General features: G+C 53.4%; 52 protein-coding genes, 1 tRNA gene and 2 rRNA genes (1 of these 55 running past the window's edge). 27 read left to right on the top strand and 28 right to left on the bottom strand.

The genetic code is table 11. The features are described from left to right. From ACERJC_RS22020 to zapE, 8 genes are all read right to left on the bottom strand, one after another. Positions 1 to 622, bottom strand: the beginning of a protein-coding gene (locus ACERJC_RS22020; RefSeq protein WP_373672488.1) for an MFS transporter. Its footprint begins 869 nt before the window's first position; only the first 622 of its 1,491 coding nucleotides appear in the window; it begins with the start codon at positions 620 to 622; its stop codon lies off the left edge, out of view. Positions 623 to 739: 117 nt separating this feature from the next. Further along, positions 740 to 1,633 carry an N-acetylneuraminate lyase gene (gene nanA, locus ACERJC_RS22015; RefSeq protein WP_373672487.1) on the bottom strand — a complete coding sequence of 298 codons (894 nt, stop codon included), beginning with the start codon at positions 1,631 to 1,633 and terminating at the stop codon, positions 740 to 742. A gap of 133 nt (positions 1,634 to 1,766) precedes the next feature. Continuing rightward, complete coding sequence (nanR, locus tag ACERJC_RS22010) at positions 1,767 to 2,558, bottom strand: transcriptional regulator NanR (protein WP_371896144.1); 792 nt, start codon at positions 2,556 to 2,558, stop codon at positions 1,767 to 1,769. A 111-nt stretch (positions 2,559 to 2,669) separates the two neighbouring features. Continuing rightward, positions 2,670 to 3,170, bottom strand: a complete 501-nt coding sequence (gene sspB, locus ACERJC_RS22005; protein ID WP_152406178.1) for a ClpXP protease specificity-enhancing factor — start codon at positions 3,168 to 3,170, stop codon at positions 2,670 to 2,672. 5 nt (positions 3,171 to 3,175) lie between these two features. Next, complete coding sequence (gene sspA / locus ACERJC_RS22000) at positions 3,176 to 3,814, bottom strand: stringent starvation protein SspA (protein ID WP_042998321.1); 639 nt, start codon at positions 3,812 to 3,814, stop codon at positions 3,176 to 3,178. 303 nt (positions 3,815 to 4,117) lie between these two features. Beyond that, positions 4,118 to 4,510, bottom strand: a complete 393-nt coding sequence (rpsI, locus tag ACERJC_RS21995) for a 30S ribosomal protein S9 (RefSeq protein ID WP_000829815.1) — start codon at positions 4,508 to 4,510, stop codon at positions 4,118 to 4,120. 15 nt (positions 4,511 to 4,525) lie between these two features. Further along, positions 4,526 to 4,954, bottom strand: a complete 429-nt coding sequence (gene rplM / locus ACERJC_RS21990) for a 50S ribosomal protein L13 (protein WP_000847559.1) — start codon at positions 4,952 to 4,954, stop codon at positions 4,526 to 4,528. A 231-nt stretch (positions 4,955 to 5,185) separates the two neighbouring features. Continuing rightward, positions 5,186 to 6,310: a cell division protein ZapE gene (gene zapE, locus ACERJC_RS21985; protein WP_178822971.1), complete on the bottom strand. Its 1,125-nt coding sequence runs from the start codon at positions 6,308 to 6,310 to the stop codon at positions 5,186 to 5,188. 192 nt (positions 6,311 to 6,502) lie between these two features. Between zapE and zapG the strand changes: the two genes are divergently transcribed. From zapG to degS, 3 genes are all read left to right on the top strand, one after another. Continuing rightward, positions 6,503 to 6,901, top strand: a complete 399-nt coding sequence (zapG, locus tag ACERJC_RS21980) for a Z-ring associated protein ZapG (protein ID WP_043001761.1) — start codon at positions 6,503 to 6,505, stop codon at positions 6,899 to 6,901. Positions 6,902 to 7,069: 168 nt separating this feature from the next. Beyond that, complete coding sequence (degQ, locus tag ACERJC_RS21975; RefSeq protein ID WP_152406180.1) at positions 7,070 to 8,437, top strand: serine endoprotease DegQ; 1,368 nt, start codon at positions 7,070 to 7,072, stop codon at positions 8,435 to 8,437. Positions 8,438 to 8,527: 90 nt separating this feature from the next. Beyond that, a complete protein-coding gene (degS, locus tag ACERJC_RS21970; RefSeq protein WP_152406181.1) occupies positions 8,528 to 9,595 on the top strand; it encodes an outer membrane-stress sensor serine endopeptidase DegS in 1,068 nt (355 codons plus the stop codon). A gap of 105 nt (positions 9,596 to 9,700) precedes the next feature. Here degS and mdh read toward each other — a convergent pair whose 3' ends face one another. After that, positions 9,701 to 10,639 carry a malate dehydrogenase gene (mdh, locus tag ACERJC_RS21965; protein WP_178822969.1) on the bottom strand — a complete coding sequence of 313 codons (939 nt, stop codon included), beginning with the start codon at positions 10,637 to 10,639 and terminating at the stop codon, positions 9,701 to 9,703. A 415-nt stretch (positions 10,640 to 11,054) separates the two neighbouring features. Here mdh and argR point away from each other — a divergent pair, with 415 nt between their 5' ends. Then, a complete protein-coding gene (argR, locus tag ACERJC_RS21960; RefSeq protein ID WP_042324992.1) occupies positions 11,055 to 11,525 on the top strand; it encodes a transcriptional regulator ArgR in 471 nt (156 codons plus the stop codon). A 367-nt stretch (positions 11,526 to 11,892) separates the two neighbouring features. After that, positions 11,893 to 12,156, top strand: a complete 264-nt coding sequence (gene yhcN, locus ACERJC_RS21955; protein ID WP_042324990.1) for a peroxide/acid stress response protein YhcN — start codon at positions 11,893 to 11,895, stop codon at positions 12,154 to 12,156. Positions 12,157 to 12,214: 58 nt separating this feature from the next. On the opposite strand, the gene ACERJC_RS21950 is transcribed toward yhcN, so the two are convergent. The 5 genes from ACERJC_RS21950 to aaeX all read right to left on the bottom strand — a co-directional run bounded on the left by ACERJC_RS21950 (position 12,215) and on the right by aaeX (position 17,172). Next, a complete protein-coding gene (locus ACERJC_RS21950; RefSeq protein ID WP_152406183.1) occupies positions 12,215 to 12,487 on the bottom strand; it encodes a barstar family protein in 273 nt (90 codons plus the stop codon). A 29-nt stretch (positions 12,488 to 12,516) separates the two neighbouring features. Then, the gene (locus ACERJC_RS21945) at positions 12,517 to 13,965 is read right to left on the bottom strand and encodes an NAD-dependent succinate-semialdehyde dehydrogenase (RefSeq protein ID WP_373672486.1); all 1,449 of its coding nucleotides are present in this window, start codon (positions 13,963 to 13,965) and stop codon (positions 12,517 to 12,519) included. 90 nt (positions 13,966 to 14,055) lie between these two features. Further along, positions 14,056 to 16,023: a p-hydroxybenzoic acid efflux pump subunit AaeB gene (gene aaeB / locus ACERJC_RS21940; protein WP_152406185.1), complete on the bottom strand. Its 1,968-nt coding sequence runs from the start codon at positions 16,021 to 16,023 to the stop codon at positions 14,056 to 14,058. Between the two features lie 5 nt (positions 16,024 to 16,028). Beyond that, entirely contained in the window at positions 16,029 to 16,961 is a 933-nt protein-coding gene (aaeA, locus tag ACERJC_RS21935) for a p-hydroxybenzoic acid efflux pump subunit AaeA (RefSeq protein ID WP_152406186.1), read from the bottom strand. A gap of 7 nt (positions 16,962 to 16,968) precedes the next feature. Then, positions 16,969 to 17,172, bottom strand: a complete 204-nt coding sequence (aaeX, locus tag ACERJC_RS21930; protein ID WP_000051841.1) for a p-hydroxybenzoic acid efflux pump operon protein AaeX — start codon at positions 17,170 to 17,172, stop codon at positions 16,969 to 16,971. Between the two features lie 182 nt (positions 17,173 to 17,354). Between aaeX and aaeR the strand changes: the two genes are divergently transcribed. Continuing rightward, positions 17,355 to 18,284 (top strand): HTH-type transcriptional activator AaeR, encoded by a 930-nt coding sequence (gene aaeR / locus ACERJC_RS21925; RefSeq protein ID WP_152406187.1) that lies wholly within the window; start codon positions 17,355 to 17,357, stop codon positions 18,282 to 18,284. 78 nt (positions 18,285 to 18,362) lie between these two features. Here aaeR and ACERJC_RS21920 read toward each other — a convergent pair whose 3' ends face one another. Together ACERJC_RS21920 and ACERJC_RS21915 are read right to left on the bottom strand one after the other, a co-directional pair. After that, entirely contained in the window at positions 18,363 to 20,324 is a 1,962-nt protein-coding gene (locus ACERJC_RS21920; RefSeq protein ID WP_373672485.1) for a glycoside hydrolase family 127 protein, read from the bottom strand. Between the two features lie 10 nt (positions 20,325 to 20,334). Beyond that, positions 20,335 to 21,738, bottom strand: coding sequence for an MFS transporter (locus ACERJC_RS21915; RefSeq protein WP_286631735.1), 1,404 nt, complete (start codon positions 21,736 to 21,738; stop codon positions 20,335 to 20,337). Positions 21,739 to 21,984: 246 nt separating this feature from the next. Here ACERJC_RS21915 and ACERJC_RS21910 point away from each other — a divergent pair, with 246 nt between their 5' ends. Next, the gene (locus ACERJC_RS21910) at positions 21,985 to 22,797 is read left to right on the top strand and encodes a helix-turn-helix domain-containing protein (RefSeq protein ID WP_152406190.1); all 813 of its coding nucleotides are present in this window, start codon (positions 21,985 to 21,987) and stop codon (positions 22,795 to 22,797) included. 49 nt (positions 22,798 to 22,846) lie between these two features. Here the strand turns inward: ACERJC_RS21910 and tldD are convergent, their stop codons facing one another. From tldD to csrD, 8 genes are all read right to left on the bottom strand, one after another. Next, positions 22,847 to 24,292 carry a metalloprotease TldD gene (gene tldD, locus ACERJC_RS21905; protein WP_152406191.1) on the bottom strand — a complete coding sequence of 482 codons (1,446 nt, stop codon included), beginning with the start codon at positions 24,290 to 24,292 and terminating at the stop codon, positions 22,847 to 22,849. A 76-nt stretch (positions 24,293 to 24,368) separates the two neighbouring features. Beyond that, complete coding sequence (yhdP, locus tag ACERJC_RS21900) at positions 24,369 to 28,169, bottom strand: AsmA2 domain-containing protein YhdP (protein WP_373672484.1); 3,801 nt, start codon at positions 28,167 to 28,169, stop codon at positions 24,369 to 24,371. Between the two features lie 129 nt (positions 28,170 to 28,298). Next, positions 28,299 to 29,768 carry a ribonuclease G gene (rng, locus tag ACERJC_RS21895; protein WP_046488475.1) on the bottom strand — a complete coding sequence of 490 codons (1,470 nt, stop codon included), beginning with the start codon at positions 29,766 to 29,768 and terminating at the stop codon, positions 28,299 to 28,301. Next, entirely contained in the window at positions 29,758 to 30,351 is a 594-nt protein-coding gene (locus ACERJC_RS21890) for a Maf family protein (protein WP_042324972.1), read from the bottom strand. Before ACERJC_RS21890 ends, rng begins: the two co-directional genes overlap by 11 nt. Positions 30,352 to 30,359: 8 nt before the next feature. Beyond that, complete coding sequence (mreD, locus tag ACERJC_RS21885) at positions 30,360 to 30,848, bottom strand: rod shape-determining protein MreD (protein ID WP_042324970.1); 489 nt, start codon at positions 30,846 to 30,848, stop codon at positions 30,360 to 30,362. Continuing rightward, positions 30,848 to 31,876, bottom strand: a complete 1,029-nt coding sequence (gene mreC, locus ACERJC_RS21880; RefSeq protein WP_373672482.1) for a rod shape-determining protein MreC — start codon at positions 31,874 to 31,876, stop codon at positions 30,848 to 30,850. Before mreC ends, mreD begins: the two co-directional genes overlap by 1 nt. 63 nt (positions 31,877 to 31,939) lie before the next feature. Next, positions 31,940 to 32,983, bottom strand: a complete 1,044-nt coding sequence (gene mreB, locus ACERJC_RS21875; RefSeq protein ID WP_000913396.1) for a rod shape-determining protein MreB — start codon at positions 32,981 to 32,983, stop codon at positions 31,940 to 31,942. Between the two features lie 308 nt (positions 32,984 to 33,291). Next, the gene (gene csrD / locus ACERJC_RS21870) at positions 33,292 to 35,232 is read right to left on the bottom strand and encodes an RNase E specificity factor CsrD (RefSeq protein ID WP_286631743.1); all 1,941 of its coding nucleotides are present in this window, start codon (positions 35,230 to 35,232) and stop codon (positions 33,292 to 33,294) included. A gap of 206 nt (positions 35,233 to 35,438) precedes the next feature. On the opposite strand from csrD, the gene acuI reads away from it, so the two are divergent. The 13 genes from acuI to ACERJC_RS21805 all read left to right on the top strand — a co-directional run bounded on the left by acuI (position 35,439) and on the right by ACERJC_RS21805 (position 46,730). Then, on the top strand, positions 35,439 to 36,413 hold the full coding sequence (gene acuI / locus ACERJC_RS21865) for an acrylyl-CoA reductase (NADPH) (RefSeq protein WP_286631745.1): 975 nt from the start codon (positions 35,439 to 35,441) through the stop codon (positions 36,411 to 36,413). 105 nt (positions 36,414 to 36,518) lie between these two features. Further along, positions 36,519 to 37,523, top strand: coding sequence for a protein-methionine-sulfoxide reductase catalytic subunit MsrP (gene msrP, locus ACERJC_RS21860; RefSeq protein ID WP_373672481.1), 1,005 nt, complete (start codon positions 36,519 to 36,521; stop codon positions 37,521 to 37,523). Further along, positions 37,524 to 38,123, top strand: a complete 600-nt coding sequence (msrQ, locus tag ACERJC_RS21855; protein ID WP_152406198.1) for a protein-methionine-sulfoxide reductase heme-binding subunit MsrQ — start codon at positions 37,524 to 37,526, stop codon at positions 38,121 to 38,123. Positions 38,124 to 38,505: 382 nt separating this feature from the next. Next, positions 38,506 to 38,973 (top strand): acetyl-CoA carboxylase biotin carboxyl carrier protein, encoded by a 468-nt coding sequence (gene accB / locus ACERJC_RS21850; RefSeq protein ID WP_046489344.1) that lies wholly within the window; start codon positions 38,506 to 38,508, stop codon positions 38,971 to 38,973. Positions 38,974 to 38,983: 10 nt separating this feature from the next. Next, complete coding sequence (gene accC / locus ACERJC_RS21845; protein ID WP_178827967.1) at positions 38,984 to 40,333, top strand: acetyl-CoA carboxylase biotin carboxylase subunit; 1,350 nt, start codon at positions 38,984 to 38,986, stop codon at positions 40,331 to 40,333. A 107-nt stretch (positions 40,334 to 40,440) separates the two neighbouring features. After that, a complete protein-coding gene (locus ACERJC_RS21840) occupies positions 40,441 to 40,683 on the top strand; it encodes a YhdT family protein (RefSeq protein WP_046489353.1) in 243 nt (80 codons plus the stop codon). Beyond that, positions 40,673 to 42,124, top strand: coding sequence for a sodium/pantothenate symporter (gene panF, locus ACERJC_RS21835; protein ID WP_373672480.1), 1,452 nt, complete (start codon positions 40,673 to 40,675; stop codon positions 42,122 to 42,124). The genes ACERJC_RS21840 and panF overlap by 11 nt, the downstream gene beginning before the upstream one ends. An 11-nt stretch (positions 42,125 to 42,135) precedes the next feature. Continuing rightward, a complete protein-coding gene (prmA, locus tag ACERJC_RS21830) occupies positions 42,136 to 43,017 on the top strand; it encodes a 50S ribosomal protein L11 methyltransferase (RefSeq protein ID WP_178827963.1) in 882 nt (293 codons plus the stop codon). A 143-nt stretch (positions 43,018 to 43,160) separates the two neighbouring features. Further along, entirely contained in the window at positions 43,161 to 43,901 is a 741-nt protein-coding gene (locus tag ACERJC_RS21825) for a carbonic anhydrase (protein WP_286631751.1), read from the top strand. Between the two features lie 324 nt (positions 43,902 to 44,225). Continuing rightward, entirely contained in the window at positions 44,226 to 45,191 is a 966-nt protein-coding gene (gene dusB, locus ACERJC_RS21820) for a tRNA dihydrouridine synthase DusB (protein ID WP_046489370.1), read from the top strand. A gap of 25 nt (positions 45,192 to 45,216) precedes the next feature. Further along, positions 45,217 to 45,513, top strand: a complete 297-nt coding sequence (gene fis / locus ACERJC_RS21815) for a DNA-binding transcriptional regulator Fis (RefSeq protein WP_000462905.1) — start codon at positions 45,217 to 45,219, stop codon at positions 45,511 to 45,513. A gap of 85 nt (positions 45,514 to 45,598) precedes the next feature. Then, on the top strand, positions 45,599 to 46,483 hold the full coding sequence (gene yhdJ / locus ACERJC_RS21810) for an adenine-specific DNA-methyltransferase (protein WP_373672479.1): 885 nt from the start codon (positions 45,599 to 45,601) through the stop codon (positions 46,481 to 46,483). An 82-nt stretch (positions 46,484 to 46,565) separates the two neighbouring features. Next, positions 46,566 to 46,730, top strand: a complete 165-nt coding sequence (locus ACERJC_RS21805; protein WP_042324928.1) for a DUF2556 family protein — start codon at positions 46,566 to 46,568, stop codon at positions 46,728 to 46,730. A gap of 41 nt (positions 46,731 to 46,771) precedes the next feature. On the opposite strand, the gene envR is transcribed toward ACERJC_RS21805, so the two are convergent. Further along, the gene (envR, locus tag ACERJC_RS21800; protein WP_373672478.1) at positions 46,772 to 47,419 is read right to left on the bottom strand and encodes an acrEF/envCD operon transcriptional regulator; all 648 of its coding nucleotides are present in this window, start codon (positions 47,417 to 47,419) and stop codon (positions 46,772 to 46,774) included. 405 nt (positions 47,420 to 47,824) lie between these two features. Here envR and ACERJC_RS21795 point away from each other — a divergent pair, with 405 nt between their 5' ends. The 7 genes from ACERJC_RS21795 to ACERJC_RS21765 all read left to right on the top strand — a co-directional run bounded on the left by ACERJC_RS21795 (position 47,825) and on the right by ACERJC_RS21765 (position 57,160). Next, entirely contained in the window at positions 47,825 to 48,988 is a 1,164-nt protein-coding gene (locus ACERJC_RS21795; protein ID WP_373672477.1) for an efflux RND transporter periplasmic adaptor subunit, read from the top strand. A gap of 11 nt (positions 48,989 to 48,999) precedes the next feature. Next, positions 49,000 to 52,113, top strand: a complete 3,114-nt coding sequence (locus tag ACERJC_RS21790) for an efflux RND transporter permease subunit (RefSeq protein ID WP_373672476.1) — start codon at positions 49,000 to 49,002, stop codon at positions 52,111 to 52,113. Between the two features lie 244 nt (positions 52,114 to 52,357). Then, complete coding sequence (locus tag ACERJC_RS21785) at positions 52,358 to 52,579, top strand: putative periplasmic lipoprotein (RefSeq protein ID WP_000825639.1); 222 nt, start codon at positions 52,358 to 52,360, stop codon at positions 52,577 to 52,579. A gap of 425 nt (positions 52,580 to 53,004) precedes the next feature. Next, a complete protein-coding gene (locus tag ACERJC_RS21780; RefSeq protein WP_152406207.1) occupies positions 53,005 to 54,030 on the top strand; it encodes an amino acid ABC transporter substrate-binding protein in 1,026 nt (341 codons plus the stop codon). A gap of 69 nt (positions 54,031 to 54,099) precedes the next feature. Beyond that, a complete protein-coding gene (locus ACERJC_RS21775; protein WP_373672475.1) occupies positions 54,100 to 55,281 on the top strand; it encodes an amino acid ABC transporter permease in 1,182 nt (393 codons plus the stop codon). 9 nt (positions 55,282 to 55,290) lie between these two features. Next, positions 55,291 to 56,394 carry an amino acid ABC transporter permease gene (locus ACERJC_RS21770; protein WP_152406407.1) on the top strand — a complete coding sequence of 368 codons (1,104 nt, stop codon included), beginning with the start codon at positions 55,291 to 55,293 and terminating at the stop codon, positions 56,392 to 56,394. A 7-nt stretch (positions 56,395 to 56,401) separates the two neighbouring features. Then, positions 56,402 to 57,160, top strand: a complete 759-nt coding sequence (locus ACERJC_RS21765; RefSeq protein ID WP_152406209.1) for an amino acid ABC transporter ATP-binding protein — start codon at positions 56,402 to 56,404, stop codon at positions 57,158 to 57,160. Between the two features lie 144 nt (positions 57,161 to 57,304). Here the strand turns inward: ACERJC_RS21765 and rrf (ACERJC_RS21760) are convergent. From rrf (ACERJC_RS21760) to rrf (ACERJC_RS21750), 3 genes are all read right to left on the bottom strand, one after another. Further along, positions 57,305 to 57,420 (bottom strand): 5S ribosomal RNA (rrf, locus tag ACERJC_RS21760). A gap of 40 nt (positions 57,421 to 57,460) precedes the next feature. After that, a tRNA-Thr gene (locus ACERJC_RS21755) sits at positions 57,461 to 57,536 on the bottom strand. 14 nt (positions 57,537 to 57,550) lie between these two features. Next, positions 57,551 to 57,666 (bottom strand): 5S ribosomal RNA (rrf, locus tag ACERJC_RS21750). Positions 57,667 to 57,671 lie beyond the last annotated feature (5 nt).

Genomic DNA, 57,671 nt, shown 5'->3' with positions numbered 1-57,671 from the left:
CTTTGCCCGCATGCTTCTCTTTCCAGTCCTCAGCTTCCGGTATGTTTTTGCGCAGCCAGAGGGCAAAAATAATCGGCAGAATGCCAATGAAGAACAGCGCGCGCCAGCCCCAGACCGGCACAACCAGGCTGTAGACCTGAGCCGCAATCACGGCACCAACGGAGAAGCCCGAGATAAGAAAACCACTGGCCTTATTACGCAGATGCTTCGGCCAGCTTTCAATAACATAGGTTGCACTGGAGCCGTATTCGCCCGCCATCCCCATGCCAATCACCAGTCGGGCGATAAACATGGTGGTGTAACCCGGCGCAAAACCACAGGCCAGCGTCCCCATTGAAAATAGAATAATACTGGTGACCATTGCCAGACGGCGTCCATAGCGGTCGCCCATTGCACCCAGCATTAACCCGCCAAACCAGCGGGAAATAAAAGCTGCCGAAATCAGACTCGCCGCCTGAACCGTCGTCAGCCCAAATTCTCCCTGTACTTCCGTCAGCACAAGGGCAATCAACACAAAATCAAAACCATCCAGCAAATATCCCAGCCATGCGGCGGAGAATGCCCGCCATTGTGCCCGGTTGAGATGGCGATACCACGGGATGCTTTGGGTAGAAGTACTCATTTTACTCTCCCGACGATTTTTTTATTGTATTGCCGGATGGCGGCTTCGCCTTATCCGGCCTACGTATCGTGTTGTGTTTTGTAGGCCGGATAAGCATCAGCGCCATCCGGCACCCCATCAGGAACGTTCCGCCATCAATTGTTCCGCCAGTGCTTTCAGTGCAGGCACGTATTTTTCCTCTACAGGGGCAAACGGCTTACGGCATAGTGGTACAGAAATCACATCCATATAGTGCAGAACCGTTTTCAGCCCACGGAACACGCCGGCCTTAATGAGGAGATCGATAACCTTATTGCACTCTGTTTGCAGCTTTTGCGCCGTCCGGATGTCGCCTTCTTTGAGCGCTTTCACAATTCCCAGATATCGCCAGCCCATGATGTTGTAAGTGCTGCCGATACCACCGTCCGCTCCGGCCAGCAGGCCAGAAGCGAAAATTTCGTCATAACCGTTATAGAGCACCAGATCCGGATGCGCGCGGCGGATCTGTTCCATCTGAAACAGATCGCCCGACGTTTGTTTCAGTGCGCCAACGCCAGGCAATGTCACCAGCGTGTTGATCTGATCCAGCGTTAACTTCACGCCACTCAACGCCGGAATGTTATAGACCACCATCGGCAGGCCATCTGCTGAATCAATAATGGCCCGGTAATGATCGCAGTGTTCTTCAAAGCTGAACGGATAGTAGAACGGCGTTACCGCAGAGACCGCATCAAAGCCGTAACGGTGCGCTGCGCGAGCGAGTTGCTGGCTCTCGTGAGTGCTGACCGTTCCAACATGAGCGATAAGCGTCACCTTGCCCTTCGCCTCTTCCGCGACCACTTCCAGCACCTGCTCCCTTTCCGCACAGTTCTGCACAAAGGCTTCGCCGGTAGAGCCACCGACGTACAGCCCATCAATACCCTGAGCGATGTTAAAACGCACCAGTCGGCGCAGGCTCTCAATATCCAGTTTTTGTTGGTTATCGAAGGGGGTTAACAACGCTGGCATCACGCCTCGTAAATCTTTTGCCATAACGACCTCTGTCATGATTAGTGTTATCTAACTGCATACCTTTATACCTGTTATACCAGATCAAATAAGCAGCAGCACAATACAGAACGCTTATAGTGCGATCTGCTTCACTAATCGATCGTCAGGATCGCGATCACTTACGTGTTTTTGAATTTTTACCGAGCGCGTGCCAGGTGGCGGAAACGCTGTTGAGATGAGATTGCAAGGCGCGGTCGGCTTCATCCGGATCGCGCTGGCGAATGGCCTCTACGATGGCAATATGCTGCTGATAACTCACGTTATTGTGCTCGTAAAGCTCACGATCCGACACGGTCGGGCGAGCGGCGATCAGCCAGTCAAGCAGCGCAACGTGGATCGCCATAAAGATCGGATTGCCGGGGATCTCCGCCAGCACGCGATGAAAATCGACATCTGAACGGATGAACAGCGCGTTATCATCCAGCGACTGACTGTTGATCTCCAGTGCTTTTGTCAGCAGATCAATTTGTTCCTCTGTCGCATTCTCCGCGGCATAACGCACGAGGCTGGACTCAAAGAACAGACGCAATTGCTCAAAGTGGGCAATACCGCCAGGATGTGCGAGGAAATCTTTCGCCATTCCGGACAGTTCACCAATGATGGTGTCCGCCGAAGGACGTGAAACGCGGGCGCGTTCGCCGTTGTTGATTTGCACCAGACCTTTGCGCTTCAGCGCTGCCAACGCCTCACGTACAGAAGGACGACCGACGTTGAAAAAGGCCATCAGTTCCCGCTCGGACGGCAACTGTTCTCCCTCGCCGAATTCACGACGACGGATCATCTGCTCTAACTCTTCCTCGACCATTTCCGACAGCTTTTTACGCGCCAGCGGACGACGACGAAGGCTACGCCCAATGGTAGCGGGAGAATCTTCTGCTTGCGAATCGAATGCGTTCATAAGACCTATTTGCGAATCACGGTGACAAACAACAGCAGGCTCATCGTAACACAGGATCGGAAGGAGGGCGAAACCGTGGTCGGCGCGATCAAAAACAGGCCTCACTGGGCCTGTTTTCATCTATTTAACAACACGTAATGCCGGTCGACCACCACGCGGGGGTGGCGGATCGTCATCCGGGCTGTTGTCATCATCATGATCCGGCTTATCACCGTCAATGACAGACATAACGGTTTCGCTCTCTGCGCCAGATGCCGCATCATCATCGTTGAGACTGGCAACATCCTCGTCATAGGCCGCTTCCGGTTCAAACATCGTTCCGGCACCGTTTTCACGCGCATAAATAGCCAGCACTGCGGCTAACGGCACAGAAACCTGACGCGGAACACCGCCAAAACGGGCGTTAAAACGCACCTCGTCATTTGCCAGCTCCAGATTCCCCACCGCACGCGGCGCAATGTTCAGGACAATCTGCCCGTCGCGTGCATATTCCATTGGGACATGCACGCCAGGCAACGTCACATCCACCACCAGGTGCGGCGTGAGCTGGTTGTCCAGCAACCACTCATAGAAAGCGCGCAGCAGATACGGACGACGTGGTGTTAGCTGTGACAAATCCATCGGTATTAACCCCGGCCAAGACGCATTTCGCGTTCAGCTTCGGTTAAGGACGCCAGGAAAGAATCACGCTCGAAGACGCGGGTCATATAACCTTTCAATTCCTTCGCGCCCGCCCCACTGAACTCAATTCCCAACTGCGGCAGACGCCACAGCAACGGCGCCAGGTAGCAATCCACCAGGCTGAATTCATCGCTCAGGAAATACGGTTTCTGACCGAATACCGGTGCAATCGCCTGCAGCTCTTCACGCAGTTGTTTGCGGGCAACGTCAGCTTCTGAAGCAGACCCGTTAACGATGACGTTCATCAACGTATACCAGTCTTTTTCGATACGGTGCATGTACAGGCGGCTTTCACCACGTGCCACCGGGTAAACCGGCATCAATGGCGGATGAGGGAAACGCTCATCCAGGTATTCCATAATGATGCGAGATTCCCACAGGGTCAGCTCACGATCCACCAGTGTCGGGACGCTCTGATTCGGGTTGAGGTCAATCAGATCCTGCGGGGGATTGTCCTTTTCCACGTGCTCGATCTCGAAACTTACACCTTTCTCCGCCAACACAATGCGGACCTGATGGCTATAGATGTCAGTAGGACCAGAAAACAGCGTCATTACCGAACGTTTGTTGGCAGCGACAGCCATGAAAACCTCCAGGTATATTCAGAATTTTTACTGCTACCGGCCATCGCATGGCCAGTCAGAAGTGATGACACCCACTTCGGAAAAGTCATCATCGTTCAAAAAGCAAACAAAAAATGAGCAATACCCGATATTTGGGCGGAAAATTGGATGATAGTTTACCAGATTTTGTGACCTTTGTGGTGAGTCGATTCTGGAAATGGGGAAAAAGAGGGTTTTGTCAGAGGATTACGCCAGGTTTATTCATAAAAAAACCCGCCGAAGCGGGTTTTTCGCCAACGGTAATCTGCCAAAGGCAGAAAACAATTAACGTTTGGAGAACTGCGGACGACGACGTGCTTTACGCAGGCCGACTTTCTTACGTTCAACCTGACGAGCATCACGAGTAACGAAGCCAGCTTTACGCAGTTCGCCACGCAGGGACTCATCGTACTCCATCAGAGCGCGGGTGATACCGTGACGGATCGCACCAGCCTGACCAGAGATACCACCACCTTTAACAGTGATGTACAGATCCAGTTTCTCAACCATGTCGACCAGTTCCAGCGGCTGACGAACTACCATGCGGGCAGTTTCACGACCGAAGTACTGTTCCAGAGAACGTTGGTTGATAACGATTTTGCCGTTGCCCGGTTTGATGAAAACGCGAGCTGCGGAACTTTTGCGGCGACCAGTGCCGTAGTATTGATTTTCAGCCATTGCCTATAATCCCGATTAGATGTCAAGAACTTGCGGTTGCTGTGCCGCGTGGTTGTGCTCGTTGCCAGCGTAAACTTTCAGTTTACGGAACATAGCACGACCCAGCGGGCCTTTTGGCAGCATGCCTTTAACCGCGATTTCAATCACACGCTCAGGACGGCGGGCAATCATCTCTTCAAAGGTCGCTTGTTTGATACCACCGATGTGGCCGGTGTGGTGATAGTACACTTTGTCAGTACGCTTGTTGCCGGTTACAGCAACTTTGTCAGCGTTCAGAACGATGATGTAATCACCGGTATCTACGTGCGGAGTGTATTCCGCTTTATGCTTACCGCGCAGGCGACGAGCCAGTTCAGTAGCCAGACGGCCCAGAGTTTTACCGGTCGCGTCAACAACGTACCAGTCGCGTTTTACGGTTTCTGGTTTAGCTGTAAAAGTTTTCATTAAAAGCTTACCCAATAAATAAGTTACACGTTGGTGAACACCCAAACGTTATGTCAGTTGAGGTTCACACGACAAAGTCCGGCAAACCTACCCCTTCGAATAGCCAATGCCAGCACACAAAAAGTTTTGGGAAAAAAACTTTCTTGTAACGTGGGGTCGCAAGATTATAGAGAAGTCGGGGTCAAAGATCGACCCCTAAATGTGATTTGCCCAACAGTTTGTTGGTAGGCGTCAGGGCATATGTTCCCGCTTCAGATACTCTTCGCTCTGCATCTCCTGCAAACGCGACAGACAGCGCTGAAATTCGAACTTCAGTCGCTCGCCCTGATACACCTCATAGAGAGGCACGGCGGCGCTCACCACCAGCTTGACGTGGCGTTCGTAAAATTCATCCACCAGCGCGATAAAACGGCGCGCTTCGCTTTCCATCAGCGGCGTCATCACCGGTACGTCAAACAGCATGACGGTGTGGAACAACCGGGAAAGCGCAATGTAGTCATGCTGGCTACGGGCATCGACACACAGAGTGTGGAATGACACCGCCAGCGTCTGGTTTTCCATACCCAGCGTCGGCAACGGGCGGTGATTGATCTCCAGAACCGGCCCCTGTTCACGTTTGACACCCGCCAACGCCAACCAGAGGTTGTCCATCTGCTGCTGCGTTTCATTATTCAGCGGAGAGAGCCACAAATGCGCCTGGGTCAACGTCCGCAGACGATAATCCACACCCGCGTCTACGTTCATGATGTCGCAATGTTGTTTAATCGCATCGATCGCGGGAAGAAAACGCGTGCGCTGTAACCCGTTACGGTAGAGCTCATCAGGCGGAATGTTCGATGTCGCCACCAGCGTAATACCGCGCGCAAACAGCGCCTTCATCAGACCGCCGAGCAGCATGGCGTCAGTAATATCAGAAACAAAAAACTCATCAAAGCACAGCACATCCGTCTCGGCCTTAAAGCGGTCGGCCAGGATTTCAAGCGGATCGGTTTGCCCCTGCAGAGCCGTTAACTCCTCATGCACGCGCAGCATGAAGCGGTGGAAGTGCAGGCGCTGCTTCCGAACGCCTGGCAGGCTATGGTAGAACAGATCCATCAGCCAGGTTTTCCCTCGCCCTACGCCACCCCACATATATAAGCCTCGCACCGAAGCGCTATGCGCCGCTTCCTTTTTTCCCAACAGCTTACCGACGCGGGCCATAAACCCTTTTGTTTCAGGGACTGAGGTTTTGTTCGAGGTCAACGCCTGATAAATAATCTCCAGACGATTAACCGCCTCTTTTTGCACGTCATCGGGCTGGTGAGTACCATCGTTAATGGCTTTCAGGTAACGGGATGTGGGGGTAAAGCTTTGCATGATGTTATTGTTATTCCTTGAAAATCGGTGTGCCGTCGTTCACGGTTGACGAAAAAAAGGCCGTTCTACACTACGCGATATAAAGACGGGATTCCACTTCTGCGGGATTAGCGGTTATAGTGGCAGTATCAGGCGCAGGCATGGAGCCTAAAGCCAACACCCTACGGAAACAAAAGACAACGGGAGATGTTCATGACCTGGGAATATGCGCTAATTGGGTTAGTCGTCGGCATCATCGTCGGTGCTGTAGCCATGCGTTTTGGTAACCGGAAATTACGTCAGCAACAGGCGTTGCAGTACGAACTGGAAAAGAATAAAGCCGAGCTGGAAGAGTATCGTGAAGAGTTGGTCAGCCATTTTGCCCGCAGCGCTGAGTTGCTGGACACCATGGCCCACGATTACCGCCAGCTGTATCAGCACATGGCGAAAAGCTCCAGCAGCCTGCTGCCGGAACTGTCAGCGGAATCTAACCCGTTCCGTAACCGTCTGGCCGAGTCTGAAGCCGGTAACGACCAGGCACCGGTACAAATGCCGCGTGACTATTCCGAAGGCGCATCCGGCCTGCTGCGTAGTGGTGCAAAGCGCGACTAATCGCACATCGTTAATATTTTTCCTGGGCGCAGCGATTGCGCCCACCTCTTATCTCCCGTCCCGACTATCATTTAATCATTATCCGCATTGTTAGCAGATTGAAAATTCAATAACATCAAACTGTTTTGAATCGTCTTTCCCTTTACTCAAGGTACGAGAGCAGGATCAATGAAAATACAAACCCAGCTGTTGAGTGCATTAGCGTTAAGTGTCGGGTTAACTCTCTCGGCGCCATTTCAGGCCATTGCGTCGATTCCAGGCCAGGTTCCCGGCCAGCCCGCGCTTCCCAGTCTCGCCCCGATGCTCGAAAAGGTGCTGCCTGCCGTCGTTAGCGTGAAGGTTGAAGGCACCGCGACCCAAACGCAGAAAGTCCCGGAAGAGTTTAAAAAATTCTTTGGTGATGACCTGCCGGATCAGCAGGCGCAGCCGTTTGAAGGGCTGGGTTCTGGGGTCATTATCGACGCCGCGAAAGGCTATGTTCTGACCAATAACCACGTGATTAATCAGGCGCAGAAGATCAGCGTCCAGTTGAATGATGGACGTGAGTTCGAGGCTAAACTGATTGGCAGCGACGATCAAAGCGACATCGCCCTGCTACAAATTCAAAACGCCAGCAAGCTGACGCAAATCGCCATCGCCGACTCGGATAAACTGCGCGTCGGTGATTTCGCCGTGGCAGTCGGTAACCCGTTTGGCCTGGGGCAAACCGCAACTTCCGGTATCGTCTCGGCGCTGGGGCGCAGCGGGTTGAATCTGGAAGGTCTGGAAAACTTTATTCAAACCGACGCCTCAATTAACCGCGGTAACTCCGGCGGCGCGCTGCTTAACCTGAACGGTGAACTGATCGGTATTAACACCGCCATCCTTGCGCCTGGCGGCGGCAGCGTTGGGATCGGTTTTGCCATCCCCAGTAATATGGCCCGCATCCTGGCGCAGCAACTGATTCAGTTTGGTGAAATCAAGCGCGGTCTTCTGGGCATTAAAGGCACCGAAATGACTGCCGACATCGCCAAAGCGTTCAAAATGGACGTACAGCGCGGTGCCTTTGTCAGCGAAGTGCTGCCGAACTCCGGTTCCGCCAAAGCGGGCATTAAGTCCGGCGATGTGATCACCAGCCTCAACGGTAAACCGCTCAACAGTTTTGCCGAACTGCGCTCCCGAATTGCCACCACAGAACCCGGCACCAAAGTGAAGCTGGGCCTGTTGCGTAACGGCAAGCCGCTGGAGGTGGAAGTGACGCTCGATACCAGCACCTCGTCGTCTGCCAGCGCAGAGATGATTGCCCCGGCATTGCAGGGGGCGACGCTGAGTGACGGTCAGCTTAAAGACGGCAGTAAAGGCATCAAAATTGACAGCGTTGAAAAGAGCAGCCCCGCCGCACAGGCTGGTCTGCAAAAGGATGATGTGATCATTGGGGTCAACCGTGACCGGGTGAACTCGATCGCCGAGATGCGCAAAGTGCTGGAAGCCAAACCGTCCATTATCGCGCTACAGATAGTCCGCGGTAACGAGAGCATTTATCTGCTCCTGCGCTAAATCCAGGCTGCCGGACATCAGCCTCGCGTGTGATGTCCGGTTAACTCGTGATATGCTGCTGCCGTTCCCTTTATTAATGACGCCTCCATCATGTTAGTGAAGCTCTTACGTTCGGTCGCAATTGGTTTGATTGTTGGCGCCATTCTTCTGGCCGCCATGCCTTCGCTTCGCAAAATCAACACGTTTTCTGCGCCGCAATATGACAGTGCCGACGAGACGCCCGCCAGCTATAACTCTGCGGTACGTCGCGCGGCCCCTGCTGTGGTCAACGTCTATAACCGCAGTATGAACAGCACCGCGCATAATCAACTGGAAATCCGCACTCTGGGTTCCGGTGTGATTATGGATCAGCGCGGCTACATCATTACCAACAAGCATGTGATCAACGATGCCGATCAGATTATCGTCGCTTTACAGGACGGACGAGTGTTTGAGGCGCTGCTGGTCGGCTCCGATACGTTGACCGATCTGGCGGTACTGAAAATCAATGCCACTGGCGGTCTGCCGACGATTCCGATCAATGCCGGACGTTCACCGCATATCGGCGACGTGGTGCTGGCGATCGGTAACCCCTATAACCTCGGACAGACCATCACTCAGGGCATTATCAGCGCTACGGGGCGCATCGGCCTGAACCCAACCGGACGACAGAACTTCCTGCAAACGGATGCTTCTATCAACCACGGTAACTCCGGCGGCGCACTGGTGAACTCGCTGGGCGAACTCATGGGCATCAACACACTGTCATTTGATAAAAGCAATGACGGCGAAACGCCAGAAGGGATCGGCTTTGCCATTCCGTTCCAGTTGGCGACCAAGATTATGGATAAGCTGATCCGCGATGGTCGTGTTATTCGTGGCTACATTGGGATTGGCGGTCGTGAAATCGCCCCACTGCACACCCAGGGCGGTGGCATAGATCAGATTCAGGGGATCGTCGTCAATGAAGTGGCACCTGATGGCCCAGCGGCACAGGCCGGTATTCAGGTTAACGATCTGATTATCTCCGTGAACAGCAGGCCCGCAGTCTCCGCACTGGAAACGATGGACCAGGTGGCAGAGATTCGCCCCGGATCGGTGATTCCGGTGATTGTCATGCGTGATGATAAGCAACTGACGCTGCAGGTCACCATCCAGGAATACCCGGCAACGAATTAACCTTAATTGAGATGTAAAAAAACCGGAGCCCGCTCCGGTTTTTTATGCGTCTCGATGAGTTTGTAGGCCGGATAAGGTGTTTACACCACCATCCGACAATCGCACTTATTTGTTAACGAACTCTTCGCCTAACTGAATATCTTTCTTCAGGGTATCCAGCATGCCTTCCAGCGCGTTCTGCTCGAATGCGCTCAGTTTGCCGATAGACTGACGCTCTTCCACGCCGTTTTTACCCAGCAGCAGCGGCTGAGAGAAGAAACGTGCGTGCTGGCCATCGCCTTCAACATAGGCACATTCTACAACGCCTTTTTCGCCCTGCAGTGCGCGAACCAGTGAAAGACCGAAACGCGCGGCCGCCTGGCCCATAGACAGGGTTGCCGATCCGCCACCCGCCTTCGCTTCAACCACTTCAGTACCGGCGTTCTGGATACGTTTGGTCAGGTCAGCCACTTCCTGGTCAGTGAAACTTACGCCTGGGATCTGCGACAGCAGTGGCAGAATGGTCACGCCAGAGTGTCCGCCGATAACCGGAACTTCAACTTCAGTCGGCAGCTTACCTTTCAGTTCCGCTACAAAGGTGTTGGAGCGGATAATGTCCAGCGTGGTCACGCCAAACAGTTTATTTTTGTCGTAAACGCCCGCTTTTTTCAGTACTTCTGCGGCAATAGCGACAGTGGTGTTCACCGGGTTGGTAATGATACCGATGCAGGCTTTCGGACAGGTCGTCGCGATCTGCTGTACCAGGTTCTTCACGATGCCCGCATTGACGTTAAACAGGTCGGAACGGTCCATACCCGGTTTACGCGCCACACCTGCGGAGATCAGCACCACATCAGCACCGTGCAGTGCCGGGGTCGCGTCTTCACCGGAGAAGCCTTTGATTTTCACAGCAGTTGGGATATGGCTCAGATCTACAGCCACACCGGGAGTCACTGGAGCGATGTCGTACAGGGAGAGTTCTGAACCTGAAGGCAGTTGGGTTTTTAACAGTAGTGCAAGCGCCTGGCCGATACCGCCAGCTGCGCCGAGGACTGCGACTTTCATCCTAAACTCCTTATTATATTGATAAACTAAGTGTTTGTTGCTCCGCGGCGGCGACGTTAAACCACAATTTCGATGAACACAATCACCCGTATTCAATTCTGTGTAGTCACGCGAATTTAGCTTTTATGCATTTAATTGACGTAACCCGAAGATGTCTGTGCTGTAGAGCAACTTTCCAACAGGTGGTGACAATATACCCTACTGCCAGCCCAAAACAACATCAATTTGATAACAATTAATTTACTTTTAAGCTTATTTGCGAGGCGTGACATAGGCATGTTTCTTGATAACGAAATTTGATAAAATTCCGCTCTTTCATAACATTATTTCAGCCTTCATTTGGGCAGACCGTTTGCATAAAAATTCATCTGTATGCATAATAATGTTGTTTCCACTCTCATACTACGGGTGACTTATGCGAAGCTCAGCTAAGCAAGAAGAATTAGTTAAAGCGTTCAAAGCGCTACTTAAAGAAGAAAAATTCAGCTCTCAGGGCGAAATTGTCCTCGCATTGCAGGATCAGGGCTTTGATAACATCAACCAGTCCAAAGTTTCACGCATGCTGACAAAGTTTGGGGCTGTTCGTACCCGCAACGCAAAAATGGAGATGGTGTACTGCCTCCCGGCTGAACTGGGCGTACCCACTACCTCCAGCCCGCTGAAAAACCTGGTTCTTGATATCGACTTTAACGATGCGGTGGTGGTGATCCACACAAGCCCAGGTGCGGCGCAATTGATCGCCCGCCTGCTGGACTCCCTGGGCAAAGCAGAAGGTATTCTCGGAACCATCGCCGGGGATGACACCATTTTTACCACTCCGGCCAATGGCTTTACGGTGAAAGATCTCTACGAAGCCATTCTTGAACTGTTCGAACAAGAGCTTTGACCCTTCCCACCCCGCCGCCGACGTGGCGGGGTAAAACCCTGCATTAACGTCCGTTCTCCGTTAATTTAACTGCCGCTTATTTAGCAAATAGTGCGTTTATCTGCCCAAAATCATTCACACAGTGAATATGCAAACTAAAAACCGCACAAATCGCAAAATTTAATATCCATATGATTTTATTAGATATAAATAAAATCCCATGACTTTTTAATTCCAGATAAGCATAAAAAACAAAATTTTCATTACTTACCCATCAGTGAAACAATTAGCGTGGTATTAATTTATCGCGTGATTAGTGTATACTTGATTTTGTGATGAGGGTCACGAAACGAAGACCCCCAATAATAAATTCGACGAGGTACTTATCATGAAAATCAAAACAACTGTTGCTGCGTTAAGCGTTCTCTCTGTTCTTTCTTTCGGCGCATTCGCCGCAGATTCTATTAGCGCAGAACAAGCACAAAATCGCGAAGCGATTGGCTCTGTCTCCGTAAGTGCAATCGGCTCCAGCCCAATGGACATGCATGAAATGCTGAACAAAAAAGCCCAGGAAAAAGGCGCATCAGCCTATCAAATCACCGAAGCGCGTAGCGGTGACACCTGGCATGCCACTGCCGAATTGTACAAATAAACCCTCGTCGTCTAGTCCGACGACCTTGCCCCCGACTGTCGGGGGCTTTTTTTATCTCTCAATGACGAACATTAAAACGCAGTTGACCTTCCAGCTCTTCTTCCGCTTCATCAAACAACAAAATCAATGCGCCATAACGTCGGCGTGATTTGTCGGGTAGATGCACAAACTCGATCTCCAGCGGTAACGGCAGCGCTTCACTCATGATGATGTCCCACAGAGAGTCGAGGTCACTCACTTTCTCTTTGGCAAGGCCGAACATCCGCGCAAACTCACGATAGAAGTCGTCCTGATCTTCAATTTCATCAAAATCAAATGTATAGATATTCATCTATTGCCACCTTCCCGACCTCAGTCTGACTACAGGCCGCCAATATGCAGGGTTTTCACTTCCAGAAATTCGTCTAACCCCAGCACCGATCCTTCACGACCCAGTCCGGACTCTTTCACCCCGCCAAACGGTCCCAGTTCGGTGGACACTGCACATTCGTTTATCCCGATCATGCCGCTTTCAATGGCCTGGGAGACACGGAACACCCGTTGCAGGTTTTGCGTATAGAAGTAAGCGGCCAGGCCAAACGGCGTGTTGTTCGCACGCTGAATCACCTCTTCTTCGCTGGTAAAGCGGAAGCAGGCGGCAACAGGACCGAACGTTTCTTCACTCGCCAGCGTCATGCCATCACTGCACTCACCCAACACGGTAGGCTGCCAGAAGTTGCCGCCGAGCGCGTGCGCTTTCCCGCCCGCCAGCACTTTCGCCCCTTTCGCAACGGCATCTTCAACGTGCTCACGCACTTTATCGACCGCTGAAGGTTCGATTAGCGGTCCCACGACCATACCCTCATCCAGACCATTCCCCACCTTCAATGCCTGAACCGCATCGGCCAGTTTTCGGGTGAATTCATCGTAGACGCTCTCCTGGATATAAAAGCGGTTCACGCTGACGCAGACCTGCCCGGCATTACGGAACTTATTGGTGATAGCGCCTTTCACCGCCGCATCGATATCGGCATCGTCAAACACGATGTAGGGGGCATTACCACCCAGCTCCATCGACACTTTCTTCATGGTTTCTGCCGCGTTACGCACCAGCGTTTTACCGACTGCCGTTGAACCGGTGAATGAAATTTTGCGCACCTCATGGCTTGCCATGATGGCGTCGCTGATTTCCGGCGTATTGCCCGCTACGGCGTTGAGAACGCCATCGGGCACCCCCGCTTTCTTCGCCAGCGTAAGTAGTGCAAAGGCACTCAGCGGCGTGTTATTGGCCGGTTTTATCACCCCGGTACAGCCCGCCGCCAGCGCCGGGCCAAGCTTACGGGTCAGCATCGCCATCGGGAAATTCCACGGCGTGATTGCCGCCACCACGCCTATCGGTTCGCGGGTCGCCAGAATGCGGGAGCCGGGTTTGATCGGCGGGATGATTTCACCGTTGGCGCGCTTCGCCTGCTCGGCAAACCATTGAATAAAGCTGGCCGCGTACTCCACCTCACCCTCGGCTTCTTTCAGCGGTTTACCCTGTTCGATGGTCATCAGCCGTCCCAGCCAACTCTTGTTTTCGATGATCAATTCATACCAGCGGTACAGAATCGCCGAGCGCTCTTTTGCCGTTTTTGCCCGCCAGGCAGGAAATGCCTTACTGGCCGCCGCAATGGCCTCTTCGGTCTGTTGTTTCCCCGCTTTCGCCACCTTCGCGATCGTTTCGCCCGTTGCCGGATTAAGCACATCAAAGGTGGTATCAAGCGTTTTCCACCGCCCATCAACCAGATATCCCGTCTGAAAAAGTTCGTTGTCCTGAAGCGTTTGCATGCTGTTTTCTCCTTCTGATGTCCTGAGTTGCGCACATCGAATAAGTATAGCCATAAAAAAACCGACGCTTTTGGCGTCGGTTTCTGTGGGTTAGCTGTCGGTTAGTGCATGCTGGTACTTGTGCAACATGCCGGTCAACCGTTTCACCGGTTCGGTGACCTGCGGCGGCGCTTCCCAGACCCGCAGTTTTTCCTGATACACGTCCAGTTCGTCTAATAGCTGACCAAAGTAGCGTCGGCGCTTGTCATCATTCACGGCAGAAATGACGTGATCCGCCGTACGACGCAACTGCTGGTGGAAGGCGGAGAGATCGCTATTGACCGGAATCGGCGCATCCCGCAGGCGCTGGTGCGCAATGATCATTGTCAGCGCCAGGCGGAACTTCGGCAAATCACCGGGGAATTTGTTCATCAACAGAAACAGCTGCTGATAGAGCGCGGGAAGATGGTTCTCTTTGCGTCGCACCGCGTTGGTGGTCATCGCCGACACCGCCGCAGAGACGAACTGGTTGAGCAGCACGCGGCCCGTACGGTCGCGCGAGTTATCGCGCACAATCACGATGACCAGAAAGGCCAGTACACAACCCACAATCTGCCCTAACGCACTGTCCAGGAACAGGCTGAAGTGGAAGGTCATCGGGTTATCCAGCACGATAATGTTAATGGTACTGGCCAGCGCGCCCATAGAGCCCAGTCGCCGCTTCTGTACTTCGATCCCCAGAAAGAACCCCAGTACCGCGAGACTCAGACAGAGCAGCAGCATGCTTTGCTGGGTATTGGGAAGGATCACCAGAAAATAGAGCGCCCCCAGGGGTAGCGCGGCAAGCGTCCCGTAAATAAAGTCAATGGCGACCATGCGCGGATTCGGCAGACGCATCGCCAGCGAGGTGACCACCGCAATCATCACCATGGCGCCGTTACCGGAGGTCCAGCCGGTCCACAGCCAGAACAGCGTCCCCAGCACGCAAGAGATCGTGGTGCGCCAGAAGTTCACCATGGCATGGTGGCGCTCGGCAGATTCGACTTTCACCACGGGTTCATCCTGCAGCACCTCCTCTTCCGTGGCGCTGATTTTGGTATTGCTGATCACGCCACGCTTGAGCAGCAGATAGCGCGTGGCCGCTCCGGCCCAGGTATACAGCGTAACGGGCGTTTCGCGCTCACCGGTCCATGCAATCACCCGGCGCAGACGCTTAAGCTGTTTATGCACATCCTGCGCGGTTTCAACCGGCATGGCGAAGAACTCACGAAAGGTATCGGTGATCAGCTCAGGACGCGTGTTCTGGATCAGGTAGGTTTCGCAGGATTGCGTAATCATGGTCAGCGACAGCGTATTAATCGCCTTCAGGCGGCGATTCGCCCGCGCCCAGCGGGAGGATTCCATGTTCAGGTTGCTACGCATTCCTTCCAGCGCGGTTGCCCGACGCACCAGCGAGCCCCAGGCCTTATCCACGTCTTCGCTATCACCATGCTTAATGCACAGCTGCATCAACTGGTACTGCGCCACCAGCAGGCTATCCAGTTCGCGATCCACCTCCTGTTTGATCGATCGCGGAGAAAAAATCAGATCCGCCATAATGGCGCAGACAATACCAATGACAATCTCACTACAGCGCTCTACGGCAAACTGCGGCGTCAGCAGCGGCTCGGTTTGAATGGTAATGACGATAATCAGCGCTGTGTAGCCCGATAACCCCCACGCATAGGAGTTCTCGACGCGGACCAGCGAGGAGATCCAGGTACAAAAACCCGCCCAGATACAGCAGACAAGAATCATCAGCAGCGGTGCGCGGATCATCGCAATGATGATCGCCAGCGCCGCAATCGAACCGATAAACGTCCCGACGATGCGCAACATCCCACGATAGCGAATCGCGCCGGAGTACGGTTCGCCGCCGGCGGCAAAGGCCGGGCCCGCCGCGACAATCGCTGCCGTCAGTACCGCCCAGCGCGGCGTTTCAAGCTGAAAGTGGAAGCCAACAAACAGCGCGAGAACAATCGCACAGGCCAGTTTGACCGCAAAGCGAATGTGCTGGTTGGCGATGGAAAAAATGCCCATCGCGATTAACCAAATTCGCGCAGACGATGCGCCATTTTGCGGAAGAACGAGTCATTATTTTCATCACGATCCTGCTTGCCGGTGATCACGACAGTCGCGGTGGTACCGGCTGGCCACAGGTTTTCCTGCTGATCGTCAAGCTGGATCCGTACCGGAACGCGCTGCGCGAGGCGTACCCATTCCAGATTCGAATCGATGGTCGCCATGCCTTTATCGTCGCGCGTGCTGCTGGCATTGGTGACCCCTGCCGCGATGCTATCGACTCTCCCTTTTAAAACCTTGTTGCTGCCCAGCGGGGTAATTTCTGCGCGATAGCCAGGGCGTACGCCTTCCAGTTTGGTCTCTTCCATATAGGCCAGTACATAGAAAGAGTTCTGTTTCACCAGCGCCACGGCGGTTGACCCCCGGGTGATAAACTCACCGGTATAGACGTTCAGGTTGGTCACCCAACCATCCGCAGGGGCACGAATGACGGTACGTTCAAGATCTAACTTTGCGAGATCGCGGGTCGCCTGCGCTTTGGCAAGCTGATGTAATACGGTTTGCAGAACGTTGTTGGCCTGATCGATCTCTTCACGAGACATCGCCTGGACGCCAAGACGGTTACGACGTCCGGCTTCCTGGCGTTTCTCTTGCGCCAGCACCTGGTAATAGGCGACATCGGCTTCAGCTTCTTCCAGTGCTTTTTGGTAACGCGGTTGATCGATGGTGAACAGCACCTGATCTTTCTTCACCAGATCGTTATCGTGGACATTAACATGCGTGATAAGTCCGGCAACATCCGGCGCGATGGCAACCACGTCCGCACTGAAGCGGGCGTCACGCGTCCATGGTGACTCAGTGTAATAGACCCAGGTGCGGAAAATAGCGATGAACGCCAGGATGACCAGAACGAGGGTAATGGCCGTACGGGAGATTTTTCTTGTTAGTGTTTTCACTTCAACCTCAAACGAACAGGCGCGATATCAAGTAAAAGAGACAGCAATACAGCGCAGTATTAAACAGCGCCGGATGCCAGACAAAATCATAGATGCCCGTAGGCACCAGCACCCGGCGCACCAGCCAGAAAATCGCCAGTGACAGAAGCAATTCAAAGAATATCGGTGGGAAGGAAAGACCAAACACCACGATAACGGGAAACAGACTCATGTTGACCTTGATATTTTAGAGAGTGCAGGCGATGCAGTTTTCAGCTGATGTCGACGCGGAGAAGGGCAAGGAAAGCCAGGCGAGAGCGACACAGCCTTTATTTGAATAATAATATATTACCGTAACTGTTATGCTGTTATCTATAATATGTGATCTAAATCACTTTTAAGCCAGAGTGAATAATGGAACGATTAAAACGCATGTCGGTGTTCGCGAAAGTGGTGGAATTTGGTTCCTTCACCGCCGCTGCCAGACGGTTACAAATGAGTGTTTCGTCGATCAGCCAGACGGTGGCAAAACTGGAAGATGAGCTGCAGGTTAAGTTGCTGAACCGCAGCACGCGCAGCATTGGGCTTACTGAAGCCGGAAAAATTTATTATCAGGGCTGTCGGCGTATGCTGCATGAAGTGCAGGATGTTCATGAGCAACTTTACGCCTTTAACAACACGCCAATTGGTACGCTGCGCATTGGCTGTTCTTCAACCATGGCACAAAATGTCCTCGCGGGGATCACCGCCAAAATGCTCAAAGAGCATCCAGGCCTGACGGTCAATCTGGTCACCGGCATTCCGGCACCCGATCTGATTGCTGACGGCCTGGATGTCGTCATCCGCGTGGGCGCCCTGCAGGATTCCAGTCTGTTTTCCCGTCGCCTGGGCGCGATGCCGATGGTGCTGTGCGCAGCGAAAAGCTATCTCGCCCAATACGGTATACCGGAAAAACCGGCCGACCTCACCAACCACTCCTGGCTGGAATACAGCGTGCGTCCGGATAATGAATTCGAACTGATCGCCCCGGAAGGGATCTCCACGCGACTGATCCCACAAGGGCGATTCGTCACTAACGATCCGATGACCCTCAACCGCTGGCTGACCGCCGGTGCGGGGGTCGCCTATGTCCCGCTGATGTGGGTGATCAACGAGATCAATCGGGGCGAGCTTGAGATCTTACTGCCGCGCTACCAGTCCGATCCGCGTCCGGTCTATGCGCTGTATACCGAAAAAGACAAACTGCCACTGAAAGTGCAGGTGGTGATTAACTACCTGACCGACTATTTCGTCGACGTGGCAACGATTTTTCAGGGAATGCACGGACGAGGAAAAGAGAAATAGACACCTTATTCAGGCGAGACAATAGCGGATAACGGCCAAAAAATCCCGTTATCCGCCAGAAACATGCCTGCCGTCTGACTACGCCTCATCCACCCAAATCCGCATCTCCCCTTCACCGCGGTTGGCCCAGCTAAACCATGGGATAAACGTCAGCGTGTGATCCTGACGCACACCGGGGGCGGTGTCGTAGTGCCACAGCGGCTGCTCGCCCTGCTGTTTTGGGCTTTGCCGGTATCCCTGCGCCTGAATCAGAACGTTATGCGCGAAAATACCTTTCCCTTCGATGGCGGTAAACGCGCTCTCTTTCGGCAGGCTCAGATTATGCAGTAACGCGCCGTTGTCGGCTTCTTCCAGACAGTACACCAACGGCCCGCGTTGTAGCGCGACTTTACCCGCCACGTGGCGCACCTGCGGATTGCCGTAAACACGGCGTACCGGCATTGGCAGCGTTAACGTGAGGGTATCGCCCGCTCCCCAGTCACGGCGGATATGCAGATAGCCCTTGCGTACCTCACCCTCGGCAGGCGAACCGTTGAGCAACACCTGTGGCTTGTCGCACCAGTCCGGCAGCCGCAGCGCCAGCGTATGCGCCACCGGCTGTGGGGAGTCGATACTTATCTCCACCCGTTCCTGCCAGGGGAAATTACCGCTAATTTTCAGGCCCAGCTCACCGCCATTGACCGGAACCGTTACGCGGTTGCCGATATACAGGTTGATATAGAGCGCTTCCGGGTGCGGCGTATAAATATAGTGACCAATAGAGGTCAGCGTACGCGCGATATTCGGCGGGCAGCAGGCGCAGCCGAACCAGCGCTGACGAACAGGTTTGATGTGATCGTAAATATGGTTGAATTTCAGTACGTTTGGCTGCACTTCCAGCGGATTCACATAGAAGAAATGCTTGCCGTCCAACGCCATGCCGCCCAACACAGTATTGTAGAGCGCGCGCTCCATCACGTCGGCGTACTGGCTGTCGGCTTCCATTTCCAGCATCCGACGCGCAAACATCATCAGGCCGATGGAGGCGCAGCTTTCGGCGTATACCGTATCGTTTGGCAGATCGTAGTCGCAACTGAACGCTTCACCACGTCCCTGCGAACCGATACCGCCGGTGATGTACAGTTGGCGCTGCGCCATGTTTTTCCACAGACGCAGGCAGATCTGGCGTTTTTCTTCGTCCTGACTTAAGCGCGCCAGATGTGCCACGCCGGTCATCAGGTAGACAAAACGCACCGCGTGACCGACGGCCGTCTGTTGCTCCGCTAACGGTAAATGCGCCTGGCTGTAGTCCTTATCGTGCGTCATCCAGCCCGCGCCGTAAATCAGCCAGTGCGAAGTGCCACCGCGTTTTTCAAACTCAATGTCGTAATAGTGCGGCTGCGTACCGCGCGCTTCGACAAAATAGCGCGACAGATTCAGATAGCGCGGCTCCTGTGTCACTTCATACAGCCGCATCAGCGCCAGCTCCACCTCCGGGTGGCCGGGATAACCGTGCAGCTTGTGCTCTTCTTTGCCGAATACGCTGTCGATATAGTCAGCAAAGCGGCACACCACGTTCAGCAGGCTACGCTTGCCGGTGGCCTGAAAGAAGGCGACGCCCGCTTCAATCATATGTCCGGCGCAGTAAAGCTCGTGGCATTCGGCCAGATTGCTCCAGCGCTTATCCGGCGCTTTGGCGGTGAAATACGTATTCAGATAACCGTCTTCACACTGGGCGGCGGCAATCAGCTCGATCACCTCGTCGGCGGTTTTCTCAAGTTCCGCATCTGGCTTCTGGCACAGCGACCACGCCACCGCCTCCAGCCATTTCGCCACATCGCTGTCCTGGAACACCATGCCGTAAAACTCCCCCTGCTGCCGCCCGGCGGCGATACGGAAGTTTTCAATCGCATGGCTGGGTTCCGCTTCCGCAATACGATCGTTAAGCGCATCCCACTGATAAGGGATTACCACATCGCGCACCAGTTGCTGGTACTGGCCGAAAAACGGATCGCTGACCTTAAGCCGGTGGAGATCCACTTCCATGATTTCAGGTTTCATTTTTTTGCTCCTACAGGGCCTGGGCGTGACGCTGGCGTAAATCACCGGAAATACGGGTCATCATCGGGTTATTGAGTTTACAGGCGCGGATAGACAGCGCCAGCAGCAGGTGGAACAGTGCGGGCAGCAGGCTTTCCATTGAGAAAATCCCCTGCAATGACGCGGGCGTCTGGTTTTCCGCCCCTGCCCTGTAAGCAACGGCAATAAACACCAGGCTGATAATCCCGGCGCTGGAGGCCCATGCCAGCTTGATAAAGAACAGGTTGAAGGCAAAGTTCATGCCGGAGGAACGCACGCCGGTTTTCCACTCGCCGTAGTCGTCGGCAAAGGCCATCAGCGAAAAGTGCAGCGGTAGGGTAAAGCCAAGGATAATGCCGTTCCCGAGGATCACGACCAACCATAACGTCTGCCAGTCAGGACTGGCGGGCAGAAACCACATAATGACCGCAAGTAAAGCTAACACCAGGTTGGTGTGATAGTAGAGTTTGACCGTATCAATGCGGCGCGACAGCAGGTTAACCATCACCGAACCGATAATGGAAGCGAACGTCACCATGGTAAAAAACAGCGAGGTGTAGGCGGTGCTGCCCTGCAACACGTAGGTGATGAAGTACATGTAGCCACCACCGCGAATATTAAACACGTTAATCAGCAGGAATGACATCAACAGCATCAGCAGTAACTGGTCGTTTTTGCGCAGGCCCGCCAGATGTTCGCGCAGGGAAAAGTGGCCCATCATGTTGAGCGACACCCGCTCACGTACCCAGAAGAAGCAGCACAGGAACATTACCACCGCGACGGCGCACAGTACGCCGACGCCAAGCTGGTAACCCTGCGCGGTGTTGCCATGGCCGAGCGTCTCCACCAGCCACGGCAACCCGACGGAGACCAAAAAGCCCGCCACACCGCACAGCACAAAGCGCCAGGACTGGCAGGCAATGACTTCAGTGTGGCGCGTGGTCATGGTATTGATTAGCGCACAATAAGGAACGTTAATCGCGGTATAGCTCACCGAAAGCAACAAATACGTACCAAAGGCCCAGGCGATTTTGACCCCCATTGATGCGTCCGGAACGGTAAAGGTCAGTACGCCGATAACGCCGATGGGCACGGCGATCCACAGTTGCCACGGGCGAAAACGCCCCCAGCGGCTGCGGGTACGGTCAGCAACCGCGCCCATAATCGGATCGGAAATAGCGTCGAAAACGCGCAGCACCAAAAACAAGGTGCCAACCAGTGCGGGCGTCAGCCCGAAGACATCGGTGTAGAAAAAGGTCAAAAAGTTCATGATCAGGCAGGTGATCACCGTGCCACCCGCGTCGCCCAGCCCGTAGCCAATCTTTTCGCGGATCGACAATTTTTCGTCGGGATGACTTCCGGCAATATCCGTTTCCGTCAGTGATGTAGAGGTCATAAAAAGGTTCCTCGTCTGAAGCAGATTTATCCCGATAAATTCGCAGGATTCCGGTTTTAATAAGAAAATTCAGATGTCATTTTGCCCGGAATTACCGTGCCAACAAGGCGATAAACAGGTATAAAAAGATGACGATTCCGACCTGCCGGAAAAACTGTGATGCCGATCGGCAAATATCAAATAACTTTTTATTAATCATATAGAAAGGTTATTTTCGCCTAAAAAAACGCGAGAAATTACATATCCATGCTTGATTTATCCATAGCGCTTCCGATTAGGGTACAAAACGGCGGTTTGTTCATCTCGCGCGGCGTAGGCAGCCATCCGGCACGCAGGCTGGAATCCTGGGAGTTGATTTTTGTACAACAGGGGACGCTGACCATTAGAGAGAACGACGTCCAGTTTGAGGTTAAGGCCGGAGAAAGCTTGTTGCTGTGGCCTCAGCGCCGCCACGTCGGGATTGGGGATTTCCCGCCGGATCTCACATTTTACTGGGTGCATTTTGACGTGCTGCCCGCGACAACAAATCCGACGCAGTTACTCTCGTTACCACAGCATATCAGCGTCAGCAGCCCACAGTACGTCATGTCGCTGTTTCGTCAGTTTTTAAGCGAACAGGAAAACAGGCGTCACGGCCCGGCACTGGAATTTATTTTGCTGTTGATTTTGCAGCAAATCGCCTCAGCGGCGGGGAGCGAAACCCACGGTGATAGCGCTGGCGTGGCGTTGGCCTATAAGGCGCGCAAGCAAATTCGCACCCAGTATCACCTGCCACTCTCCACATCGCAGCTTGCCCGGGAGTTGCATTGTAACGCCGATTACCTGGGACGGGTTTACCGACGGATATTTCATATGACGATGACCGAAGCCATTCATCGACAGCGCGTCAGTGCCGCAGAAAAACTGTTAATTAGCGATTCGCTGGCACTCAGCGAAGTGTCGGAAAAGTGTGGATTTAATGACGTTGGATATTTTCGGCAGATTTTTCGCAAGCATACTGGCCTGACGCCAGCCGCATGGAAACGGCGATATTGTAAGGAACATATCAATTCAGACTGAAACAAGCGCTGGCCGGATGGGGCGTTTTGCCGCCATCCGGAAAATAGGGCTACGCAGTACCGCCGACGGTCAGGTTATCCACCTTCAGCGTCGGTTGACCCACACCAACCGGCAGGCTCTGGCCTTCTTTGCCACAGACGCCGACGCCGTTATCCAGCTTCAGGTCGTTTCCGACCATCGAAATCTGCTGCATCGCTTCGATACCCGAACCAATCAGCGTGGCTCCTTTCACCGGCTTCGTTACTTTGCCATTCTCAATCAGATAAGCCTCTGAGGTAGAGAAGACAAACTTACCGGAGGTGATATCCACCTGACCGCCGCCAAAGTTTGGCGCATAGATCCCGTACTCTACGGACTCAATGATCTCCTGCGGCGTGGATTTGCCCGGCAGCATATAGGTGTTGGTCATGCGCGGCATCGGCAAATGCGCGTAAGACTCGCGGCGACCGTTCCCGGTCGGCGCCACGCCCATCAGTCGCGCATTCAGTTTGTCCTGCATGTAACCTTTCAGAATGCCGTTTTCGATCAATACGTTGTACTGACCCGGCGTCCCTTCGTCGTCAATAGCCACGGACCCCCGGCGATCCGCCATCGTGCCATCGTCCACCACGGTACACAGCTCAGAAGCCACCAGTTCACCCATATGACCGCTGAATACCGATGTGCCGCGACGGTTAAAGTCTCCTTCCAGACCATGCCCCACTGCTTCATGCAGCAGCACGCCCGGCCAGCCGGCACCCAATACGACAGGCAGTGTCCCGGCGGGCGCCGCGACCGCAGACAGGTTCACCAGCGCCATACGCACGGCCTCTTTCGCCCATACGTCGGCGCGGACGTCGCCGTCCAGATCCGCGAGGAAATAATCATAACCAAAGCGCCCGCCGCCACCGCTGGCACCGCGCTCACGTTTACCGTCTTCTTCCACCTGCACGCTGACCGACAGACGCACCAGCGGACGCACATCGGCGGCCAGCGTCCCGTCGGTGGCAGCAACCAGGATCAATTCATACACGCCGGTCAGGCTCGCCGACACTTCCTGCACGCGTTTATCCGCTTCGCGGGCGACTTTATCGACGCGGCGCAGGATATCGAGTTTCTCTTCACGGCTCATGCTTTGCAGCGGATCGACAGAAGTGTACAGCGCCGGATACTCCACGGCACCGAGGGTCTTCACTTTCCCGTCGCCATTGTCTCGCACGATGGTACGCGCGGCGCGCGCGCTCTGTTCCAGCGCCTGCAGGCTGATCTGGTCAGCATAGGCAAATCCGGTTTTTTCACCGCTCACAGCGCGAACGCCAACGCCCTGATCGATATTGTAAGAACCATCTTTAATGATGCGGTCTTCTAAAACCCAGGATTCGTGATAGCTCGACTGAAAATAGAGATCGCCGTAATCGAGACGACGTTCGGCCAGTTGGCCCAGAATGGCAAACAAATCCTGATGTTTCAGGCCGTTCGCCGCTAGCAATTGTTCACTTACCAGGTTCAGACTCATCGTTATTGCTACTCGTTAGTGACTGCGATAGAGGATCTATGTACTGAGAGTGGGGCAATTCCTTGCCCTCGTCAAATCATTGCGAATTTTCTTTCCGCGGCTGGCGCAGGACTTCGTTGATCTGCGGTTTGTCGAGCGGACCGGTGATCCGATAGCGCAGAATCGAGACTTTACTCCACAGCGGTCCAAGCACTTTACTGGCGGCAAAGACCGCCGCACCAACGATCGGGTTCACCGCAAACGCGGCTGCCACCCCCACCGTGGCGGAGATTTCCGGAGCCACCACCGCTTCAACATCCAGCTCGCGGCGCACCAGGTTGACCGAGCCTTTCATGGCGATATCCGCTTCCAGTCCGTCCACCAGCGTGTCGTCCGTATGCAATATGCCGTCTTTGATCCAGGCGGTACTGCGAATGGAGTCGAAGTAAAATCCTTCGTTGAAGGTATCGCTAAAATCAAAGCGTAGTTTGCGCAGCAGTGCGTCAAAGCTCAGCAGGCGCAGCAACTGCCCCGCGTGCCCGGTGCTTAATTCGGTGATATCCCCTTTGCCCAAGCGGGTGCGGATAATGCCGTTCAGCGAGGCTTCTTCCGGCTTCCACGGCGGGTTGCGCCAGTGCAGATCGTAATCAACGTTAAACGACGCGTTGCGAATGGGGGTGGAGACGCCAAAGAATCCTGCCGCCGCATCAATCTTATTACCCCGTAGCTTCCCTTTTAAAGAGGTGCGTTCACTGCCGGGGGTGTTTACCCACTGTCCATCCGCCGTCAGTCGGGTGAAGCCGGTATCCAGCAGGCCGTTACTCAGGTTCAGGGTGTCGCCCTGAATGGCTACATCCGCATCGATACGTCCGTATTTCTGTCCCCACATCCAGCACTCTTCACAGCGCAACTGCACGTCAGGCCAGCCGCGGAAACTAAAGCGTTCTACGGATGCAAATGGCGAAGCCGGCGCGTCGCTTTTATCCGTTGTGGCTACGGTGGGGTTGTAATAAAGGTATTTGATAAAAGCCTGCCACGGCGCGTTATTGCGCATTGCCAGCGTGGCATTGATCTCACGCCCCTGTGCCTCGACTTTAGTGCCATTCGACGCCGGTTCAGAAACGATACTCAGGTTGTTCCACTGCTGTCCTCCCAGCGTTAACGCAGGCGTACGCAGCGTGACATGCTGCGGGAAATTCGCGTTGGCCCCAACGTTATCGACCGCGCCTTTCTGGAACAGAGCCAGCCATTGCGCACCATCCATCGCTGGCAGATTCAGCTCAATACCTTCCCGTTCAGGCAAAGGCGGTGCCGTCTGGCTTTCTGCCGTCCAGATTGCACGATCCAACGTCAGTTTCTGATTCAGCAACCAGCGGCTGTTAAAATGATTTTCCTGCCCGGCGCTACCGGTCAGCGTAAAGCTGCGCAGATCGCCGGTTGCTTTGATTTTAACGGGTAACGCCGCGCCAGCCTCTTTATCCAGCGGAGAAGGTAAGTGACTACTTACATTCCTGAGATCGCCGTTCAGTTCAATGTTATACGTCGTGCCGGAATGATACGGCAGGTCAATCCCCACCTTACCATTCCACGCCATGCTGCCGCCGAGCGCCTCATTAACCTGCGAAGGCAACACGCCGGTGCGAGCGGGCTGCCAGTTGCCGTTGAGATTCACCGCGACCTGATAGGCTTTCGCGCCCTCTGTGGTTGTAAAATCAACGTTCAGCGGCTGATTGAACCAGTTCGCCGTCATCGGCTCGCTTTTCAGGTTGCCATTGATAAAACTGAATTTGCCGCTGAGGTTTTTCAGGGTGCTGTCGAGCGGTTTGATGAACAGGCTGTTATCGCGCAGCGACACATCGCCCTTTGCGGTAACCATTTCGCCGTCCAGCGGGATATCCAGATGTAAGCGAGCATTCACATCGCCATCGATCTGCAACTGCTCAAGCGTAGCGCCCAGCGACGTCTTCAACGGCGTGTCGTCAAAATACGGTCCTACCGCTTTGCCTGGCCCCTGAATATCGGCGTCAATCAGCAACTTTTCTTTGGCGTAGTCCGGGATAATAGCCGTCAGGTTCGTGGCCTTCACGCCGCCTAAATTGACGCCATCGGTTTTCATCCACAGGCCGTCGTTGAGAAAATCCAGTTCGATATTCAGATCGGTCAGTGCAGGCCAGTCCGGCTGGAAGGCAAATTTCGCATTGCGCAGCGGGACCAGCACTTCAAACTGGCCTTCATTGTGCTTGTACGGGAACAAATGCGGATTCCCGCCATACACCAACGTCGCATTATCCGCTTCTCCGCCCTGAATCGCGCCGCTGAGATAGTCCACCAGCGCCTTGCCCATCAGATTCTCCGGGAAGTAACGCCAGGCCTGAGAGCCGTCGTCAGTGCTGATGCCCGCCAGAATCCCCAGCCAGGGGTCATCGCCTGCCGGTTGCAGATAACGGAAACCGCCGCGCGCATGAACCGCTTTCGCCTTCACGTCGATGTTGCGCCCGTCCAGTTGAAAGCCTTTGTCATTCTTCAGCCAGTTCAGCGTGGCAACACCGTCTTCAATTTCTAATGGCGCGCGAAAGACCGTTTCGTAGGGCATTTTTGCCTGTTTCATCGATGCGGTCAGCGCGCCGTTTTCCACGCTCCCGGAGAGCGTTCCGGAGAAATGCTCTCCCCCAGGCAACAGCTTCCACTGCTTCCATGCCAGATCGCGCCATGACGCCTGAAAACGGGTCTTTTCCGTGGCCTGGAGTGGGATATCCAGCGCCAGGGTATCGATATTTCCACTCGGTTGAGTGGCAAGCCAGATATCACCCAGCGCGGGCGAGAGCTTCGACACCATCGGGCGCAGCCCCTCAAGCCCGGTCAACTCCAGATGGCTGGCGCGAATGCGCAGTTCGTCACTGCGTTTGCTGTCCACGCCGCCGACTTCCTGTTCAGGGATCCAGGCAATCTGTAGCGCACCGCGCGGCCAGGCCTTGCCGTCCATCGTGATGCGGGTATCAGGAATAGAAAACTGCCAGCCGGGCTGTTCACGGCTGATATGTGCCGTCAGGTTGTCCACAGAGAGCGTATGGGAGTGATTGTCGCCTTTCCAGCTCGCTCCGCCTTGTTTCAGCCAGACATCGCCACCGGCGATTTCACCTTTGCTGATGGTCATCCAACCTTCAAGACTGAAGCGCGCGGTCTCCAGCGCCACGTTATCCTGCATCCACTTGCCCAGCCACGGCTTCACGTCGATGTCGTCAGCCTGCAGCCAGACCCGACCATTATTCAGCAGACCGTCGTCATCACGCAGATCCATGCGCACCTGCATGACGCCGTGCTGGCCGGTCAGACTGGAGAGGCTCACCTGTCCTTCCGCGCGGTGGCGGTTTTTGCCGTTAACCCAGGTGAGTTGCGGAATCGCCAGTTCGGCGCGCTGGCCGGAGAGCGTCAGAAAGCTGATTTGGCTGTCGCGGAGATCGAAGTGATCGAACTGGCGCAGGAAAAGATCGTTGATTCGGCTGGCTTCCAGCCCGTCACCGCTTTCGCTGCGCTCAATCGGCGTGTTGGTACGGAAGTTCAGCTGCCAGAAGGTGAGATCGCGAAACTGCCAGCGCATGTGCAGCAAACTCTGCCAGACATCCAGCGCCAGGGTAACGCGTTTAACCGAGAATTCTCCGCCGTCTTTCAGCTCCGCGTGGATATCACGCGCTTCGAGGGTGGGACCGAAATTTTGCCAGTTGGCAGAGATCTGGCTGGCTTTGACCGGCAGTCCCGTTGCAGACTCAATTTTGCTGAGGATCGTCGGACGCCAGCTGTCGAGATGCGGTAATGCCAGGCGCAAACCACTGACCAGCAGCGCTACGACAACAACGAGCGCGGCTCCAGTGAGCAATAATATCCCCGGCAATCGCCTCACGCGTCTCTCCTTGTCTGCCTAAAAATGTGACTCACAAACCCACTTCTCCGGATGGCGGCGTGAACGCCTTATCCAGCCTACGTCTGGTTTGTAGGCCCGATAAGCGCAGCGCCATCGGGCACAGTCGTTTTACATCATGACTACGTCAAACTGCTCCTGGTTATAGAGCGGTTCAATTTGCACTTTGACCTGTTTGCCGACAAAAATCTCCACTTCCGCCAGCGCGTGCGACTCTTCCCCTTTCAGCGTTTCTGCAACGGAAGGAGAAGCATAGACCAGGAAGCGGTCAGAGTCGTAAGCATGGTGCACGCGAACGATTTCACGCATGATCTCATAGCAGACGGTTTCCACTGTTTTCACCGTGCCGCGTCCATGACAGGTCGGACACTCGTTGCACAGCACATGCTCCACGCTCTCACGCGTGCGCTTGCGCGTCATTTCTACCAGACCCAACTGGGAAAAACCGTTAATGCTGGTTTTCACCCGATCTTTACTCAGCGCCTGCTCAAGCGAATGCAGCACCCGTCGACGGTGATCCTCATTATTCATGTCGATAAAATCGATAATAATGATGCCGCCGAGATTACGCAGTCGCAGTTGGCGGGCAATCGCCTGGGTCGCTTCAATATTGGTGTTGAAGATGGTGTCATCGAGATTACGATGGCCGACAAACGCGCCAGTGTTGATATCGACGGTGGTCATCGCTTCAGTCTGATCGATAATCAGGTAGCCGCCGGATTTCAGTTCAACTTTGCGCTCCAGCGCACGTTGGATCTCATTTTCAACGTCAAAGAGATCGAAAATCGGCTGACGTCCGCTGTAATGCTCCAGCTTGCTGGTCATTTCCGGGATGTACTCCGCCGTAAATTCCAGCAGGGCTTCATAGGTCAGACGGGAATCCACGCGAATTCGGTCTAACTGCGCGTCGGCAAAATCACGCAGCACACGCTGTGCCAGCGCCAGTTCGCCATACATCTGGTAACGCGTCTGCGGGCGCTTTTTGCGTTCCATCACTTTGGTCCAGACGCGCTTAAGATACGCAGCATCTGACGCCAGATCCTCTTCACAGACCCCTTCCGCCGCGGTACGGATGATAAATCCGCCCTGCTCGTCGCAGTATTCGGCGACCACTTTTTTCAGGCGTTCACGCTCGGCTTCGCTTTCGATACGCTGAGAAACGCCAACGTGCGAGGCGCCAGGCATAAAGACCAGATAGCGAGACGGTAAGGTGATGTCGGTTGTCAGGCGCGCGCCTTTGGTGCCCAGCGGATCTTTTACCACCTGCACCATCAGGTCTTGCCCCTGACGCACCAGCTCTGAAATATCGCGAACGGTGAACTGCTTCTGCTCTTCCCCCGCCACGCATTCAGTGTGCGGCATAATGTCAGAAGCGTGAAGAAACGCGGCTTTATCCAGCCCAATATCTACAAAAGCCGCCTGCATACCCGGAAGTACGCGACTGACCCGACCTTTGTAGATATTGCCTACGATCCCGCGTCGCGCTTCGCGCTCAATATGAATTTCCTGCAGAATACCGCCATCAATGTACGCCACGCGTGTTTCCGATGGCGTTACGTTTACCAACAATTCAGCCGTCATGTTTATCCCTTTTCTCACGCAGTGAGTTAAAATTGCTCAGCAACTCATACGTTTCAACCAGCGGTAAGCCGACCACGGCGTGATAGCTGCCATTTATCTTCCTGACAAAACAGCCACCCTGCCCCTGAATACCGTATGCACCTGCTTTATCCATCGGTTCACCGCTGGCGATATAGTCAGCGATATCCGCATCCGTCAACGCTCTGAACGTCACCTCGGTCATCACCAGGCAATCGAGCACATATTGGCTATCCGCCAACGCAACGGCTGTCATCACCTGATGCGTTTGCCCGGACAATTTACGCAGCATCAGCGCCGCATGGTGTACGTCACGCGGCTTCTCTAACACTTCACCGTTGAGGGTAACGATGGTATCTGCTCCCAGCACGGGAAGATCGCGCGGCGTCAGCGCCACACCTGCCAGGGCTTTTTCCCGTGCCAGACGTGAAACATATTGCTGTGCGCTTTCTCCCTCGCCACGCGTTTCTTCTATTCCCGTGACAATACGTTCAAAAGAAACGCCTAACTGCGTAAGCAGTTCCTGGCGGCGCGGCGAACCGGAAGCTAAGTATAGAGACGTCATAGAAACCTTTATTGCACTGCAAATTGCTGGCGGACTTTACGCATCAGCAAGAAAAGCCACGGCCAAAGCACACCATTAACTACACTACTCCAGAATACTTCAGGCCTGAAAGAAACGTTGATCACTAAAAACTCTGACCAGAAAACAATAATATCCACCACGAGCGAAAGCAACATCACCACCAGCGCCTGCTGCCAGAGCGCCAGGTTGCGAAAGAGCTGGAATTTCAGCGCCACCAGATAGGCGATGATACTCATCGACAACGCCCTCACGCCAAGCGTGGAACCGCTAATGAGATCCAGTATGGCACCCATCACGAAACCTGTGCCCACATTGACGCGGTGCGGCAGGGCGAGGATCCAGTAGAGTAAAATGAGTAGCACCCAGTTTGGCCGAAAGACAATGATCTCTTCCGGCCAGGGCATCACTTGCAGTAGTAGTGCGATAAAGAACGAGAGCCAGATAACCCAGCGTCCCTGGCTACGATAGCTTGCCACTACTGGCCTCCCGGCGCGCGCGGTGCAGGCGGCGTCGTACCAGCTGGCGGAGCGGCAGGTGACGAAGTGATACCGGTCGCCGGTGCAGGCACGGGCGGCGGCGGCCCCATCATATCCGGAGATGGCAACACTTGCGGCATCATCTGCATCAGACGTTCATTCGCGACACGATGCACATCTTCCGGCGTCATCGGGTTGGCACCGTTACGGTCGGCCCCCCACAGCAGCAGCAGATAGCGCAGACGTTGCAAGCCCGCGGTAGGGCGCGCCTGAATCACAGTGTAAGCACGTTGGGTATCCAACTTAACGGAAGAGACAACCGCCACCGGATAGCCTTCCGGGAAACGGCCGCCCAGCCCCGACGTGACCAGCACGTCGCCAACGCGAATATCGGTATTGGCCGGCAGGTGTTCGAGTTGCAGATCGTCGGTACAGCCGTTACCGGCCGCAATCACCCGGATGTCGTTGCGCAACACCTGAATGGGCAAGGCATGAGTGGCATCGCAAATTAACAGAACACGGCTGGTCAGTTTCGCTACCGCGACAACCTGGCCGACAACACCTTTATCGCTGATTACCGGCTGGCCTTCGTAAACGCCGTTCACGCTGCCTTTGTCGATAACCACCTGGTCGCTGTAAGGATCGTTAACCGTGGAGATGACCTGCGTCACCATCTTTTGTTCATCCTGGCGCAGCGGCGAACCCAGCAGCTCACGCAGGCGCGCGTTCTCCTGTTTGTACTGCCCCAGCATCAACAGCTCACTGTTTTTCAGCAGCAGCTCCTGACGCAGCGCCCGGTTTTCAAGCTCAAGCTGGTCGCGCGACGCGAGCGTTTGCGAGACGCCATCAAGCAGTTCACGGGGACCATTGGAAATAAAGTAGAAAGGACTGACGGCGGTATCCATGTACGTACGGATCTGACTGAACGTACCCAGGCGGCTGTCGGCAATAATAACGCCGAGCGCCACCAACACCGCCAGAATAAGGCGAATCTGTAGCGACGGGCCACGGCTAAAAATTGGCTTCATAAGTTTGCGTATTCTCGTATCAGAGTCGGCAGGACAGCGTGACGCTCTCCTGCCGGCATCCGATTACTCTTCGCTGAACAGGTCGCCGCCGTGCATATCGATCATTTCCAGCGCTTTGCCGCCGCCACGCGCCACACAGGTCAGCGGGTCTTCAGCAACAACAACTGGAATACCGGTTTCTTCCATTAACAGACGATCAAGGTTACGCAACAGCGCGCCACCGCCAGTGAGCACCATACCGCGCTCGGAGATATCAGACGCCAGTTCCGGCGGGCACTGTTCCAGTGCAACCATCACCGCGCTAACGATACCGGTCAGCGGCTCCTGCAAGGCTTCCAGAATCTCGTTAGAGTTCAGGGTAAAGCCGCGAGGAACCCCTTCTGCCAGGTTACGACCGCGCACTTCAATTTCACGCACTTCGTCGCCCGGATAGGCGGAACCGATTTCATGCTTGATACGTTCTGCGGTGGCTTCACCGATAAGCGATCCGTAGTTACGGCGCACATAATTAATGATTGCTTCGTCGAAGCGATCGCCGCCGATACGTACAGAAGAGGAATAGACCACGCCGTTCAGGGAGATAACGGCGACTTCCGTCGTACCGCCACCGATGTCCACAACCATTGAACCGGTTGCCTCAGAAACCGGCAGGCCAGCACCAATTGCCGCAGCCATCGGCTCTTCGATCAGGAAGACTTCGCGGGCGCCAGCGCCCTGTGCGGATTCACGAATAGCACGACGCTCAACCTGAGTGGCACCAACCGGCACACACACCAGCACACGCGGGCTTGGACGCATAAAGCTGTTGCTGTGCACTTGCTTGATGAAGTGCTGGAGCATTTTTTCAGTCACGAAGAAGTCAGCAATAACGCCGTCTTTCATTGGGCGAATAGCAGCAATATTGCCCGGTGTACGACCCAGCATCTGCTTCGCATCATGACCTACTGCAGCCACGCTTTTCGGTGAACCGGCACGATCCTGACGAATGGCCACAACGGAAGGCTCATTCAATACGATGCCTTGTCCTTTTACATAAATGAGGGTATTCGCGGTACCCAGGTCAATGGACAAGTCATTGGAAAACATGCCACGAAATTTTTTCAACATACTAAGGGATAATCCTGAAAGCTGGGGCGGAAAACAAAATCCGCTTACTTTACCAACCACACGCAGCAGCGACAAGGCGCAAAAATCATCTGCTACGGTGAAAATTAGTGCAGTTCGTTTCCTTTGTTACAAATCTCTACCTGAGTCCCTCAGGGCTGAGCACTTTAGCAGCAATCCTCGCCCTCATTTGCAACCGGTTTAAGGTCATTCACCTGCATATGTGCTGTTACAAAATGGCGAGCAGACAAGCACACCCCCATGAAGGCACAGCGCGCGTTATTCTACGTGAAAACTGAACAAACGGCAGGTTAAACCGAGTATCTTTGAGAATATTTTTTCACATTGGTATCCAGCGGCTGGGAGGCAGCAAAAAAATCCCCCTGTCCGCCGGAAACACCACGCGCTGTCAGCGTCTGCCACTCACCGCGCGAACGTACGCCCGTTGCGTAAACCTGGGTGTTGGTGCCCGAGCAGGCTTCCACCAGACTTTGAACCAGCAACTGGTTTTCCGTTCGCTTCTCAATATTCCTGACCAGACTCGGATGGAGCTTGATCAATTCCACATTGAGTTCTTTAATCCAGCTGGTACTCACCAGCGTTAAACCCGCCTGCGTGACGGCAACCCGAACCCCCAATGCATTCACTAAACGGATGACGGGCTGCAATCGGCTGATGTGTTGACCTACATCCGCCTCTGCAAGTTCAATAATTATGCGTTTTCGTTGCGATTTTTCACACTGCATCAAGGTATCGCGTAACCAACGCTGAAAACGCGGACGAATCAGTGACTCAACCGTCACCTGTATCGCCAGATTCTCTTCTGGCCAGTAGTTCAACAGCGGGATGACACGACTTATTTGTAAGCGGTCATACTCTTCTGATAAACCAAACTGTAAAACCATCGGCATGTATTCCGCCGAACTGACCTCTTCATTACCATCAAAGATGCGGCACATCAGTTCCCGATGATGAACGTGCCCGTCCCGGGTGACGGCCGGTTTCTGATAGATTCGCGGGCCGCCGCGGCTGAGCATCTGTTCAATCAGCGTCCGCCAGCGCACGTTGCCGCGTCCTTTTTCCGGCAACGAATCGTCATACACCGTCCAGCTATTCCCGCCCTGCAACACGGCGTTGCGGGTCGCCGCTTCCGCATGTTCCATCACCTGTTCGGTCGACTGTCCGCTGCGCCAGGCGCAAATGCCGATATGTACCATATCGTCACGATCGAGCATTTTATTAGTCGGAAGTGCATCAACCGCTTTTAATAATTGTCCAGCCACGCTTTCTGCCTCTTTCAGAGTACGGTGTGGCAGAAGAACGGCAAAGTCGCTGCGGTGGTAGCGCGCCAGCAGTGAACCCGGATAACGCATCATAAAAGTGGACAATAAATTGATCAGGCTGAAAAGCTCTTCTTCAGCCAGGTTACGCCCCCAACTGTCGCGCAGCAGGTTAAAGTCCGGCAGGCGAATCATCATCACCACGCCATGCGCGCCGACTTTTTCCTGATCGTCCAGCAGCGTCGCCAGTTGGTTGTCAAAAAAGAGTCGATTGCTGAGGCCTGTTTTGGTGTCCTGCGCGGCGTAAGAGCGAATCAGCGTATCGAGTCGGCTCCGCTGCTCCTGGGCACTCTGGATTTCGGCCAACAACATATCCAGCGCGCTGCTGGTGCGCGCCGGCCATTCATAGACCGTACCGCGCACGCTGGCGCCGCGTTCTCCGTTCAAAATTCGCGTCGAACGTATCTCCAGCAGTTCCTGGCCGGAAAGTTGCCGCTGAAGCCAACGTACCGACAGAAACAGCATCAGCACAATAAAGCCAATGGCCAGCGTGAGCGGCGCAGTGGTCATCAGTGAATGAAAATAGTTGCCCATCGGATCCTGATAGACCAGATCCATCGTCATTCCCGGGTGCTTCATCAGCGGAACCGAGAGCTCGCGAAAGAGATTACTGGTGCCAACCGGGCGATAGCTGCTGTTGCGTGTTTGGCTATAAATGACCTTATCGCCCTGCCGGAGATCCACGCGCACGACGTCCGCTGACACCATCAGTTCATCGATCTGCGACGTTAACTGTTTGAAATCGCGAGAAACAAGATGCGTATCAATCGCTGTCGCCACCGCCTGGACACGATGGTTCATCTTGTACTGGATAGCATTATAAAAGCTCAGCGAGCAGCCGATCAGGGTGACAAAGATCGTTAACCCGGTGAGCAGCGTGACAAAAGCTGAGAATTTCGTCGTTAATCGCATCCTTGAGTTAACTCCGACGGTTGAATTGCGACACGGAACAGCTTAACCAAACGCAAAATTCGTCCGGTTGCGCAAAGAGTGAGTGCATACTACCAAATCAGGTGTATCTGGCAATTTATTGCGTTGCATCGGCTTCACGTTTCAATTAGCGAGTATAGTCTTCAGACGTCATTTTCCAATCCACCATGCAGAATTGAGGACAGGTTATGCAGGCTTTGATCTTAGAACAGCAGGACGGTAAAACCCTTGCATCCGTGCAGACTCTCGAAGAAAGTCGGCTGCCAGAAGGCGATGTCACAGTGGATGTCCACTGGTCCAGTCTGAACTATAAAGATGCGCTCGCCATCACCGGAAAAGGAAAAATCATCCGCAACTTTCCGATGATTCCTGGTATTGATTTCGCCGGCACCGTTCGGGCCAGCGAAGATCCTCGTTTTCATGCGGGCCAGGAAGTGTTGCTGACCGGTTGGGGCGTGGGCGAAAACCATTGGGGAGGTCTGGCAGAACAGGCACGCGTGAAAGCGGACTGGCTGGTAGCGCTGCCAAAAGGGCTGGACAGTCGTAAAGCGATGGTGATCGGTACCGCCGGATTTACCGCCATGCTGTGCGTGATGGCTCTTGAAGAGGCAGGCATTCGCCCGCAAGACGGTGAAATCGTGGTCACCGGCGCCAGTGGCGGCGTCGGCAGTACCGCCGTCGCACTGTTGCATAAGCTGGGTTATCAGGTTGTTGCGGTGTCCGGACGCGAAAGCACCCATGATTATCTCCGCCAGTTAGGCGCAAGCCGTATTCTGGGCCGTGATGAGTTCGCCGAATCTCGTCCGCTGGAAAAACAACTGTGGGCCGGGGCGATTGATACCGTGGGCGATAAAGTGCTGGCGAAAGTGCTGGCGCAGATGAACTACGGCGGCTGTGTTGCGGCCTGTGGCCTGGCGGGTGGTTTTGCCCTGCCGACGACGGTGATGCCATTTATTTTGCGCAACGTCCGCCTGCAAGGGGTCGATTCCGTAATGACACCGCCAGCGCGGCGCGCAGAGGCCTGGCAGCGTCTGGTGAAGGATTTACCAGAATCGTTCTACGCACAGGCAGCGACGGAAATTTCGCTGGCCGATGCGCCGAAGTTCGCTGAAGCTATCATTAATAACCAGGCGCAAGGACGTACGCTGGTTAAAGTGAAGTAAACACAAACGCCGCAGAAATTTACACTTAATTAACTAAATTTCGCTGCGCACTGACAGACTCCCTGCCATAGTAACTACGCGTTATGCGTACGCCGGGAGCCTGTTATGAAAAAATCACGTCCACTTACTGAAGCCGATGTCACTGCAGAATCGGCTTTCTTTATGCATCGCCGCCAGGTGCTGAAAGCGCTGGGGATCGGGGCTGCCACGCTGTCGCTACCGATAGCGGCGCAGGCGGATCTACTGAGCTGGTTCAAAGGCAACGATCGCCCACCCGCACCCTCCGGCAAACCGCTGGATTTCAGCAAACCTGCGGCATGGCAAAACGCACTGCCTTTAACGCCAGAAGAGAAAGTCACTGGCTACAACAATTTCTACGAATTTGGTCTGGATAAGGCCGATCCTGCCGCCAATGCCGGCAGCATGAAAACCGATCCCTGGACGCTGAAAATCAGCGGCGAAGTAGCCAAACCGTTAACCCTGGATCACGATGCGCTGACAACGCGCTTTCCCTTAGAAGAACGAATTTACCGGATGCGCTGCGTTGAAGCCTGGTCGATGGTGGTGCCGTGGATTGGCTTTCCTTTACATAAACTGCTGGCACTCGTCGAACCCACCAGCAATGCTAAATATGTCGCATTCGAGACACTTTACGCGCCGGACGATATGCCAGGACAAAAAGATCGCTTCATTGGCGGTGGATTGAAATACCCCTATGTCGAAGGTCTGCGGCTGGACGAAGCGATGCATCCGCTGACGTTGCTGACCGTTGGCGTTTACGGTAAAGCGCTGCCGCCGCAAAACGGTGCCCCCATTCGCCTGACGGTGCCATGGAAATATGGCTTTAAAGGCATTAAATCGATCGTCAGCATTAAACTGACTCGCGAACGGCCGCCAACCACCTGGAATCTTGCCGCTGCCGATGAATACGGTTTTTACGCCAATGTGAATCCGCATGTCGATCATCCACGCTGGTCGCAGGCAACAGAACGGTTTATTGGCGCGGGCGGGATTCTGGATGTCCAACGGCAACCCACTTTACTGTTTAATGGCTATGCCGATGAAGTGGCTACGCTGTATCGCGGCCTGGATTTGCGGGAGAATTTCTAAGTGCGGCTAAGTGCAAAACAGATAACCTGGTTGAAAGTTGCCCTTCATCTGGCGGGACTGCTGCCGTTTCTCTGGCTGTTCTGGGCGATTAATAGCGGCGGGCTCAGCGCCGATCCCGTGAAGGATATCCAGCATTTTACCGGTAGGATGGCTCTGAAATTTCTGCTCGCCGCCTTGCTGGTCACGCCGCTCGCGCGCTACGCTAAACAGCCATTATTGATACGCACCCGTCGTCTGCTGGGGTTATGGTGTTTCGCCTGGGCCACGCTGCATCTGACCAGTTACGCGCTGCTGGAGTTGGGTATCCATAATCTCGGATTGTTGGGACGAGAACTGATTACGCGCCCGTATTTGACGCTTGGGATCACCAGTTGGCTCATCCTGTTCGCGCTGACGCTAACGTCAACACAGGCGGCACAACGAAAACTGGGCAAGCGCTGGCAACTTTTACACAATTTCGTCTATCTTGTGGCGATCCTCGCCCCGATACATTACCTGTGGTCGGTGAAGATCTTGTCGCCTCAACCCATCATTTATGCCCTGCTGGCACTACTGCTTTTGGCCTGCCGTTACAAGAAGTTCCGCCAGTGGTGGCGCTAGTTCGGCGAACTGTGCAGTCGGTTACAAAATGCAGAGACTCGGATGTTATTTGTGTGTTAGCGGTTGATTATCTTCCCTGATAAGACCAGTATTTAGCTGCCAATTGCTACGAAATCATTATAATGTGCGACCTTGGCTCCCTGGACGGCGTTTTTAGACCGCTGAAAAGGTGACAATCGAGCATTGAAGGTATATTTTGTTTTTTGCCGGAGGATTGCAGCAAATCGCAGCATGTTAACCGACAAGTCTCACATAAATCGTTGAGGCGGAATATACCGGCGTCCAGGCAGGCAGAAGCCGTTTTGCCGTCGGGACTCACGCTTTACAGACAGCGCTTAACGCCTGTCACAATCACACTAAACAAAGAGTACGGAACCCACTCATGGATATTCGTAAGATTAAAAAACTGATCGAGCTGGTTGAAGAATCAGGCATCTCCGAACTGGAAATCTCTGAAGGCGAAGAGTCTGTACGCATCAGTCGCGCAGCGCCAGCAGGTAGCTTCCCGATGATGCAACAAGCCTACGCTGCACCAATGATGCAGCAGCAACCTGCTCTGTCTAACGCAGTTGCTCCGGCAGCAGAAGCGCCGGCTGCGGCAGCCGCAGAAATCAGTGGTCACATCGTACGTTCCCCAATGGTTGGTACTTTCTACCGCACCCCGAGCCCGGACGCAAAAGCGTTCATCGAAGTGGGTCAGAAAGTTAACGCAGGCGATACCCTGTGCATCGTTGAAGCCATGAAAATGATGAACCAGATCGAAGCGGACAAATCAGGTGTCGTGAAAGCCATCCTGGTCGAAAGTGGTCAACCGGTAGAATTTGACGAGCCGCTGGTCGTCATCGAGTAACGAGGCGAACATGCTGGATAAAATTGTTATCGCCAACCGCGGCGAGATTGCATTGCGAATTCTTCGTGCCTGTAAAGAACTGGGTATCAAGACTGTCGCTGTGCACTCCAGCGCGGATCGCGATTTAAAACACGTATTACTGGCGGATGAGACGGTTTGTATTGGCCCGGCTCCGTCCGTAAAAAGTTATCTGAACATCCCGGCTATCATCAGCGCCGCTGAAATCACCGGCGCGGTGGCAATTCACCCGGGTTATGGCTTCCTCTCTGAGAACGCCAATTTTGCTGAACAGGTTGAACGTTCTGGCTTTATCTTCATCGGCCCGAAAGCGGACACCATCCGTCTGATGGGTGACAAAGTGTCGGCTATCACCGCGATGAAGAAAGCTGGCGTCCCAACCGTACCGGGTTCTGACGGCCCTCTGACCGACGATATGGATGCTAACCGCGCCCATGCAAAACGCATCGGCTACCCGGTTATCATCAAGGCGTCCGGCGGCGGCGGCGGTCGCGGTATGCGCGTAGTACGCGGCGATGCCGAACTGGCGCAATCCATCTCCATGACCAAGGCGGAAGCAAAAGCAGCTTTCAGCAACGACATGGTTTACATGGAGAAATACCTCGAGAACCCACGCCACATCGAAATTCAGGTGCTGGCAGACGGTCAGGGTAACGCTATCTATCTGGCTGAACGTGACTGCTCTATGCAGCGTCGTCACCAGAAAGTCGTCGAAGAGGCACCGGCACCGGGCATTACCCCGGAACTGCGTCGCTACATCGGTGAGCGTTGCGCGAAAGCGTGTGTGGATATCGGCTATCGTGGCGCAGGCACCTTTGAGTTCCTGTTCGAAAACGGCGAGTTCTATTTCATTGAAATGAACACCCGTATTCAGGTTGAACATCCGGTGACCGAAATGATCACCGGCGTTGACCTGATCAAAGAACAGCTGCGCATCGCGGCGGGTCAACCGCTGTCGATCAAGCAAGAAGAAGTGGTGGTCAAAGGCCATGCGGTGGAATGCCGTATCAACGCCGAAGATCCGAACACCTTCCTGCCGAGCCCGGGTAAAATCACCCGTTTTCACGCGCCGGGTGGCTTTGGCGTACGCTGGGAATCGCATATCTATGCCGGTTACACCGTACCGCCATACTATGACTCAATGATCGGCAAGCTGATCTGCTACGGTGAAACTCGTGACGTGGCAATTGCCCGCATGAAGAACGCCCTGCAGGAACTGATCATCGACGGCATCAAAACCAACATTGATTTGCAGACCCGTATCATGAACGACGAGCACTTCCAGCATGGTGGAACCAACATCCACTATCTGGAGAAAAAACTCGGTCTTCAGGAAAAATAAGACTGCATCAGCGTCAAAAGGCCGGATTTTCCGGCCTTTTTTATTTCTGGGGGTCGTCAATTCCATAAGGTACAATCCCCGCTTTCTTTTTCCACAAGGGACAAAAAATGGACAACCGTTTTGTTCAGGCCCACAAAGAGGCGCGCTGGGCGCTGTGGCTGACCCTTCTCTATCTGGCTGCGTGGTTAGTGGCTGCTTACTTACCTGATTCGGCGATCGGCTTTACCGGTCTGCCACACTGGTTTGAACTGGCCTGTCTGCTGACGCCGCTGATCTTCATTTTACTGTGCTGGGCCATGGTGAAATTTATCTACCGTGACATTCCCCTGGAGGATGACGATGCAGCTTGAAGTCATTCTGCCGCTGATTGCCTATCTGGTCGTGGTGTTTGGCCTTTCTGTCTACGCCATGCGTAAACGGCAAACCGGCACCTTCCTGAATGAATATTTCCTCGGCAGTCGCTCAATGGGCGGGATCGTGCTGGCGATGACGCTGACCGCGACCTACATCAGCGCTAGCTCATTTATTGGCGGGCCTGGTGCTGCCTATAAATATGGGTTGGGCTGGGTACTGCTGGCCATGATTCAGCTCCCCGCCGTCTGGCTATCGCTGGGGATCCTTGGCAAGAAATTCGCTATCCTTGCCCGTCGCTATAATGCCGTCACCCTCAACGATATGCTGTTTGCCCGCTACCAGAGTCGCCTTCTGGTGTGGCTGGCGAGCCTCAGTCTGTTAGTGGCGTTTGTCGGTGCCATGACCGTACAATTCATCGGCGGCGCGCGCCTGCTGGAAACCGCCGCAGGCATTCCCTATGAAACAGGCCTGCTGATTTTCGGCGTCAGCATTGCGCTGTATACCGCGTTCGGCGGCTTTCGTGCCAGCGTGCTTAACGACACGATGCAGGGACTGGTGATGCTGATTGGCACCATCGTGCTGCTGGTGGGTATCGTGCACGCCGCTGGCGGCCTGAGCCATGCCGTAGAGACCTTAAACGCCATCGACCCGAAACTGGTTTCGCCACAGGGTGCCGATAACATTCTGTCTCCGGCCTTTATGACCTCATTCTGGGTGTTGGTGTGCTTTGGCGTGGTTGGCCTGCCGCATACGGCTGTGCGCAGCATCTCCTACAAAGACAGCAAAGCCGTACACCGGGGGATTATCATCGGCACCATCGTGGTGGCAATCCTGATGTTCGGTATGCACCTTGCCGGCGCGCTAGGGCGAGCGGTGATCCCTGACCTGACGGTGCCGGATCTGGTTATCCCAACGCTGATGGTGAAAGTGCTGCCGCCTTTTGCCGCCGGGATCTTCCTTGCCGCGCCGATGGCGGCCATTATGTCGACGATCAACGCCCAATTGCTGCAAAGTTCCGCTACGATCATTAAAGATCTCTATCTCAACATCCGCCCGGAGCAGTTACAGAATGAGACACGACTGAAGCGAATGTCGGCAATGATCACCCTGATCTTAGGCGCGCTATTACTGCTTGCCGCCTGGAAACCGCCAGAGATGATTATCTGGCTGAACCTGCTGGCGTTTGGCGGGCTGGAAGCCGTGTTCTTATGGCCGCTGGTGCTCGGCCTTTACTGGGAGCGCGCGAACGCAAGCGGTGCACTGAGTGCGATGATTGTCGGCGGCGTTCTGTACGCGATTCTCGCCACCTTTAACGTTCAGTACCTGGGCTTCCACCCGATTGTGCCCTCGCTACTGTTAAGTTTGTTGGCTTTCCTGGTTGGAAACCGTTTCGGTTCTCCTGCCCCGCAAGCCGCTGTATTGTCTACTGATAAATAAAGAGTTTTGCCATGCCATGGATCCAATTAAAACTGAATACGACGGGCGCTAACGCGGAAGAGTTGAGCGATGCCCTGATGGAAGCGGGTTCCGTTTCCATCACCTTCCAGGACACGCACGACACGCCGGTTTTTGAGCCATTGCCGGGCGAAACCCGCCTGTGGGGCGACACTGACGTCATCGGTCTGTTTGATGCAGAAACCGACATGAAAGAGGTCGTCGCCATCCTGGAACAACATCCGCTGTTGGGTAACGGTTTCGCACATAAAATCGAACAGCTGGAAGACAAGGACTGGGAACGCGAGTGGATGGATAACTTCCACCCGATGCGTTTTGGTGAACGCCTGTGGATCTGCCCAAGCTGGCGCGATGTGCCGGATGAGAACGCCGTCAACGTCATGCTCGACCCCGGCCTGGCATTTGGTACCGGTACCCATCCCACCACCTCACTGTGCCTGCAGTGGCTCGACAGCCTCGATTTAACCGGCAAGACCGTCATCGACTTTGGCTGCGGTTCTGGCATCCTGGCGATTGCCGCGCTGAAACTGGGCGCAGCGAAAGCGATCGGTATCGATATCGACCCGCAGGCGATTCAGGCCAGTCGTGATAACGCCCAGCGTAACGGCGTGTCAGAACGTCTGGAACTCTACCTGCCGCAGGATCAGCCAGACGCGATGAAAGCCGACGTGGTGGTCGCCAACATCCTGGCAGGCCCCTTACGCGAACTGGCACCGTTAATCAGCGTGCTGCCCGTTACAGGCGGTCTGCTGGGTCTTTCCGGTATCCTTGCCAGTCAGGCCGACAGCGTGTGCGAAGCCTATGCCGATCTCTTCACCCTCGATCCGGTCGTTGAGAAAGAAGAATGGTGCCGCATTACCGGTCGTAAGCAGTAATCTTCCCAGAAACGTGGTCTCATCGCAGGCCACGTTTTTCCGCATTTTCAATACACACGCCTGTATCTTCCCGCGCTAAAATAGTCGCGTAACTCATTGAAGTTACGAATATAAAAATCTATTTTATTTAATGGAAGAATATTATGAAGCCATTTTTGAGCAAGGCAGCACTCCTGGCGTTAAGCATTATGCCGTTCACCGCGATGGCGTCGCACTGGAGCTATGAAGGTGAAGGCTCTCCGGAACACTGGAGCGCCCTCAATGAAGAATATAAAACCTGTCAGGCAGGCATGAATCAATCCCCGATTAACATTGAGACCACGCTTAAAGCACATCTATCTCCACTCAGTATTCACTACTCCGATGGCCCGATAACGCTTCTCAATAATGGGCATACGATTCAGGCCGGACTGAAAAACACCACTGCGGATACTGTATCGATAGATGGTGTCCCCTTCACGTTGCAACAGTTCCACTTTCACACCCCGAGCGAAAACACCCTACACGGAAAACATTACGCGATGGAGATGCATCTTGTGCACAAAGATGCAAAAGGGGCGGTGGCGGTCGTCGCAGTCATGTTCGATAAAGGGGCGGCCAACGCAGAGCTGGAAAAGCTTTGGGCAACAATGCCTGAGAAAGCGGAGCAGGACGTGAAAATCACCGCGCAGATGGACCTCAACGCCTTGCTGCCTAAGGATAAAACCTACTGGCGTTTCAGTGGTTCGCTCACAACCCCTCCCTGTTCTGAGGGCGTGACCTGGCTTGTCCTTAAACATCCTCTGACGCTCTCCACTGCACAACTGGAGAAATTTACTCACACCATGCATCACGATAACAGTCGCCCAACACAGCCGCTCAACGGCCGGGTAGTGGTTGAATAATTCCTTCACTGCACAATCATCTGCTGAAATGAGAGCATAGTCACATTAAGTCACGATAATCTGCTGATTAATTCAGCAGATTATCTTGTCAGCCCCCGTCGTTGCGAAGAAAAAATGAGAAGTTACGCAAAATTATACGCGTACAGATTTTCGTCACATTTTTATAACGCAATGATTTGTATGGCTAATTATTTAATGGCGTTTACTTTAACGGCGATTCTTTGATCCACCTCAGAGGATTGGTTAAAGTTTGGCCTTTCATCTCGTGCAAAAAATGCGTAATATACGCCGCCTTGCAGTCACAGTATGGTCATTTCTTAACTCATGCGCATCGGACAATACCAGCTTAGAAATCGCCTGATTGCAGCGCCCATGGCTGGCATCACTGACAGACCTTTTCGGACGCTGTGTTATGAGATGGGAGCCGGATTGACCGTATCCGAGATGATGTCGTCTAACCCGCAGGTTTGGGAAAGCGATAAGTCCCGTTTACGGATGGTGCACGTTGATGAGCCAGGAATTCGCACGGTGCAAATTGCCGGTAGCGATCCTGTTGAGATGGCCGATGCCGCACGGATTAACGTGGAAAGCGGTGCCCAGATTATTGATATCAATATGGGGTGCCCGGCTAAAAAAGTGAATCGCAAGCTCGCAGGTTCAGCCCTCTTGCAGTACCCGGATTTAGTGAAGTCGATACTAACCGGGGTGGTTAATGCAGTGGACGTTCCTGTGACCCTGAAGATTCGCACCGGCTGGGCTCCGGAACACCGTAACTGCGTAGAGATTGCCCAACTGGCTGAAGACTGTGGCATTCAGGCTCTGACCATTCATGGACGCACCCGCGCCTGTTTGTTCAATGGAGACGCTGAGTACGACAGTATTCGGGCAGTTAAGCAGAAAGTTTCCATTCCGGTTATCGCGAATGGTGACATTACTGACCCGCTTAAAGCCAGAGCTGTGCTTGACTATACGGGGGCTGATGCCCTGATGATAGGCCGCGCAGCTCAGGGAAGACCCTGGATCTTTCGGGAAATCCAGCATTATCTGGACACTGGGGAGTTGCTATCCCCCCTGCCTCTGGCAGAGGTTAAGCGCTTGCTTTGTGCGCATGTTCGGGAACTGCATGACTTTTATGGCCAGGCAAAAGGGTACCGAATCGCGCGTAAACACGTCTCCTGGTATCTCCAGGAGCACGCTCCAAATGACCAGTTTCGGCGCACATTCAACGCCATTGAGGATGCCAGCGAACAGCTGGAGGCGTTGGAGGCATACTTCGAAAATTTTGCGTAAACAGAAATAAAGAGCTGACAGAACTATGTTCGAACAACGCGTAAATTCTGACGTACTGACCGTTTCTACCGTTAACTCTCAGGATCAGGTAACCCAAAAACCCCTGCGTGACTCGGTTAAACAGGCACTGAAGAACTATTTTGCTCAACTGAACGGTCAGGATGTTAATGACCTCTATGAGCTGGTACTGGCTGAAGTAGAACAGCCCCTGTTGGACATGGTGATGCAATACACCCGTGGTAACCAGACCCGTGCTGCTCTGATGATGGGCATCAACCGTGGTACGCTGCGTAAAAAATTGAAAAAATACGGCATGAACTAATCTCGATTAGCTAATTGCTTGTTTAAAAAGGCGCTACTCGGCATGGGGAAGCGCCTTTTTTATACGCATCTTTTGTGGAGCAGGTATGAACTCACGATTTGAACCACAGTACTTTGGTGATGAATCCGCGTCGATCGTCCACGGAGATGCGCTGACAGAACTCAAAAAACTCCCCGCTGAAAGCGTCGATTTAATCTTTGCCGACCCGCCTTACAATATCGGAAAGGATTTTGACGGCATGGTGGAGTCCTGGGACGAGGTCGTCTTCCTGGGCTGGCTGTTTGCGTGCATAGAAGAGTGCCATCGGGTACTGAAAAAACAGGGCACGATGTACATCATGAACAGTACCGAAAACATGCCGCATATCGATCTCAAATGCAGAACGCTGTTTACCATCAAAAGCCGGATCGTCTGGTCTTATGACAGTTCAGGCGTACAGGCGAAGAAATTCTTTGGCTCAATGTATGAACCCATCCTGATGATGGTCAAAGATGCCAGACAGTACACATTCAACAGTGACGCCATTCTGGTCGAAACCAAAACCGGCGCGCAAAGAGCGCTAATCGACTACCGTAAAAACCCGCCACAGCCATACAACACCCAAAAAGTTCCGGGCAACGTGTGGGAATTCCCCCGCGTACGATATTTGATGGATGAATATGAAAACCATCCGACGCAAAAACCTATCGCCCTGTTAAAGCGGATCATTCTGGCCTCCTCAAATCCTGGCGATACGGTGCTGGATCCCTTCGCTGGCAGCTTTACGACAGGTGCCGTGGCCGTGGAATCGGGGCGTAAATTCATCGGCATTGACGTCAATAACGAGTATGTGAAGATGGGGATCAGGCGGCTGAACATCAGCTCACACTACTCCCCGGAAGAGCTGACGAAAGTCAAAAAGAGAAAGACTAAAAACCTGTCGAAAAAGAGCCGAACGGCATCGGATGTGGTGAAGATCACAGCAAAGTAAAAGCATTGTAATCCTGCTTTTCTGAACGCGTTTTTCGTGTATATTTCCTGCACGCTTGGGCATGAATACACAGGATTTAGCAATGATTCGTAAGTATTGGTGGCTGGTTGTGTTTGCCGTCTCCGTTTTCCTTTTTGATGCCTTACTGATTCAGTGGATTGAGCTGATCACCACGGAAGTCGATAAATGCCGCAATATGGATTCTGTTAATCCGCTCAAACTGGTCAACTGCACCGATCTGCAATAGCGTTTGATTGATAAGCAGGAGAAATGATTAAATTTATTTTTTCACGTTTTTTCCGGCATTAACTGCATGACATTTTCGTCAGTAATTAACATCCTTAATACATTATCCACCAGCAACGGGGCCTGCTGATAAAGATCGTAGCGGGTGGGATTCATCAACCAGTTTTTCACAATACCGCTAAAACTACCGTGAATAATAATTAAGACGACGTCTAAATCCAGCGTTCTGGAAATCAATCCTTCCGCCATACTCGCCTGCAATGCGTCGCGTAGTCCCTTCTGGCTAAATCCAATTTTCTCTCGTATTTCTTGCTCTGATATCATGCCCTCATGAAATTCGCATTTATGATATAAAATTTGCAACAACGCCTGCTGCCGGGGAATCTCTGCGATATATTGCAACCCTGCGATTAGCTTCTCACGCAACTGCTGTAGCGGATTATCGCAAACATACAACGTTAACCGTTCCTGAATAAGATCGCGTAATGGCGGTTGCTGCTGCCAGAGTTCATTAAAAAGCTGCGTTTTATTGTCAAAATGCCAGTAGATAGCGCCCCGTGTGACCTGAGCCGCGTCCGCAATGTCGTTGAGCGTCGTGTTGCCAACGCCTCGCGTGGCAAACTGGATGATTGCTGTTTCAATCAAATGTTGCCGCGTTTTCAACGCTTCGGCTTTTGTTCTCTTAGCCATAGGTTATCGTATCAGAGGAAGAATAAAAAAATGAATACGACGATTCGAAATCGTCGATAAAAATAACTGTATCATTTCATCCATTCAGAGATGGCATAAAAGCGAACCACTTCAGCACAAAACATTCAAATAAACACCACAAATAAAATCAATACAAATATTCACACCACGAATATATATTTCAAAACATATTAATATCCAAAAAAACATAACAAAACAAAACAGAATGAAAAGGTAAGCACCTCTTCTTTTTGCTTTTACGTGCCGTAACCCAGAGCATAAAATAAGTATTACTTACATCGCACGATAATAATTTGTAGGATAGCCAACTGTTATTTCTTCGTGCACGTTATCGCCTTACCGTTATCCGGTAAATAACGAGCTATTGGTTTTTAAGGAACAGTAATGACGAAACATGCCAGGTTTTCACTCCTGCCCTCATTTATCCTCATCTCTGCTGCGTTGCTTGCCGGTTGTGACGATCAGGGAGATAAGCAAGCTCAGGCAACTGAACCGCAGGTGACCGTTCATGTGGTCACCTCCGCGCCATTAGCGGTAACGACCGAACTACCCGGACGCACCTCTGCATTCCGCGTTGCAGAGGTGCGTCCACAGGTCAGTGGTATTGTCCTCAAAAGGAATTTCACCGAGGGCAGCGATGTTGAGGCCGGGCAGTCGCTGTATCAAATTGATCCTGCCACCTTGCAGGCGAATTACGACAGCGCGAAAGGGGATCTGGCGAAAAGTGAAGCCGCTGCTGCCATCGCCCGTTTGACGGTAAAGCGCTATGCCCCGCTGGTTGGGACAAAATATATCAGTCAACAGGAATACGACCAGGCGATTGCGAATGCGCGTCAGGCCGATGCGGTAGTTATCGCCGCGCAAGCCGCCGTTGAAAGCGCACGCATTAATCTGGCTTACACCAAGGTTACCTCGCCGATCGGCGGCCGGATTGGCAAATCCAGCGTCACTGAAGGCGCACTGGTGACCGACGGTCAGGCAACGGCACTGGCTACCGTACAGCAACTCGATCCTATCTATGTCGATGTCACACAGTCCAGCAGCGACTTTATGCGCCTTAAGCAGTCCGTTGAACAGGGCAGCCTGCATAAGGACAGCGCCAGCAGCAGCGTCCAGTTGCTGATGGAAAATGGTAGTGCGTATCCCCTGAAAGGGACACTGCAGTTCTCTGATGTCACGGTGGATGAAAGCACGGGCTCCATCACCCTCCGCGCCGTATTCCCTAACCCGCAGCATACTCTGCTGCCGGGGATGTTTGTTCGCGCACGAATCGACGAAGGCGTTCAACCAAACGCCATTCTGATCCCCCAGCAGGGCGTAACGCGAACACCTCGCGGTGATGCGACAGTGCTGGTCGTCAATAACCAAAGCCTGGTTGAACCGCGCACCGTTATCGCTTCACAGGCCATCGGTGACAAATGGCTGATTAGCGAAGGCTTACAGCCCGGCGACCAGGTGATCGTCAGCGGAATACAAAAAGCCCATCCCGGCGTGAAAGTGAAAGCCACCACGGATGCCAATACCCCTGCGGCGAAAGCGGCGCAATAAGGTCACCGGATATGGCAAACTTTTTCATTAGACGTCCGATCTTTGCCTGGGTACTCGCCATCATTCTGATGCTGGCGGGAGCCCTGGCGATTATGCAACTGCCTGTTGCGCAATACCCGACTATCGCACCACCTGCGGTTGCGATTTCCGCGACCTATCCAGGGGCAGATGCGCAAACGGTGCAAGATACCGTGACGCAGGTTATCGAACAGAATATGAACGGTATCGATAACCTGATGTATATGTCGTCCACCAGCGACTCTGCAGGTAGCGTGACCATCACGTTAACCTTTCAGTCCGGGACCGACCCGGATATCGCTCAGGTTCAGGTGCAGAACAAACTGCAGTTGGCGACGCCGTTGCTGCCTCAGGAAGTACAACAACAAGGGATTAGCGTAGAAAAATCGAGCAGCAGCTTCTTGTTAGTCGCAGGGTTCGTCTCTGACAATCCGCAAACGACTCAGGACGATATTTCCGACTACGTCGCCTCAAACGTGAAAGATACGATCAGCCGCCTGAGCGGTGTGGGTGATGTACAACTGTTTGGCGCACAGTACGCGATGCGTATCTGGCTTGATGCCAATCTGCTGAACAAATACCAGCTCACGCCGGTTGATGTCATCAATCAGTTGAAAGTGCAGAACGACCAGATCGCAGCCGGTCAGTTGGGCGGAACGCCAGCATTGCCGGGTCAACAGTTGAACGCCTCCATCATCGCGCAGACGCGTCTGAAAGATCCTGAGGAATTCGGCAAAGTCACATTACGGGTAAACAGTGACGGTTCCACCGTGCGCCTTAACGATGTTGCGCGTATCGAACTTGGGGGAGAAAACTATAACGTTGTCGCCCGAATTAACGGTAAGCCAGCCGCTGGCCTAGGGGTCAAACTGGCGACCGGCGCCAACGCCCTGGATACCGCCAGCGCGATCAAAGCCAAACTCGTTGATCTGCAACCTTTCTTCCCACAAGGGATGAAAGTGGTCTATCCGTACGACACAACGCCATTTGTGAAGATCTCCATTCACGAAGTCGTGAAAACGCTCTTCGAAGCGATCGTACTGGTTTTCCTTGTGATGTATCTGTTTTTGCAGAACATCCGCGCAACGCTCATTCCGACAATTGCGGTTCCCGTCGTGCTGCTGGGTACGTTTGCGGTCCTCTCGGCGTTTGGTTACTCGATCAACACCTTGACGATGTTCGGGATGGTACTGGCGATAGGCCTCCTGGTCGATGACGCTATTGTGGTGGTGGAAAACGTTGAACGCGTGATGATGGAGGACAAGTTGCCGCCCAAAGAGGCAACGGAGAAATCCATGTCCCAAATCCAGGGGGCGCTGGTTGGGATCGCGATGGTGCTGTCTGCCGTCTTCATCCCGATGGCCTTTTTCGGCGGCTCCACCGGGGCGATTTACCGCCAGTTTTCTATCACTATCGTATCCGCAATGGCGCTCTCCGTTCTGGTGGCATTGATCCTGACTCCGGCACTTTGCGCAACGCTGCTTAAGCCAGTATCCGCCGAACACCACGAGCAGAAAGGGAAATTCTTCAGTTGGTTTAATGCAAAATTTGACCTCAGCGTTAACCACTACACCCACAGCGTCAGCGGTATTGTACGCAACACCGGGCGCTACCTGATTATCTACATCCTGATTGTCGTCGGGATGGCGATACTGTTTCTACGTCTCCCTACCTCCTTCCTGCCTGAAGAAGATCAGGGTGTGTTCATGACCATGATTCAGTTACCTGCCGGGGCAACCCAGGAACGAACCCAAAAAGTGTTAGATCAGGTTACGCATTACTACCTGAATAACGAAAAAGCGAATATTGAGAGCGTGTTTACGGTCAATGGTTTCAGCTTTAGCGGCCAGGCGCAGAACGCGGGTCTGGCTTTCATTAGCCTAAAACCCTGGGATGAACGTAGCGGCAAGGAAAACAGCGTCGAAGCGGTGATTGCGCGCGCGACCCACGCGTTCAGTCAGATAACGGATGGAATGGTCTTCCCCTTCAACATGCCGGCAATTATTGAACTGGGCACCGCGACCGGTTTCGACTTTGAGCTCATTGACCAGGGCGGGCTGGGTCACGCCGGGCTAACATCAGCACGTAATCAGCTATTGGGCATGGTGGCTAAGCACGCCGATCTGCTGGTCCGTGTTCGTCCTAACGGTCTGGAGGATACCCCGCAGTTCAAGCTGGATGTTGACCAGGAAAAAGCGCAGGCGCTTGGCGTTGCACTGTCAGACATTAACCAAACGATCTCGGCATCACTCGGTGGTTCCTACGTTAATGACTTTATTGACCGCGGACGCGTGAAGAAAGTCTATGTTCAGGCGGATGCGAAATTCCGTATGCTGCCAGAGGACATCAACAATCTGTACGTTCGCAGCGCCAACGGCAAGATGGTGCCCTTCTCAGCCTTCAGCACCGCCCGTTGGGTGTATGGCTCTCCGCGTCTGGAACGCTACAACGGCATGCCATCAATGGAACTGTTGGGTGAGGCTACACCAGGCCGAAGCACCGGTGAGGCGATGGCGTTGATGGAAAATCTCGCGTCAAAATTGCCCAATGGCATCGGCCATGACTGGACGGGAATGTCATATCAGGAACGTCTGTCTGGTAATCAGGCACCGGCACTGTATGCCATCTCACTGATCGTCGTGTTCCTCTGCCTTGCCGCACTGTATGAAAGCTGGTCCATTCCGTTCTCGGTGATGCTGGTTGTCCCGCTCGGTGTAGTTGGCGCGCTTCTGGCCGCCTCCCTGCGTGGGCTGAATAACGACGTCTATTTCCAGGTCGGACTGTTAACCACGATTGGCCTTTCCGCGAAAAACGCCATTCTGATCGTGGAATTTGCCAAGGATCTGATGGAGAAAGAAGGTCGTGGCCTGATAGAGGCAACGCTTGAGGCGGCACGCATGCGCCTACGCCCTATTCTGATGACCTCACTCGCATTCATCCTCGGCGTAATGCCGCTGGTCATTAGTCGGGGAGCGGGGAGCGGTGCCCAGAATGCGGTCGGAACCGGTGTGATGGGAGGAATGCTGACAGCAACGCTGCTGGCCATCTTCTTTGTCCCGGCATTCTTTGTCGTAGTAAGAGGCCGTTTTAACAAATCCCAGAGCTAATGTGTAAATAAAGGCGTCGACGGACGCCTTTATCCTTTCAATATCTTTCTTTATTTATTAAACAGATAGTCATTTACTCTGCGTAATACGAAACTTGCGCCTCCATTATTTTTACAATCCACATGAATTGAGATTATTCCATATGCCAATCTTTTTTTAAGCGGTGGTAAAATTTGGTTCGTATTCGCAAAGCAGCATTCACTATTACTGCATTTCGCGGAACGCTTATTTTTGAGGTAACACCATGAAAAGATTAATTCCAGTGGCATTGCTCACGGCATTGCTGGCGGGCTGTGCACACGATTCCCCCTGCGTTCCGGTTTATGACGATCAGGGACGCCTCGTTCATACCAATACCTGTATGAAAGGGACGACTCAGGATAACTGGGAAACCGCTGGCGCGATTGCTGGCGGGGCCGCCGCTGTTGCGGGCCTGACGATGGGGATCATCGCGCTGTCAAAATAACATTCTCAGAGCGCGGAACATGCCGCGCTCTTAGCCTAAGATCACCTTTTTTCATATCATACAATGTGTTGAAAAATAGATATCCCATTACATTTTAATTATCAATAACGTCCCGCCCTCTTCTTTTCTTCATTTATCTTTCAATACTCACCCTCTCGATATTCACGCCCGAAACTGTTATTTCACTTCGCGAGCATTGTTTTAAATATTTTGCTCCAAAATGTGGCTTACGTTTCAATTTCGCACCATTTCAGGGCGCTGAGTTTATTTTTTCCTGTCTACACTCTGCTTATTGCGTCGGATATTCGTGCGCAAAACCTGGCACTACCTTTGCTTAAAAGAGTATGGCCAATGCCACAGACAGGTTAAAGACGTTGCAGAACGTCTCTCTATAACAATAATTTCTTTGCCACACAGGATGCATTATGAAAAAGATGATGATAGCCACACTGGCTGCGGCCGGCGTGCTGCTTGCGATTGCCAATCAGGCACATGCGGGTACAACGCTGGATGCTGTAAAAAAGAAAGGGTTCGTGCAATGTGGTATCAGTGACGGTCTTCCCGGTTTTTCTTACGCTGATGCGAACGGGAAATTCTCCGGGATAGATGTGGATGTTTGTCGTGGCGTTGCTGCCGCCGTCCTGGGAGATGATACAAAAGTAAAATATACCCCACTCACCGCAAAAGAACGCTTCACCGCATTACAGTCTGGCGAAGTCGATCTTCTCTCCCGTAATACCACCTGGACCTCTTCGCGTGATTCCGGAATGGGTATGTCCTTTACTGGCGTCACCTATTACGATGGCATCGGCTTCCTGACCCACAACAAAGCGGGCCTGAAAAGCGCGAAAGAGTTAGATGGCGCCACCGTCTGTATTCAGGCGGGAACGGATACGGAACTGAACGTGGCGGATTATTTCAAAGCCAACAACATGAAATACACCCCGGTCACCTTTGACCGCTCAGATGAGTCGGCAAAAGCGCTGGAATCAGGACGTTGCGATACCCTCGCCTCTGACCAGTCCCAACTCTATGCCCTGCGTATCAAACTCAGCAATCCGGCCGAGTGGCTTGTGCTACCAGAAGTGATCTCGAAAGAGCCGCTGGGCCCGGTTGTTCGTCGTGGAGATGACGAGTGGTTCTCTATTGTGCGCTGGACGCTGTTTGCCATGCTGAATGCCGAAGAGATGGGCGTGACGTCGAAGAATGTCGATGAGAAAGCGGCGAACCCTGCGACACCAGACATGGCGCATCTGCTGGGCAAAGAAGGCGACTACGGCAAAGATCTGAAGCTCGACAATAAATGGGCTTACAACATCATCAAGCAGGTGGGTAACTATGCGGAGATCTTTGAGCGCAACGTCGGATCGGAAAGCCCACTGAAGATCAAACGTGGACAGAACAATCTCTGGAATAACGGCGGCATTCAATACGCACCGCCAGTGCGTTAATTCGTTGTGATGTAACGGGCGCCGCACAGGCGGCGCTCAGTTCAGAGTCATGGTTACCGAGGCTTTCTTATGTTCCATCGCCGCTCAAGTGTAAAAGGGTCACTCTCCTTTTCAAACCCTGCGGTCCGCGCCTGGCTGTTCCAGATCCTCGCCATTCTTGCGGTCGTTGCAGTTGCAATCTATCTCATTCATAACACGATAAATAATCTAAGCAGTCGCGGCATTACCTCGGGCTTTGCCTTTCTCGACCGTAGCGCTGGATTTGGCATTGTCCAGCACCTGATCGACTATCAGCAGGGTGACACATACGGACGCGTTTTTCTGGTGGGTTTGCTTAATACGCTACTGGTTTCCGCGCTGTGTATTGTCTTTGCGTCATTTATCGGCTTCTTTCTCGGGCTGGCGCGCCTGTCGGATAACTGGTTACTGCGTAAACTCTCAACGGTTTATATCGAGACCTTCCGTAACATCCCGCCGCTCCTGCAAATCTTTTTCTGGTACTTCGCGGTTCTGCGCAATTTACCCGGCCCCCGCCAGGCCGCCAGCGCGCTGGAGATGGTCTTTTTAAGCAATCGCGGACTCTATATCCCGTCGCCACAGTTAGGAGAAGGCGTGCTCGCTTTCGTGCTCTCGACAGCAATTGCTATTGCGCTGTCCGTGGGTCTGTTCCGTTTCAATAAAATGCATCAGATGAAAACGGGACAGTTACGCAGAACCTGGCCCACGGCATTAAGCCTGATTGTGCTGCTGCCGCTCATCGCGCACTGGCTTTTTGGTGCGGCGCTGCACTGGGATATTCCACAGCTACGCGGCTTCAACTTCCGTGGCGGAATGGTGCTCATTCCTGAACTGGCGGCCCTGACGCTGGCGTTGTCGGTATACACCTCAGCATTTATTGCCGAAATCATTCGTGCCGGTATTCAGGCCGTTCCCTACGGTCAGCATGAAGCCGCCCGTTCTCTCGGGTTGCCCAATACCGTGACACTTCGCCAGGTCATCATTCCTCAGGCGTTACGCGTCATTATTCCGCCACTGACCAGTCAGTACCTGAATATCGTGAAAAACTCATCGCTGGCTGCCGCCATTGGCTATCCCGATATGGTATCGCTGTTCGCCGGCACGGTGCTTAACCAGACGGGGCAGGCCATTGAAACGATCGCCATTACAATGTCGGTGTACCTGATAATTAGCCTGACCATCTCGCTGCTGATGAACATCTATAACCGGCGAATCGCCCTCATTGAGCGCTAAGGAACCATGATGACAAAAGCATTGCTGTCTCATCCCATGCGCCCGGCCAGTAACGGTCCTGGTCGTTCGATCTTATGGGTACGTAAAAATCTCTTTTCCAGTTGGTCAAACAGCCTGTTGACGCTGTTCTGTCTGTGGCTGATGTGGGAGTTAATTCCTCCCTTGCTGAACTGGGCGTTCCTGCAGGCCAACTGGGTGGGTTCCACTCGTGCTGACTGTACCAAAGCGGGTGCCTGCTGGGTGTTTATTCATGAACGTTTTGGACAGTTCATGTATGGGCTGTACCCACACGACCAGCGCTGGCGTATCAACCTGGCGTTGATCATCGGGTTGGGCTCCATTGTTCCGATGTTCTGGAAAGCGTTGCCGCGTCGCGGACGCTATATCGCCGGCTGGGCCGTCATCTACCCGATCGTTGTCTGGTTCTTGCTGTATGGAGGTTTCCTTGGGCTGGATCGTGTTGAAACGCGCCAATGGGGTGGGCTGACGCTGACCTTAATCATCGCATCAGTCGGGATCGCGGGGGCGTTGCCCTTAGGGATTTTGCTGGCACTGGGACGTCGATCCCACATGCCCGTCGTGCGGATCTTATCCGTCATTTTTATCGAGTTCTGGCGTGGCGTACCGTTGATCACCGTACTGTTTATGTCTTCGGTAATGCTGCCGCTGTTTATGTCAGAAGGAACCAGCATTGATAAACTTATTCGGGCGCTGGTTGGCGTAATCCTCTTTCAGTCAGCCTACGTCGCAGAAGTGGTTCGTGGGGGACTGCAGGCATTACCAAAAGGGCAATACGAAGCAGCAGAGTCGCTGGCGTTAGGCTACTGGAAAACCCAGGGACTGGTCATTCTTCCCCAGGCCCTGAAGCTGGTCATCCCTGGGCTGGTCAACACGATTATTGCCCTGTTTAAGGATACCAGCCTGGTCATCATCATCGGCTTGTTCGATCTGTTCAGCAGCGTGCAACAAGCGACGGTTGACCCGGCCTGGCTGGGTATGTCGACGGAAGGGTATGTCTTCGCTGCTCTGATCTACTGGATTTTTTGTTTCAGCATGTCGCGCTACAGCCAGCATCTGGAAAAGCGCTTTAACACCGGGCGTACACCGCACTGAGGATTCTATGAGCCAACTATTAATACAACCTGCCGACGCGATGATTACGCTGGAAAACGTCAACAAGTGGTACGGACAGTTTCACGTACTGAAGGATATCAACCTGCGAGTAAAACAGGGGGAACGCATTGTATTATGTGGCCCCTCGGGCTCGGGGAAATCAACCACCATCCGCTGTATTAACCATCTGGAAGAACATCAGCAAGGACGAATCATTGTCGATGGGATTGAACTGAATGAGGACATCCGCAATATTGAGCGCGTCCGACAGGAAGTCGGTATGGTATTTCAACACTTCAATCTCTTCCCCCATCTTACCGTTCTACAAAACTGTACGTTGGCGCCCATTTGGGTGCGTAAGATGCCGATAAAAGAAGCTGAAGCGCTGGGAATGCACTACCTGGAACGTGTGCGTATTGCAGAGCACGCGCATAAATTTCCAGGACAGATCTCCGGCGGACAGCAACAGCGCGTAGCCATTGCCCGCTCGCTATGTATGAAACCCAAAATTATGCTGTTTGATGAGCCCACATCAGCGCTGGATCCCGAGATGGTGAAAGAAGTGCTGGATACGATGATTGGCCTGGCGCAGTCAGGGATGACAATGCTTTGCGTAACACATGAGATGGGATTTGCCAGAACGGTGGCAGACAGGGTGATCTTTATGGATCGCGGGGAAATTGTTGAACAGGCACCGCCGGATGAGTTTTTTGCTCATCCTAAATCAGAACGTACTCGTGCATTTTTATCGCAGGTAATACATTAATCAGAATGCAAAAAGGCCACCCTGATGGATGGCCTTCTGCTTTTCTGTACCCAATTCCGCCTGATGGCACTACGTCTATCAGAACTACAACACAGGAAAAACAAAAGGCCCTGTCTTTCGACAGAGCCTTTTGTTTTATTTGATGTCTGGCAGTTCCCTACTCTCACATGGGGAGACCCCACACTACCATCGGCGCTACGGCGTTTCACTTCTGAGTTCGGCATGGGGTCAGGTGGGACCACCGCGCTACAGCCGCCAGACAAATTCTTTTCTACTGTGCCGAACTTTAACCTAATTAAGTGGTGCTGATACCCAGAGTCGAACTGGGGACCTCACCCTTACCAAGGGTGCGCTCTACCAACTGAGCCATATCAGCACGCTAAATTTGATGCCTGGCAGTTCCCTACTCTCGCATGGGGAGACCCCACACTACCATCGGCGCTACGGCGTTTCACTTCTGAGTTCGGCATGGGGTCAGGTGGGACCACCGCGCTACAGCCGCCAGGCAAAT

The sequence above is a fragment of the Citrobacter telavivensis genome (assembly GCF_041807075.1).
Classification (GTDB): Bacteria; Pseudomonadota; Gammaproteobacteria; order Enterobacterales; family Enterobacteriaceae; genus Citrobacter_A; species Citrobacter_A telavivensis.
The sequence above is the reverse complement of the archived record's forward strand: the minus strand, read 5'-3'. Positions and strand labels throughout refer to the sequence as shown.

Coding starts and splice junctions, on each gene's coding strand:
- nanA (WP_373672487.1), bottom strand. CDS start 1,633: ATGGCAAAAGATTTACGAGGCGTGATGCCAGCGTTGTTAACCCCCTTC.
- sspB (WP_152406178.1), bottom strand. CDS start 3,170: ATGGATTTGTCACAGCTAACACCACGTCGTCCGTATCTGCTGCGCGCT.
- sspA (WP_042998321.1), bottom strand. CDS start 3,814: ATGGCTGTCGCTGCCAACAAACGTTCGGTAATGACGCTGTTTTCTGGT.
- rpsI (WP_000829815.1), bottom strand. CDS start 4,510: ATGGCTGAAAATCAATACTACGGCACTGGTCGCCGCAAAAGTTCCGCA.
- rplM (WP_000847559.1), bottom strand. CDS start 4,954: ATGAAAACTTTTACAGCTAAACCAGAAACCGTAAAACGCGACTGGTAC.
- zapE (WP_178822971.1), bottom strand. CDS start 6,310: ATGCAAAGCTTTACCCCCACATCCCGTTACCTGAAAGCCATTAACGAT.
- zapG (WP_043001761.1), top strand. CDS start 6,503: ATGACCTGGGAATATGCGCTAATTGGGTTAGTCGTCGGCATCATCGTC.
- degQ (WP_152406180.1), top strand. CDS start 7,070: ATGAAAATACAAACCCAGCTGTTGAGTGCATTAGCGTTAAGTGTCGGG.
- degS (WP_152406181.1), top strand. CDS start 8,528: ATGTTAGTGAAGCTCTTACGTTCGGTCGCAATTGGTTTGATTGTTGGC.
- mdh (WP_178822969.1), bottom strand. CDS start 10,639: ATGAAAGTCGCAGTCCTCGGCGCAGCTGGCGGTATCGGCCAGGCGCTT.
- argR (WP_042324992.1), top strand. CDS start 11,055: ATGCGAAGCTCAGCTAAGCAAGAAGAATTAGTTAAAGCGTTCAAAGCG.
- yhcN (WP_042324990.1), top strand. CDS start 11,893: ATGAAAATCAAAACAACTGTTGCTGCGTTAAGCGTTCTCTCTGTTCTT.
- ACERJC_RS21950 (WP_152406183.1), bottom strand. CDS start 12,487: ATGAATATCTATACATTTGATTTTGATGAAATTGAAGATCAGGACGAC.
- ACERJC_RS21945 (WP_373672486.1), bottom strand. CDS start 13,965: ATGCAAACGCTTCAGGACAACGAACTTTTTCAGACGGGATATCTGGTT.
- aaeB (WP_152406185.1), bottom strand. CDS start 16,023: ATGGGCATTTTTTCCATCGCCAACCAGCACATTCGCTTTGCGGTCAAA.
- aaeX (WP_000051841.1), bottom strand. CDS start 17,172: ATGAGTCTGTTTCCCGTTATCGTGGTGTTTGGTCTTTCCTTCCCACCG.
- aaeR (WP_152406187.1), top strand. CDS start 17,355: ATGGAACGATTAAAACGCATGTCGGTGTTCGCGAAAGTGGTGGAATTT.
- ACERJC_RS21920 (WP_373672485.1), bottom strand. CDS start 20,324: ATGAAACCTGAAATCATGGAAGTGGATCTCCACCGGCTTAAGGTCAGC.
- ACERJC_RS21915 (WP_286631735.1), bottom strand. CDS start 21,738: ATGACCTCTACATCACTGACGGAAACGGATATTGCCGGAAGTCATCCC.
- ACERJC_RS21910 (WP_152406190.1), top strand. CDS start 21,985: ATGCTTGATTTATCCATAGCGCTTCCGATTAGGGTACAAAACGGCGGT.
- tldD (WP_152406191.1), bottom strand. CDS start 24,292: ATGAGTCTGAACCTGGTAAGTGAACAATTGCTAGCGGCGAACGGCCTG.
- rng (WP_046488475.1), bottom strand. CDS start 29,768: ATGACGGCTGAATTGTTGGTAAACGTAACGCCATCGGAAACACGCGTG.
- ACERJC_RS21890 (WP_042324972.1), bottom strand. CDS start 30,351: ATGACGTCTCTATACTTAGCTTCCGGTTCGCCGCGCCGCCAGGAACTG.
- mreC (WP_373672482.1), bottom strand. CDS start 31,876: ATGAAGCCAATTTTTAGCCGTGGCCCGTCGCTACAGATTCGCCTTATT.
- mreB (WP_000913396.1), bottom strand. CDS start 32,983: ATGTTGAAAAAATTTCGTGGCATGTTTTCCAATGACTTGTCCATTGAC.
- csrD (WP_286631743.1), bottom strand. CDS start 35,232: ATGCGATTAACGACGAAATTCTCAGCTTTTGTCACGCTGCTCACCGGG.
- acuI (WP_286631745.1), top strand. CDS start 35,439: ATGCAGGCTTTGATCTTAGAACAGCAGGACGGTAAAACCCTTGCATCC.
- msrP (WP_373672481.1), top strand. CDS start 36,519: ATGAAAAAATCACGTCCACTTACTGAAGCCGATGTCACTGCAGAATCG.
- accB (WP_046489344.1), top strand. CDS start 38,506: ATGGATATTCGTAAGATTAAAAAACTGATCGAGCTGGTTGAAGAATCA.
- accC (WP_178827967.1), top strand. CDS start 38,984: ATGCTGGATAAAATTGTTATCGCCAACCGCGGCGAGATTGCATTGCGA.
- ACERJC_RS21840 (WP_046489353.1), top strand. CDS start 40,441: ATGGACAACCGTTTTGTTCAGGCCCACAAAGAGGCGCGCTGGGCGCTG.
- panF (WP_373672480.1), top strand. CDS start 40,673: ATGCAGCTTGAAGTCATTCTGCCGCTGATTGCCTATCTGGTCGTGGTG.
- prmA (WP_178827963.1), top strand. CDS start 42,136: ATGCCATGGATCCAATTAAAACTGAATACGACGGGCGCTAACGCGGAA.
- ACERJC_RS21825 (WP_286631751.1), top strand. CDS start 43,161: ATGAAGCCATTTTTGAGCAAGGCAGCACTCCTGGCGTTAAGCATTATG.
- dusB (WP_046489370.1), top strand. CDS start 44,226: ATGCGCATCGGACAATACCAGCTTAGAAATCGCCTGATTGCAGCGCCC.
- fis (WP_000462905.1), top strand. CDS start 45,217: ATGTTCGAACAACGCGTAAATTCTGACGTACTGACCGTTTCTACCGTT.
- yhdJ (WP_373672479.1), top strand. CDS start 45,599: ATGAACTCACGATTTGAACCACAGTACTTTGGTGATGAATCCGCGTCG.
- ACERJC_RS21805 (WP_042324928.1), top strand. CDS start 46,566: ATGATTCGTAAGTATTGGTGGCTGGTTGTGTTTGCCGTCTCCGTTTTC.
- envR (WP_373672478.1), bottom strand. CDS start 47,419: ATGGCTAAGAGAACAAAAGCCGAAGCGTTGAAAACGCGGCAACATTTG.
- ACERJC_RS21795 (WP_373672477.1), top strand. CDS start 47,825: ATGACGAAACATGCCAGGTTTTCACTCCTGCCCTCATTTATCCTCATC.
- ACERJC_RS21790 (WP_373672476.1), top strand. CDS start 49,000: ATGGCAAACTTTTTCATTAGACGTCCGATCTTTGCCTGGGTACTCGCC.
- ACERJC_RS21785 (WP_000825639.1), top strand. CDS start 52,358: ATGAAAAGATTAATTCCAGTGGCATTGCTCACGGCATTGCTGGCGGGC.
- ACERJC_RS21780 (WP_152406207.1), top strand. CDS start 53,005: ATGAAAAAGATGATGATAGCCACACTGGCTGCGGCCGGCGTGCTGCTT.
- ACERJC_RS21775 (WP_373672475.1), top strand. CDS start 54,100: ATGTTCCATCGCCGCTCAAGTGTAAAAGGGTCACTCTCCTTTTCAAAC.
- ACERJC_RS21770 (WP_152406407.1), top strand. CDS start 55,291: ATGACAAAAGCATTGCTGTCTCATCCCATGCGCCCGGCCAGTAACGGT.
- ACERJC_RS21765 (WP_152406209.1), top strand. CDS start 56,402: ATGAGCCAACTATTAATACAACCTGCCGACGCGATGATTACGCTGGAA.